Raw genomic sequence first — 57,671 nt, 5'->3', positions numbered from 1 at the left:
TCTTCGCTTTTAATGCCTTCCTGTACCATCAGCTGCTCATACAGTGGCAGACTGAGGCATGACCCCGACAACCCGTTCTTCCAGCCAATCCAGGTACCAGCCTCCTCTTCCAGCTTCACTACCTGTTCCATATAGCTTTCAAGCCGGGTTGCGGTATAAAAGCGCACCAGCGGCATGCATTCCTTCAGCAGGCTTTGGTAACTGTTTTCCAGAATTCTGGCCACCAGCGGATCTCTGAAGAAAAAGGTGTAATACTGATCTTCAGGTGTCTCTTCATTGACAGAGGCAAACACCGCCGCCTGGTTGCGAATAATGAAGTAGGTATTCTGAAAGGGCAGCTCACGGTACCGGGGAAAATACCAGGACCGCACATTGCCGGTTAAATGCAGGGGAATCCAGTATTTCATAATATTCAACAGATCGTCATTTTCGCGATCCATGTGATGAATGATGGTTACCTGATGACCGCTGGCGAGAACCGCCGTCAGCTTTCGGTTCCATTCTGCTATGAAGGCCGGATCTTCCATCATCCATCCCAGGTTTTCCTGACTGAGAAGCAACAACTCCTGGGGTGGCTTCATTTCTAGCACCAGATCCAAAAACTCAATGACTGCTTTCCGTCGCCCGGAACGACCGGCATGCAAATGATACTGGTGGATATTTCCACCAATGGGTGCCGGGGCGGCCATTGAAGGTTGGGGAACCGGAGCCGCTTCCACATTCATCAGTTGCTGCATCAGTTGAATCACCTGGCGCCCCTGGGCGCTGGAGGGCGACATGCCTTCCTGGTTTTCCCCATTTTCCTCTGCGATCAGCCATTCCAGCAGAAACTGCTTCAATGCCATCTCACTGTCGTCCAGATGCAGTTCAGCCGATTCGCCCAGAATACGTCGCAGCCGGTGTTGCAACAGGGCATCACTTTCCACATACTGCTCATAGAAAAAAAACACGATTTCTTTGACATAACCGGCACTGCGGGCAGGCAGACGATTACCGTGACGCCATTTGCTGATCAGCGACGGATCAACACTCAGCCTTTTCGCCAGCCGGCTGTTACTGATGCTGAACAGGTCCATCAAAGCGTTAAGCTTCTCTGCAAAATCCATAAAGGTTCCTCCATTTTCTCACAACTTCCGTCGGCACGTTCTTCTGTGGTCAGGGTGTTTCTTTGGTTTTGTCAATTCTCCTGATTTTCACCGGCAGGCACTGTATGATCAGTGCCATCCGCGTCCATGTACCTGTCATACTTGTGAATGTCTGTCAATGGTCGTTGATGTCTTGCCCTGAAAGTCATCCGGCGAAAGGCTCAGTGATTCACTTTGTCTGAAGACTTAGATTTTTAGCTTCTTATATCATGACAAAATTAAGCCACTGATGTCAAGGGCAATCCTGTTAAAATCCAGGAAATTGTCGTCTTTCTGATGATTTCCGTCGGCAATTGGCGCAAAATGCCTCAACTTACCGTTCTTTCACTTATGACGACCCTTTTTCCATTGAAGCCCTTCTGTAAAATTGTTACAATATAGAAGACGACTCAACCGAAAGGATGTCTTCAAAAATGGCACAAATTCTAAAAAATGACTGGCATCTGTTTCTATCCGCCGAATTTGAAAAAGACTATTATCAAAAATTAAGAACATTTTTGATCCGGGAGTACAAGACCAACCAGGTGTATCCTCCCATGCATGATATTTTCAATGCCCTGCACTACACTTCCCTGGCTGATGTGAAGGTGCTGTTGCTGGGGCAGGACCCTTACCATGGGGAGAACCAGGCCCATGGCCTCTCCTTCTCGGTGCTTCCCGGTCAGAGAATTCCCCCTTCCCTTCAAAACATCTATCAGGAGCTGCAGGATGACCTGGGCTGCACCATTCCCGCCCATGGTTATCTGAAAAAATGGGCTGACCAGGGAGTGCTGCTCCTTAACACGGTGCTGACTGTCAGAGCCCACGAAGCTCATTCCCATAAAGATATGGGGTGGGAACTGTTCACCGACGCAGTGATTCGTGTCGTCAATGAACAAAATCGCCCCATTGTTATTTTTTTGTGGGGTAAACCGGCACAGGCCAAGGAAAAAATGCTCACCAATTCACATCATTTGGTTTTAAAAGCACCTCATCCAAGCCCGCTTTCGGTTTACCGGGGATTTTTCGGATGCAAATGCTTCAGTCAGGCGAATGAATTTTTAGCCTCTCACGGGATTGTTCCCATTGACTGGCAAATTGAATCATTGACCGCCAGACCCGCTACTGAAGGGTGATGGCGGCAGCCTCACATCCGCCTTCAATATGATATAATAGGGTTGAAGTGAATCACCACTTTCACAGATCATCATCAAGAATCAGGAGGGATTGTATGAGCACATCGGTATCCATTGATTGGAGTCAACTGGGATTTTCGTACTTTAAAACCCCTTACCGCTACATTGCCCGCTGGAAAGACGGCCAATGGAACGAAGGAGAACTGACAGAGGACAATACCCTGCACATCAGCGAATCCTCCACGGCCCTGCACTATGGCCAGCAGTGTTTTGAAGGTTTGAAAGCTTACCGCACCAAAGACGGCAGTGTGCAGCTCTTCCGCCCCGACCAGAATGCCCGGCGGATGCATCAGAGCTGTGACCGTGTGTTAATGCCCCGTGTACCTGAGGACATGTTCATCGACGCCTGCCTTCAGGTGGTCAAGGCCAACCTGGATTATGTTCCCCCTTACGGCACTGGCGCCACCCTCTATTTGCGCCCCTTTGTCATTGGTGTGGGCGACAATATTGGCGTGAAGCCGGCTCCTGAGTTCATTTTCAGTGTTTTCTGCCTGCCGGTGGGCCCCTATTTCAAGGGGGGCATGGCTCCCGTAAACTTTATGGTTTCTGAGTTTGACCGGGCAGCACCCTATGGCACCGGTGCCGCCAAGGTGGGGGGCAACTACGCCGGCAGCCTGATGCCCCACGAACAGGCAGTGGAACAGGGCTTTGCCGACTGCATTTACCTGGATCCCCTGACCCACACCAAAATTGAGGAAGTGGGAGCCGCCAACTTCTTTGGCATCACCAAAGACAATGAGTTTATCACCCCCAAATCACCTTCCATTCTTCCCAGTATCACCAAGTACTCCCTGTTGTATCTGGCAGAGCACTATCTGAAGATGAAGGTTTCTGAGCGGGATGTGCTCATCGACCATCTGGATGAATTTGCCGAGGCCGGCGCCTGCGGCACCGCTGCTGTCATCACTCCCATTGGCGGTGTTTCTTACAAGGGCAAGCTTCATGTGTTCCACAGCGAAACCGAAGTGGGCCCCGTGACGAAAAAGCTCTACGACACCCTTTGCGGTATTCAGTTCGGCGACGTTGAAGCCCCTGAAGGCTGGCTGGTAAAGGTGGATTAATGCCGCTAACAACAAACGCCCTGAAGATCGGTTTGACAACCGGTGTTCAGGGCGTTTTTGTTCAGTGATCTTTTATATTTGGCGTTCTTTTGAATGATGTGGGTGATGTGGCTGATGTGGCTGGTGACGTTTCAGCAGCCTTTGCCAAGTAGCCGGCCATTTCCGATGCCGGTACCATGCTGCCGCCTGTGGCCCATACCAGATGGGCAGCCTGGTGCATTTTTTCCTGAAGCCCCTGTTCCGTCAGCCACTGAGTAGTTTCCGGCAAGCCCATCAGTTGAAAAGGGCCGGGCATGCCCGCCAGGGCAGAAGGCTCCAGTTGAAGTTCTTCTGTTTCATTCAGCAGGCCCAGCAGTTGAAAGAGCATTTCGTCAGGTACGGTATAAGCCCCTGTCAGCAGCGGTTTCATCATGGTGCACACCAGGCCGGAGGGTCGTCCCACCGCCAGACCGTCGGCGGCGGTTCGATTATCCAGGCCAAAATCCTGGACGCAGACGGCGTCATGGGCTTCCGTGAGCAGGCCCAGCAACACCGCCGGGGAGTGGGTGGGTTCTGCAAAAAAGCAATGCACATGATCTCCAAAAACCATCTTCAGGCCAAAAGCCACTCCTCCCGGGCCGCCCCCCACTCCGCAGGGCAGGTACACCATCAGGGGGTGCTCTGCATTGACGGTGATCCCCACCTCTTGAAACTGTTGCTGCAGCCGCAGGGCTGCCACCGTGTATCCCAAAAACAACGACTGGGAATTTTCATCATCCACAAAGTAACTGACAGGGTTCAGTGCCGACTCACGGCGGCCGGAAGCCACCGCCAGGCTGTAATCACTGGCATATTCCCGCACGGTGACACCCCGCTCCCGCAACAGGTCTTTTTTCCACTCCCTGGCATCCTGGGACATGTGGACCGTCACCCGAAAGCCCATGCGGGCACCCATGAGCCCGATACTCAAACCCAGATTTCCAGTGGAACCCACTTCGATGCAGTGCTGGGAAAAAAACGCTCTGGCCGGGGGAGTGTCCAGCACCCGGTAATCGTCGTCGGGGTGCAGCAGCCCCCCATGTAGGGCCAGGGTTTCAGCATGGGCCAGCACCTCATAGATACCGCCCCTGGCTTTAATAGAGCCGGAAACCGGCAGGTGGCTGTCCAGCTTCAGCCACAGCTGCCCCGGCAATGAAGTCTTAAAAAATGTTTCGCCCTCCCGCTGCATGCGGGGAATGGCGCGAAGCGGTGATTCGATGATCCCCTCAGAGACTTTCAGCTCTGGAAATACCTGTGCCAGATAAGGCGCAAAGCGGTCCAGTCGTCGTGAGGCCGCCATCACGTCTGCCATTTGCAGCGGAAGATCCGGCAATGCCCTGGCAGTGGAGATTCGGTTGGGATTTAGCCACCAGAAAGGAGCCGCTTCTGTGAGGGGTTTTAATAGAGGAATGGCTTCCAGCCACTGTTCACGGGTTTTTCCAAGAATCATGGCACTGCCTCCTTTTTCTGTGTTCTTCAACAGCCTTGCTATCATTATCCTACCACGTCTTCGAAGGTCTGAACAGCGGCCAGCACAAAATCAACCTCGTCGCCGGTCCGCCTGATGATTGTGGAGGTTTTACATTTCTATTTCGTATTTTTTAATTTTACTGTAAAGCGTATTACGTCTGATACCCATGGCTTGTGCTGATTGGGTGATGTTTCCGTTAAATATTTTCAGCACCCTTACCAGATGTTCTTTTTCAACATGTTCTATGTGCAATGAATCATAGTTCGAATTAAAGGCAATTTCATCGCCGTTGATCTGCTGATCAAAGTATTCCGAAGGAATTGCTTCTGTGTTGATAATCAATTCGACAACATTCTCCAGTTCCCTAATGTTTCCCGGCCAATGATAGCTCATTATTTTATCCAGATAGGCTGTCGGGATTTCAACATTTCTTTTATTTAGGTTTTCAGCGATGCTTTTACCAAAATATTTTATGAGCAGGGGGATATCCGCTTTTCTTTTTCGTAAAGGTGGCAAATACAATGGTAGTACATTGAGTCTGTAAAACAAATCTTTTCGAAATCTTCCCAGTTCAACCTCTTTCTTCAGTTCTTTATTGGATGCAGCAATAACCCGCACATCCACATGAACGGATTTTTGGCTACCAATGCGCGTAATGGTCCCTTCCTGCAAAACACGAAGCAATTTTATCTGCATATCAAGAGGCATTTCGCCAATTTCATCCAACATGACGGTACCTCCATGAGCTGATTCGAATTTGCCTATATTCCCTCCTTTTTTTGCTCCAGTATAGGCACCTTCTTCATAGCCAAAAAGCTCAGATTCAATCAACTGGTTAGGTATCGCACCGCAATTCAGCGCAATAAAAGGGCCATCCATCCGCTTGCTGAAATTATGAATCGACTGTGCAAAAACTTCTTTTCCTGTGCCACTTTCGCCTAATATCAGTATGGTTGATTTGCTGTTTGCAATTTTTTTAGCATACTGCACAATCTTTAAAAAGTTCTCATCTTCACCAATGATTTTGTCGAATGTATAGTATGCCTGATGAACACCTCTTGTTTTCACTTTTTTAATGTCTTCAAACACGTATACAATTTCAATGCTGTCATATTGAGGGTTATAGATAGGATTCGCTGTTAGATGACAGGGAAACATGTTTCGCAATGAGATGATATTCACTTTCTGTGACAGGCTTTCACCTTTGCAAATTGCTTCTTTGACATCTTCCCACTCATCAATGATTTTTTCCATTTCTTTTGATTTTAACTGCTTATCTTTGCTTCCCAATAAATCCAGCGCTTTTTTATTGAATATTTTAATTTTTCCCTCAAGATCAGAAGTAACAATTGCCACCGGCATGGTGTTAAAGATGGTTTTGATGTGCTTGTCATTCATGCTTTGAAGCCGATTGTATTCTTTTGCTTTCAGCATCTCCTCGATCGCATTTGAAGCTGCGATGACCATGCCCAGCGTGTGCGGATGAACGCTGTCGATATACCCCGTCAGGTCCAGCACACCGATGAGATTTCCTTGATCATCCTTGATTGGCGCTGCTGAACAGGTCCATCGATGATATGCTTTGATAAAATGGTCTTTTCCTGACAATTGAACCGGCTTCCCGGTTTTGATGACAATGGCCATCGCATTGGTGCCTATGTTCTCCTCATTCATGTACGCTCCTGGAATCATCTTTAAATCAAAAGCCTCAGAGAGGATCTTATCATCTCCAATAGCATTCAAGATGCATCCGTCTCCATCTGTCAGGAGTGCAAAAAAGTGATGCCCTTTCACAAACTGTATCAATCGCTCCATATAAGGTGAAGCCGTTAAGACCATATCCCTTTTTTGGGAAAATTTTTCCTGAAGCTCTGTTTCATTGGTAATTTTGTTACTGAAGACCTGACTATCCTGAATGCCTATTTTTTTACATCTTTCAAGCGACAGATCTATAACGGATCGATAAATCTCATTCATTATGTAACGACTCCTTTATCACACTGTCTGGATGATTGGCATCCTTGACGTGCCTTGCCGCTCATTTGATATCTCCCGAATTCCGTTTTACTTTGATCAATTCCGCGGCAATGCTGATTGCAATTTCCTCAGGAGTATCCGCGTCAATTTTCAGCCCGATTGGAGCGTAAACCCTTTCCAGATCTTTCAGTGTAAAGCCCTCATCCAACAGATTTTTGTAGACATATTCCCGCTTATTCAAACTTCCTATCATGCCGATGTATTTTGCATCTGTTTTCAGCATTTGCGATAGGACATCCTGATCGTAGTCGTGTCCCCGCGTGACAATGATTACGTAGCTATTACGATTAACCGTATAATGATCTGTCAAGTTTTCAAATGAAGGGATGACGATAATCTCGTCAGCCATATTGAATCTTTCTTTATTGGCAAATTCTTCCCGATCATCGATGATCACAACCTTAAGTCCAATCATTTTTGCTAGTTCTGCAATTTTTTGTGCCACATGACCTGCCCCTATAATGCAGGCAAGCTCATCATTTAAATAAGGTTCTATTAAATACGTTTCATCTGCCACTAATAGTACCTGCATGTTCACATGCTCACCATTTTCCCTTATATGCTTGATCACACTCTGTACTTCTTCATTTTCAGAGCCAAAGAAGCCCGTTTCGGTGCAAATCCATTTAGACAAACTCCCCGCTTTTCGATGGTTTTTCTCTATTTTTGTTATCAGGAACAGACCTGCACCCTCTTTTTTAAGCATTAGTGCTTTTTGGTACAGTTCTACTGTTTGAACGTCATCGCAGTCTACATATTCCAGCAAAACAGTTGTATTACCTCCGCAAACCCTCTCTAGAATCTCAACATCCTTGTGAGACTTACTGAAGTCTTCAAGGATGCTTCCCCTCCTTTGGAACATCTTTGCAGATAATTGAATGGTTAGCGCTTCCACCAATCCTCCGCCAATGGTTCCGTAAATCGAAAAATCTTTCCTAATCAGCATTTTTTTGCTTTCTTCCCGATGAGGCGAACCGTTTTTTTTGATAAATGTTGCCAGTACAAAGCTTTCTTTCCGGGTTAAACATTCATAGATCCATTCAAATATGTCCTGCATCTGTGACATTCCCTTCTTAAAGATATTCTCGCACCCCGGGGGACAGAAGCTATCTCGGTCGACTCTTCCTTGAGTCTGCCTTTCAATTGCCTCTATGACTTCCGGCAGTGTTACCCGGTCTTCATCTGTTGGAACAACGGGCATTCTCCCAAAGTAACTGGCAGGTTGAAAATGCACGCCTCTTATCCCAGGTACCCGCTCCGATGCAAAATCAATGATCCCGCCGATCTGATCTTCATTGACACCCCTAACGATGGTTGGAGCCAGTACCACGCCGATGTCGTGCTTGATGCAATTCTCAATAATCTTCACTTTTATGGCGAACAGTGCACAGCCTCTGAGCCGTTGATATCAGTTCCCATTTTGATGATAACGAGCAGGTCATTTCTGATAGTGGGTTCTCCCCCCGAGAACTGTATGTTGCATTTGCCCGAGGTTTTCTCTTGGGTCATTCTCTACACCCATATTCATAGTCGTAGTCCTTGAGTATTTCCTGAAGCTTCACGTAACTCTTCACAAGTATATCTCCGCATTTTAATGGATACACATTGTTTTCATGATCTGTAAAATTGTGTACTCCGATAATATCCATACATTCCAGGCTTTTAAACACTTCTTCAAACCAGTTGATGTAGTCTTCCACCATGCTGCCATAATTACTCTGGGGGTATTCTGCGACATTGCCCTTTCCTGCGTAAAGTCCAATAATTGCAATGCCTCCCGTAAGGACACCACATGTTTTTTGTCTGCCTCCAATCCCCTTGCACAATCCACCGACAGCCCTGATCAAATCTTCGTTTTCCTTTTCTTCTTCTTCCAGTGCCAGTTTCATCATGACCTGGGTACAACAAAATCCAGCATTAACCAACTGAAACATTTTAATTTCAATTTCATTCATGATGTATTTCTCCTTTTCTTCCGATAATCATGAAATACCCTGGTTTGCATGCTTGCAGAATTGCCTGAAATCGATGGCCTTCTGTACACTGATCAGTGGTTTTACTCCAGAAAGCACCCATGGATCCGTGGGTGAGGATGATGTTTACCAATAGGGATTTCAACAATTCGCTACAGTCTTCTTTCATGGCAATACTAAACCCCAGCGCTTTTAAATTTTTTTCGAACAGATTCACATCATGCAATCCCCTCATGCAGCTATTAAAGGAAAATGCCTCTAACTCATTGATAAACGCCGGCCTTTTCGCATACACATCAGTGATAATCAACCAGCCTTTCGGTTTCAAGACCCGGCTCGCCTCTTTAAGCGCCAGGTGTACATTGTCCATCAGGGAAAGGGTGCATTCTGCAAATACGCCATGAAAGCTTTCATCCTTAAAGGGGAGTGATTCTCCTTTCCCGGTAACAAAGTGCCCCCCAGGGTGGTTCTGTCTGGCATCGGCCAACAGTTTTTCAGAGGGGTCAATCCCACTGGCCTGAATGGCATGTTTTTCAGAGAGATAACCCACTGTCGCACCTCTTCCGCAACCAACGTCTAGAATTGAATCTTTCGCAGAAAACCCACAAAACACAACTCCTTTTTCTGTCAGGCTGAACCCTCCCGGACGCAGTGTTTCGCCCATCGCTTCTTTCATCGCATCATTCTCGTAGACATTACAGCACTTCACTTACTTATCCTCCAGTCCCTTTTCAATTTCCAGCATTTTTCCAAGAGCAAGCTCTTCACCAATGAAGACCATTCGGCAGGTTGGACATCTCAAAAGATCCACCTCGAAATTGCCGTCAAGATAGCGCACCCTTACTTTGCTCATTTCCAGCTTCTCATGACATTTATCACACATCCATTGATGATCATGCTCTTTTTGTTCTCCATCTTCTTTTTGATTGTTTTGTTCATTCATGATCATCCCTCCACAACTTCCATTCTGTGGCTGTATACACGGTTGACAACAATTTTTCCCCCGCTTTCTTCATACCTTACCCAGTAGGTGACATTTTCCAGTCGCAGTCTTGCCAGATAGCTATTGTCTGCCGGATTATGGAAGCGCTCTTTGTTTATTCGCGCACTGTCAATCACTTTCTCAATATCTTCAAATAGGATATATCTGTCTTCCATGAGTTCAATCACTTCTTCCGAAATCACTAGTTCATAATTCCGTGCTTTTGTATGATCCATTTTCTCCTCTTCACCCCAAATCTCCTTTAGAAGCCAGCGTTTGACGTTTGCTCTGTTTTGATGACGCTGGGACAGTGTTGGCATTTTTTTCATGCCAGCATCTTCCTGATCCGTCCCATAAATCAAGTCCAAAATATGATAGGTTCTTTTACCACTGCTAACGAATAAATCTTTGCACATGGCACAATACACCAGCAGGTCATTAGTGCTTTCATCAATTCTGTCATCAATAAAGTCTTTTGCTTGTTCCCGGTTGGCATAATAAACCAGACCGCCATACCCACAACACTTCGTTTTATCCTGTTGATACTTTAATTCCTGGATATCGTACCCCAATGAGGTGACAATCTTTCGGATACTCTGGTGGATACGTTGATCATATCTTGTGGCGCAGGCATCATGTATATTGAGTGTATGTTCATGGGTGATCCTGTCATTGTTGGGAAGCCCGTGCTTATCAAACACTTCCCAAAGTGAGATGTAATTGATTTCTGGCAGATGTTTTTTAAATATGCTGCAGCAACTTGGGCAAGCCAGTATAAAGGTGGGATGATCCATTTCTGCCCAAGTCTCTTTGATGTACTGAATGGTTTCATCCATCAACTCCTGCCTGCCTGCCCAGGCTGCCGGAGCACCGCAACACCCCAAATAAATGCCCACATCCTCCCACATGTGTGCTACTAGATATTTGTATATTTCTCCAATTTTATCAGGATGTGACGCCGGCAACTGGCATCCCGGATAAAAGAGATAAGCTGTTTTACCAGTACCTCTGTAGAGGCCCTGCACATATTTCGAATAGGAAATCAACGGATAATAGAAGGAATCTTTTGACTGTTCTTTGCTTGGTTGTTTTCGAAACATTGAAAACCGATGACTATTACTGAATTTCATGTCCTTCAATGCGAAATCATGGGCAGACACAGGCATTTTATTTTTCTCTACCATACTTTCTCTGGTTTCCTGTATGACGTCTTTCATGCTGATATCCAAAAAACACTGTTCCTTGCATAATCCACAAAGCGTACAGGCGTTAATCATTTTATTGGCATAGTGGGTTCCCAGAATAATTCGCTCATTGTGATTGATCTGCCTCGCATAGGCATCTGGCGAAACATTAAACCGTTTCATATGGCTGCAGGGCTTAATACACTCGATGCACTGGCATTTCAAGCACCTGGCCGCTTCATCAACAGCTTCGATTCCCGTATACACATCCATTGTTTTATTCACTCTATTCACCACTTCGACCTCTTCTGTCTTAAGTTTCAAAGGCGTAACAAAAGCCCCTTCCCTTTCCCTCGATGCTGTAAGTGAAACTTTTCGGATGTATCTATCAATCGATATGGCTGCTCTTTTTCCCGAGCTGGCAGCATAAATCATCGACCGCCGATTGTCCTCAAGTTCCCCGCCGGCAAACAATGACGTGTTTTCCACCTGAAAGGTAACCGGATTGATCTGCATTTTTTTCTCCCATGAACCCGTCCCCAGGAACACTGCATCATAGTCCTGAATGATGTCTTCCAAATTTTGTTGATTAATAGCAGTGTTTAGTTTCACCCGAATATTCAGTTTCATCATTATCTGAAGCTCTTCTTCGATAACTTCCTTCACCAGTTCGTGCCCTTCATAAGACCAAATGCGCCCACCTAATCTTTCCTGTTTTTCATAAAGCGTTACTTGGTATCCTTTTTTATCCAACTCATAGGCTGCGGTCATTCCGCCGATACCGCCTCCCACAATGGCTACCTTGCCCTTTGTCTTCGGCAGTGCCAATAAACGTTTGGAGGCAGTGTATCCATGGCGTATGGCAGCTTTTTCAAGATCTGATATGCTCACCGCACTGTCAATCTCCCCTCTGACACAAAGGTTTTCGCATGGGTGATCACAAATCATCCCGATTATTCGTGCAAATGGAATCCTATTTTCCATGAGTTTGTAGGCTTTTTTAAAGTCTCCGTTTTCGATTTCTGTCATGAAAGCGATGACATCCAAATGAACCGGACAGCCCGCCATACAGGCCGGTGGTTCATTATGAATACATCGCTCTCCTGTTTCCAGCAGTTTTTCTAAATCCATGAACTTCGCCTCCTATTTAAAAAGAGGAATTGAGAACTTTCTTTGCTTCTCAGCAAGCAAAAGTACATTCTCAATTCCATATTTTTAAACAACCTTTAGTGTGCTCATGCCCTTAATCACAGCTTATTGATTCAGTTCCTTTAAACCAGCAAGTACCTTTTCCGGATATGCAGGTAATCGCTTGATACGTACACTGCAGGCATTGTAGATGGCATTGGCGATGGCTGCATGAGGTGCTGATAGTGGCATTTCGCCAGCTCCAGATGCCCCATATGGACCATTGGGTCTTGGAGTCTCCTGATGAATGATGACCATATCATCTGGCGCATCTTTGGTCTGAGGAATTCCACAGCCCGTTAGAGTGGTATGTTTTTTCAGGTCTTCAAAATCCTCACTCAGCGCCAGACCGATTCCCTGAACAAGGCCACCATAGATTTGCCCTTCCAGAACCAGCTTGTTGGTAATGGTTCCGCAATCCGATACCATTGTCAGTTTTTCAACCTTTGTTTTGCCCGTTGTTGTGTCCACCGCCACTTCGGCTAATAGCACGCCATACATATAGGTTGAGAAAGGATCTCCCTGCCCGGTTGCCACATCGCATGCTGTATTCGGTGCAGACCATTTCCCTTCATACCTGAGGGGCAGGTTTTCTGCGACCATCTCATCATAGGTTCTATAGGTACCCTCCGGTTTTTTCATCGCAGCCAGCAGGTTTTGGCATCCCGCCTTGATGGCATTACCGGTAACCACATTTTGGCGACTGCCGCCTGATGGTCCGCTGTTTGGTGTGAACTCCATGTCATTCATGACCAGTTTGATTTGATCTGGTTTGATACCTATTGGCCGCAAAGCTTCATGTGCGAAGGTTAAGGTTCCCATATCAGCTCCCTGACCATGGTCTTCCCAGGTGTTCCCCACGGTGACTCCTTCTGGCGTCAGCTCTACCCATGCTTCTGAAGCATCAGCCCCGTCAAGACCGCAGCCGTACATATTCAACGATACCCCGATTCCATACTTGATGTCTCCGCCCTTATCATTCTTGGCTTTTGCCCGTTCCTTCGCTTCTTTGTAAAGTGGTCGGAGCGTATCAATAGCTTGCGGGAAGGCAATAACATCAGGAGCACAGCCCGTTGGCGTTGTGGAACCTTCGCGATAGACATTCAAATATCTAAATTCCAGGGGATCCATCCCTATTTTTTCAGCCAGCATATCCACCAGGGTTTCTGACGCGAATAAGCTCTGGGGAGATCCGTAAGATCTAAACGCTGAACCCCAGGCATGGTTGGTGGCAACAGTTCTGCCTTCCCCGCGGATATTGGGGATGTTGTAACCCGCACCAATAAACTGGGTGCCTCTCATGGCAAGCAGGTCGCCAAACTCGCAGTAGGGACCGTGGTCGATGGAGTAGTCAGATTCCATGGCCACCAGTTTGCCATTTTTATCTGCTCCAAGCTTCAGATTAATAAAGAAGGGCGAACGTTTTCCGGTATAAGTGATCTGTTGATACATGTTAAATTCCAGAAAGACCGGTCTTTGGGCCACAAGGGCTGCAACACCAAGCAGCGCTTCATTTGTAGGACTGAATTTATACCCGAAGGTTGCACCTGTGGGATTCTGTACAATCACAAACTTCTCTGGAGCAACTCCAATGCCTTCTGCTGTCATCAAGTGGTGAAAGTGCATGGCAATACTTTTGGAGTGTACATTTAAGACGCCTTTTTCATCGATATAGGCAAATCCGACATCAGGTTCCAACACAAGGTGCGGCTGTCTACCCACATAAAAATCATCTTCAATTACATAGGGAAGGCTGTCCATTAATGGGGCTGTCTCCTCACCCTTCACTCGCTGCGTTGAAAAATACACATTCGGCGTTCCTGGATGAATTTCGATTGCATCCTCCGCCATGGCTTCAGGCGCACTCATGTAGGCTGGCAATTCTTCCAACTCAATCTTAACGGTTTTTGCAGCTTCTTCAGCTTGTGTTGGTGTATCAGCAAGCACCATGGCGATTGCATCGCCAAACTGAAAAACTTTTTTATCATTAAGAATGGGTCTTTCTTTTCCGTCACCTTTGTTTTGCGGGAATGCCAGGCCATTAATTCTATTGGTACCGGGCACATCTTTCCAAGTGATGACTTTGAAAACACCTGGCATTTTTTCAGCCTCTGATGTATCAATCGAGAGGATATTCGCATGTGAAACTGTTGCTTGTACCAGCTTGATATGCAAGGTGTTTTCCGGAAGCTTCAGCCCTAGATCTGCGCCGTAATCCCATGTACCGGTAACCTTCGCAATGGCTGATGGACGCACCGCTGAAGAACCCAGCAGACTGTCGCCGTCTTTTAACTCAAACCACAAATCTTCCTTTCTAATTTCACCTCGCATCATTTTTGCTGCATCCATGACTGCATCCACCAACTGCTTATACCCAGTACAACGACAGATGTTTTTATGCTTATGGAACCAGTTTCGGATATCTTCCCGAGTAGGGGTAGCATTTTCCTCAAGAAGTGCTTTGGCCGATACGATGAATCCTGGTGTACAGAAGCCGCACTGTGCGCCGCCATGAATCATCCAGGCAAGCTGCAGAGGATGCAGATGATCATGGGTCCCCACTCCTTCGATGGTGATGATTTTAGCGTCATCGGGAACTTTTTTCATTTTGATAATGCAGGATCTGACAACTTTGCCATCCATGATCACTGAACAACTTCCACATTCGCCAATCCCACATCCCACCTTCGTTCCTGTCAAACACATTTGCTTTCTTAGCAGCTGCGCTAACGTCGCCTCCGGGTCAACAACAACACTTCTCTGCACTCCGTTCACAAACACTTTTTTCTTAAGCATCTTTGAACCTCCTTTTCATGGAATATCTGCAAAATGTTGCAAATAGTGTGCCAACATTTTATGTGAGTAATTCCAACGTGTTCGCGAGATTCAAGTGTTAGGAACGTTCGAAATTTGAGCGATCAAAAATCGAACGTTCGATTATTGATCGTATTTAAACTCAATAGATTAATTAACTGACAGAATTTAGAACTTGATGATTACCTGCACCGTTCCGCCACAGACCATTTCCACGTATTCTGCCCCTTCACCTGCAAATCAAAGGACAAAGGCAATGCACAAGAAGATACGACGCAATAAAAAAAACTCCTTCGATGCAAGGGAGTTTTGTCACTCACACTAAACGAGCGTTCCGATCAAAGACACGATACAAATCAACATCTCCGACTCATCCTCCTTTCCGCACCGGGAGGCACTGCCGTTTCCAACAATACCCTTCAGGCTTCAAGACCGTGACACGTGTTGTAGGTCCTAAAGCTCGGAGTTACTCAATGAAATTGTTACATTAAATGATAACTCAGATAAATGATCATGTCAATCACCGTCGGTTGAATGTTCAGTCTTTTTGGAGATCACCAAGAACCACTGAAAATGCCAGGTTCGTTTTCAATCAACACTTCTGGCATTTTTCATTTTATGAAACCAAATTCTTTCACATTACTCTAATAACAAGACAGCTTCCCGGGGAATATTGACCATCACTTCCTCCCCTAAAGCTCGTTGATTCCATTTTTCTTTAGCCACTTTGCACAACAGGATTGCATCAGCCTTTGCTTTCCCTGCATCCCCCTTATCCAGGTACACATGGTATTCAAAGACATCTTCGATCACTTTGTTCATGTTCCACCGAATCAGGTTATCCCGATTTGCCACCCGCCTTTCATTGACCAGGTGAAGGTCGTGAGCTCGAACACCTACATATTTGACAGCCGATGTGACAGGGTCTGCTGACGTCAGCACCAGATCCCAGTTCATTGCGTAAACCTGGTGGTCAGACACCCTGTAACAGGGAGAGATATTTTTACAACTGGTCAGCCTGGCAACGGCGTGGTACTTGGGCCGCTTAAAAATAGCTTTCGTGTCCCCGTATAGAATGGACACTCCCTCTTCAAACACCACTAACTTTTGACAGAAGCTGTACACTTCTTCCCGACTATGTGTCACCATCAGCACATCCCCATCATACAGTTTCAATAGTTTTCGCACGCCCTCCTGAAGCTGCTCCTTCAAATGAGCGTCCAGAGCAGAAAAAGGTTCGTCCAGCATGAGTATATCCGGTTTGTAAACAAGACACCTGGCCAAGGCCACCCGTTGCTGCTGGCCTCCGGAGAGCTGCCCCGGAAACTTCTTTCCCAAACCTTGCAACTGAAAAGCTTCCATCATGCTTCCCACTTGCTCATTTCGGTTTTTTTCCGGCAGACGCAAACCGATGCCGATGTTTTCTTCCACGGTCATGTGGGGAAACAGGGCATAGTTTTGAAACAGGTAGCCGGTGTTTCGCTGTTGGGGCATCAAGTTGATGTTGGTGTCCGCGTCAAAAAGAACCTTGTCGTTGAGAATAATCCGCCCCCTGTCCGGAGTTTCGATGCCGGCAATGCACCTGAGAGTCATGCTTTTGCCACTGCCGGAAGCTCCCAGGATCCCCAGGTAGTCTCCCTCCGTTTCCAAGGACACTTTCAGGTGAAAGCCCTTCACTTTCTTCTCAATATCCACCATCAAACTCATACTATTTCCTCACTTTTCATGGTTTCCTTCTTTGATGGACACGTAGTTGGTGAGCACCACCACCAGGAAAGAGATGGTCAACACAATAATCACATAATAGCCGGCAGTGTCCATGTTCCCTGCTGCCACTTCAGAATAGATGGCCATGGGCAGTGTTCTGGTTCGGTTTTCAATGTTGCCGGCAATCATGGCGGTAGCTCCAAATTCGCCCAAGCCTCTGGCAAAGGCCAAAATCCCGCCTCCCACAACCCCGGGCAAAGCCTGGGGCATGAGGATGCGCCAAAAAACCTGGCGTTCAGACAGTCTCAAGGTTCTGGCCGCCATGATCAAGTTTTGATCTACCTGTTCAAATGCGCCCCTGGCAGAGCGGTACATGAGGGGAAAAGAGACCACCACTGCTGCAATAACGGTGGCCGGCCAGGAAAAAATAATTCTCACTCCTAAATAATGGAGCAGAAACCTGCCAAGAGGACGGTTGACGCCAAAAACAAAGAGAAGGAAAAAGCCCACCACTGTTGGCGGCAGCACCAGCGGCAAGGTTAAAATTCCATCCATAATCATCTTCACCTTTTTTGATTGAATCTTCACAACCCACTGTGCAGCAAAAAGCCCCAGCAAAAAAGTGAAAAAGATGGCCACAGAAGCCGTTTTCAGTGAAATAAGAATGGGCGAAAGCTGCATGTTAACTGCTCCTATTGGTTTGCCGTAAATCCGTAAGATTCAAACACCGCTTTAGCTTCCTCTGTTTCCAGAAAGACAATGAATTTTCTTGCCGCTTCTTCTCCTTCTGTGGATTTTACAATACCCACAGGGTAAATGATTTGTGCTACCGATTCTGCCGGTGCCTCCGCCACTACCTTTACCTTATCTGTAAAAGCTGCGTCAGTTGAATATACAATACCAGCATCGGCACTACCTTCAGCCACCCAGTTCAGCACTTCGGTGACATTGGTTCCCAGACTGGCTTTGGATTCCACTATTTCCCACAAGTTCAGGTTGATTAAGGCCTCTTTGGCATACTGGCCTGCCGGTACGCTGTCCGGGTCACCTACCGCAATCCGTTCCATTTTAACGATCTCTTCGAAGGTCTCAATGAAAGTGTCACTGTCGGCCGGTACAATTAGTACAATTTTATTTTCTAAAAGGGCCTTGATGCTGTCCTTAATTATTAGTTCTTTTTCATCTAGTGCCTCCATCTGCTTCATGGCCGCAGATATAAACACATTGATGGGTGCCCCTTCTTCAATTTGCGCCTGTAGTTTTCCGGAGCTGTCGTAGGTGGCCTCCACCTGTATTTCCGGGTATTGCTCCCTGAACATAGGAATGAGTTCACCATCCAGACAGTTCTTCAAGCTGGCTGCCGCTGCGAGAGTGATCACGGATTCTTCCTCCTGAGAAGCGCTTTGACCACAACCAGTGAGTATCATTGCCAAGCCAAGGATTAATCCCAGAAAACGCATGCTTCTTTTCATGTTTTTCCTCCTCTTTCAGATGTGTGCTTTTGTTGGCTCTGCCAAGTTCGATGTTTGCAACAATTGTAAACCTAACTAAATCAAACTAAACCAAGCCAAAACAAACTAAACAGATCTAAATAGTTTTAAAACAATTGTAACATAACTCAACTCAGCCGTCTACATTCGATCTCCATTCCTCGCCTTTTTTTGTTACCATCCCGGACATCCTGTGATAAGATATAGTTGATATCATTACGGTGAGCACCATAAAAAGAGACAAGGCGGGTGAGGCAATTGCAAGAAGATGTTCTGTTCACACCGGAAGAAATTGCACAAAAGCTGAAAATTACCAAGGGCACCGTCTATGAAATGATCAAACGAGGGAATCTGGAGGCCCACCGGGTAGGCCGGCATATCCGGATTTCTCAGACTCAATATGATGTGTACCTGCTAAAGGCCAAAGGCTATGATAACATCTTCGAAGCCACCTTGTACCGAGAGGAAGACGAAACCTATGCAACGGTGGGCCCCGTCAACCTGTACGTGGAAACCCATCATCAGGGACAAGTGAATGTTTCCATCCGGCCAGAGCACGTGATCCTCAGCAGGGGCACCTTTGTCAGTAGCGCCAGGAACATGCACAAAGGCATTGTCACAGACATAGAGAATGTTGATACCCGAGTATTGGTCACAGTGGACATCGGCATACCCATCAATGCCCTCATTACCAGAAAATCTCTGGTGAAGCTACACATTGATAAAGATGTTGAACTCTATGTTATTTTTAAAACGATGTCGGTCATGGTATATAAGTAAATGCTTGCTACGCCCCCTTGAAGTGAACGGATGCACCCCAAGAAAAAAAGCGCCTTTTCAGGCGCCTTATTCCATGGCTAATGCCGATTCTGTTTCTGAAATCAACGTGTTCATCAGTGCTTTCACCGTGGTGATGCCCTCAATGCGCCAGGCATTGCTGCCGGTGAAAATCAGGCCTTCTTCCAGGTTTCCCTGCACTGCCCGTATGAGGGCATCGGAGATGCAATAGGGGGTTTCGGCAGGATTACAGGGCTTCAGGCAATTGGAACACCGCTCTGCCGGCACCCGCACCTGACGGGTTTTTTCCATGAAGGCGTTGATCACTGCCCGACCAGGCATTCCCACGGGGCTCAACACCAGATCAATGGTTTCTTTGACAGATTTCACGTAGGCTTCTTTGAAGCTGGGATGGGCATCACATTCTTCGGTGGCCACAAAGCGGGTTCCCATTTGAACACCGGCAGCCCCCATCTTTAAGAACCGGGCAATGTCGGCCCCATTGAAGATGCCTCCGGCGGCAATCACCGGTATTTTTTTGCGGTATTTTTCTTCGGTGGCTTTCATGGCTTCCAACACATCCCGCACCAGGGTTTCCAGCTTGATGGGCGGTGTCTGCGTCAGCTCTTCCCGGGAGAATCCCAGGTGACCGCCAGCTTCAGGTCCTTCCACAATCACCAAATCTGGTGCAACGCCGTGCTTTCGATCCCACATTTTGGCAATGAGGGCAGCGGCTTTGCCGGAAGAAACAATGGGAGCAATTTTGGTGGCCGACCCCTTTACCAGGCCAGGCAGTTCTGACGGGAGCCCTGCACCAGAAATAATCAGGTCAATTTTTTCTTCCACAGCGGCCTTCACTGTTTCCCGATAATGGTTGATAGCTGTCATGACGTTGATGCCAATGACTCCCTGGGGGCTCAGCTCTCTGGCGGTGCGAATATGCCGCCGCAAGGCCCGTTCATTGGCTGCCTGACTGTTGGTGGCAAAATCGGGCTCGTCAAAGCCCATTTGAACGCCGGCCATGACGCCCACACCACCGGCGTTAGCCACAGCCGCCGCCAGCCTGGAAAGGGACACGCCCACTCCCATGCCGCCCTGAATGATTGGTACCGGAACAGTGAGATCGCCAATGGTCAATGGCGGTATTTTCATGTCATCGACTCCTTATCTTCAATTCATTTCTTCGGCCTGTTGCCGCGATAGATTCATTGTATCAGATTTGAATGCAAAAATAAAGTAGTAACTATTAAGATCTGGTCATAATTCATATCACCTCATCCACCGCGCATGATGATGATTACATCATTCGCAGCAACCCAGTGATCGTTCTCTTTAAATCAAAAAAGCATCTCTCCCAAAAAACACCCGGCAAATGCCCGTTTAAGGCTGCCGGGTGTTGCTCTTCACGATTGTTTTGAGTGTCGAAAGCAATTCTGGGTGCTGATGATGGTTATGATGATGATGGTTATGATGAAGCGGAGGCGGCTGCATTGCGTTTTTTATTGCGCAGGTACAGCAAGCCATACACCACCACCACAATTGCAATTCCTCCCACATTGGTGACCATGCGGGGATCGATGAGCATCAGACCGCCGGCTGCCAGCAGCAGCCGGGTCAGTGGCCCAATGCGTTCATTGGCAAATCCGCTGACACCCATGGCGATGGCGTACATGCCAATAAGGGCAGTGGCAAGGGAGAAGGCCAGGGAAGCGGGCGCCCAGTCCACCAGTACCAGCTCGGGATGCATGGCGAACATGTAGGGCACCAGATAGGCGGCAAAGGCCAGTTTGGAGGCTTCAACGCCGGTTTTGAAGGGGTTGGAACCGGCAATGCCGGAACCGGCGAAGGCGGCCAGGGCCACCGGAGGTGTGATATCGGCAATAATCCCAAAATAAAACACAAAGAGATGGGCGGCAATCACCGGAATCCCCAGCTCCACCAGTACCGGTGCGGCAATGGTGGCCTGAACGATGTAGTTGGCGGTGGTGGGCATGCCCATGCCCAGAATAATGGAGGCAAACATGGTGAACATCATGGCCAGATAGATGTTTCCGCCGGAAAGAAGCAATATTCCCGTTGAAAATTTGACTCCCAGGCCGGTGAGGGTGACAATCCCCACAATGATTCCGGCGGTGGCGCAGGCCATGACCACCGGCAGAGCAGACCGGGCGCCTTCTTCCAGTCCTTCCACAATTTCAATCAGCTTCATTCGGGTATCTCTTCGAATAAAGGAGACGGCAATGGCGGAAATAATGGCAAAGAGGGCCGCCCGCATGGGGGTGCGTCCCGATACCAGCAGGTAGACAATGACAAAGATGGGCAGTGCCAGAAACCATTTTTCTTTGATGAGGCGAAAGGGGTTGGGAAGCTGATCCCGGGAAAGCCCCTTCAGTCCTGTTTTTTTGGCTTCCTGGTGAACCATCATGAACACACCGGTAAAGTAAAGAAATGCAGGAATGGCTGCCGACAGGGCAATGGTGACATAGGGCAGACCGGTGAATTCTGTCATGATGAAGGCAGCGGCTCCCATCACCGGCGGCATCAGCTGACCACCAGTGGAGGCGGCAGCTTCTGTTGCGGCGGCAAATTCAGGCCGGTAGCCAATGCTTTTCATCAGCGGTATGGTGACAGAGCCGGTGCCAACGGTATTGGCAACTGAACTGCCGGAGATGGTACCCTGACTGGCACTGGCAATGACCGCCGCTTTCGCGGGGCCACCCGTGGAGCCACCGGCAACCCCCATGGCCAGATCAGTCAGCCAGTCGCCAATGCCTGTTTTTTTCAAGTAGGTGGCAAAAACAAGAAAGAGAAAGATAAAGGTGGAGGATACCCCGATGGGAATCCCTAAAATGGCTTCTGTGGACATCCACATATACGTGGCAATTCGTTGAATACTGTACCCCCGGTGGGATAAGAACCCGGGAAACATGGGCCCCAGGTATGCATATAGTAAAAAAATGGAGGCTACCGTCACCAGCACCGGTCCCGCGATTCTTCGGGTAGCTTCCAACACCAGCAGCACTGCGACGATGGACACGATGATGTCCAACTGGGTATAGGCACCTGCACGATGAATGATATCCCGGTAGTTCAGGATATGATAAAAGGCGACATAGGCACCAGCGGCGGCAAATATGTAATCGTACCAGGGAACCTTGTCTCCCTTAATGGCTTTTCTCATGGGGTAAAGAATAAATACCAGAAACAGGGCAAAGCCCACGTGCTGACCCCGCTGAATGGTGGTGGGGTACACTCCGAAGGCCGCTGTGTACAACTGAATGCAGGACCAGGTGATGGCCACCACGGTGATGATCTTGCTGAGAATGCCGGCGAGACGGCGGTAGGCAAACTCCCGGTCGAACTTTGCCTTGATTTCTTCCTGCTTGGCTTCGTCTATTCCTCCCGCAATGAGAGATTCCACCGTTGGTTCTTCTGTCTGAGATTCCTCTATGCGGTTTCCTTGCTTATTTTCGTTATCAGCCACAGTCTTCCCTCCTCAAACAAATACTGTAATGCATTGGTCTGTTGCGGATGAATGGTGATGAAGCCTCCCGGACGCGACAGTTCCTGAAGGGGGATGGTCTTATGACGAATCACCAGTGTATGATCAGCCACCATTTGGCCGATGCGTACCGGCAACGCTTCAAAGACCATATCATAGTTATAAACTCGAAACATGCCGTTCTTGATTTCCCACAGAGTGCTGCCCTCCGGCCCGGATGGCAGGTTGGGGCCATGCTCGTTAAAAAGCATTTCCTCAATGCCAATGGTCAGATCGTCATTGAGCCGGTAGACTTCTGTCACCGGCTGTCGGGTGACGGAATGAGTCCAGATAATGGTAAAGGTTTCACCCTTTTCAATGGGATACTGTGCCAGGCGTGTGATGGATGATGGCTGCCACTCTTCTTCATAAATCTGCAGCACCGTCACCGGCATCCAATACAGATACAGCAACACCAACGCCAGTCCTGCCGTCAGGAACCCCAACGGCTTAAAACACTTCATCTTGCGTCTGTTATCAACCATGCATTCAGGCATTCCAGCCGATTCATTGACCGACAGACTTTCCTGACGCTGTTTTCCACTGCTTTTTACGCTATTTATACTTTTTATGCCTCTTATGCTTTTTACGGGGTCCTTCATTCGATGGATGGTCCCTTCACCGCTTCCCCTTTTTTGATCATTGAAAGGGGTGTCACATGTAAATACTACCGGGCGGCGCTGCCGCCCGGCAATATCTTCAGAATCGCGTTTTCCAGACTGCATCAAAGCTGTTTTTCCGGTTACATCATACCCTGTTCTTCATAGTAGCGCACAGCACCCGGGTGAAACTCTGTGGTAATACCGTTAAGGGCATTTTCCAGCAAAATCTGGCTGCCGGTTTGGTGTGAACGGGTGATGGCGTCGGTTTCTTCATACATGTACTTAACCAGGTTGTAAACTGTTTCTTCATCCATGTCATCCCGTACGTAGAGAACCGCCTGCAGGGCGATGGTGTGGATGTCAGGATAGTCGGTGCCCCGATAGCTGTAAGTACCGGCAGGAATCACCCAGGGAGCGATCAGCGGGAAAGAATCCTGCAGGGCTTCCAGTTCGTCACCGGTGATTTCCAGGAAGGCCACTTCGCGTACCGTCAGCAGATCAACGATGGCTGAAGCCGGTGCTCCCAGTACGTTCCAGGCAGCATCCACATGGCCGTCTTTCATTTTATCAACCGCATCACCAAAGGTGTCGTTCACAACGGTCATGTCCCCTTCACCAATACCATAAGCCTCGAAAATATGGGGTGTGGTGGCAGCAGTTCCGCTTCCCGGAGGGCCGCCTGCAACAGTTTTACCGATTTGGTCATTCATGGTAAGCACGCCGCTTTCCACCAGACCAACACCCTGAATGATTTCAGGATATATGACGCCCACAGCCCGGAATCCCTGAACGGCGGTACCGTCAAAGGAGCCCTGCCCCAGCCATGCATCTTCGGCGATATTGTTCATGGCCATCACAATGTCGGCATCCCGGGTATTCAGCAAGCGCAGGTTTTCCACAGAAGCGCCTGAAGGCTGAATGGTGACGTTCACATTGTCAATGTTGTCGTTCCACATGGCTGCAATGGCACCACCCAATGGGTAGTAAGTGCCCGCTGTTCCGCCGGTGGCGAAAAGTAGTTCCTGAGAGCCGGCGGAAGCTGCCGGGGCCGGGGCCGGTGTTTCTTCACCGTTTTCAGGTGCCGGTGCCGGTTCAGAGGCTCCGCCGCCGCCACAGCCCGCCAACATCAGGCTGACTACCAATACCAGGGCCAATAACAAACTCATTTGTCGCTTTTTCATAAAATCCCCCTTTTCATTTTCCTGACTGATGGTTCTCTTACCTGGCTGCTTGTGTTGCTGCTTCCTTTCTATGATCATGACTTCTCAGACAGTTGTGTAGCACCATCCAAAAGTCTTTGATCCACGTTGAATATCATGGGCTGCCGCCGGACTGCCTGGCTGATCAGATCAACCCCAGTATCTGCCGGGCTTCATCCGGTGTGGCGATTTCTCTTCCCAGCGCTTTGGCGATGTTCACCACCTGCTGCATCAACAGCCGGTTACTGGCGGGCGTTTTATCCGGCATCACCAGCACATCTTCAAGGCCGGTGCGTACGTGGCCTCCCATGGCAATGGACAGGGCCAGCATCTGCACCTGGGCTCTTCCCACCCCCATCACGCTGAAGGTGGATCCCTGTGGAAGGCTTTCAATCATATGCATGAGATTTTTGGGGGTTCCTGCAATGGAACCAGGAACGTTCATCACCAGATTGAAATGAAGGGGGGCCTTCAGAACCCCTTTTTTCATCAAATACGTGGCGTTATCAATCATGGCCACGTCAAAGGCTTCAATCTCCGGTTTCACGTTATGGGCCGTCATTTTATTTATGAGATGCTCAATCAGTTCCGGCGGGTTGGCATTCACCCCATTGGGAAAGTTGGATGAACCGGTGGACAGACTGGCCATTTCCACATTGAGATCCAGCATCTGGCTGCGCCACTGGGCTGTGTTACCGCCGCCCCTGGCTCCCGTGGATACCTGCCGAATAAGAGAGACATTTTCTTTTTTCATGATATCCAGTACTTCCGCGAAAATCGACCGGTCGCAGGTGGGGCGCTGTTCTTCGTCTCTCACATGAATATGGGCAATGGCGGCTCCCATGGCCTCACAGGCCTTCAGATCTGCCACTATTTCAGCCGGCGTCACCGGCGTGGTGGGATTCAGCTCTTTTGTCGGCACATTTCCCGTGGGGGCAATGGTGATAATCAATTTATCCATTCAGAATTCTCCTCCATTCACTTGCTTCAATTGTCGGTTCACTCGCTTCAGATGACGTGCCTTGTGGCGCGTAATGACTGGCGATGATGAAATGAGAGGCCGTCAACCCTAGTCCATACTCCCTGATGACTGTCTCCCTTTAGAGAAGTTCTTCACAGGTCTTGGCAATGGCTGTGTGCAGACCTTCCATCAACTCATCCACCTCTTCCCTGGTGATGGTAATGGGCGGTGCCAGCAGGGTATCGTCGCCCCGGCTGCCATCCACCGATCCACCACCGGGATAGGGAACCAGTCCCGCATCCAGGCAATTGAGTGTGAACTTTCCTTTGCAATTGGCTGCAGTGTCGAAGGGTTCTTTGCTTGTTTTTTCTTTCACAAATTCAATTCCCATCATCAGTCCTTTGCCCCGGATATCTCCCACTATGGGGTACCGGTACAGCTCTTCGAGGCGTTCCCCAAAATATGCACCCTGTAGGGCAGCATTGGCCACGTAGCCTTCCCGTTCAATGATCTCCAGCACCTTCCAGGCGATCCCGCAGGAAAGGGGGTTGCTGGCGTAGGTATGGCCATGAATAAAATTACCGGAACCTTTCACCATGATGGTGTCAAATATCTCTTCGTTGCAGACGGCGGCTCCAATTGGTGTATAGCCTGAGCTCATGCCCTTGGCGCAGGTGATGATGTCAGGCACCACCTGGTAGTGGTCGGAGGCAAAATGTTTTCCCGTACGGCCAAAACCCGCCATTACCTCATCCATAATGAGGAGCACATCGTATTTGGTGCAGATCTCACGCACCATATCAAAATAAATTTTGTCAGGATGAACTCCCGGTATGGCCGACCCCACCACAGGTTCTGTAATAAAGGCAGCAACAGATGCCGCACCTTGCTTCAGAATTTCTGTTTCCAGCGCCTGGGCTGCCAGCCGGCTGGTTTCTTCCAGGGTGGCTGCATTCCAGGGATTGCGGTAATGGTAAAATTGAGGAATCTTGGGAAAATCAATGAGCATGGGCTCATAAATCTGCCGGCGTCCCGGAATACCCGTCATGGAAAGGGCACCCAGGGTATTGCCATGGAAGGAGTTCCATTTGGTGATCACCTTCCATTTGGGACTGTCTTTGCCATCCCGCTCCACAAAGTACTGCCGGGCCATTTTAATGGCGGTCTCTGTCGATTCTGAACCGCCGGAGACAAAATAGACGTGGTTCAAGTCTCCCGGCGTCCATTGGCACACTTTTTCAGCACATTTTTCAATGGTGTCCACCGTCCACCGGGACAGATGAGTAAAGGCCACCCGCTCCATTTGTTCTTTGGCGAAGGCTGCCACTTCTTTGTTGCCGTGGCCAATATTGGCGACGGCAGATCCGGAACAGGCATCAATATACCGCCTGCCATCCTCACCCACAAGGTATACACCTTCTCCCCGTTCAATTCGGGGATACTTCCAGTTCTGGTTTCGATAAAACACATGGTTCTTTGGCGCTTTGTTCTGACTCATGCATTTTCCCCCTTTCTGATGCTTCGTCTAACCATGAAAAAGATTCATAAAGACGACAAAAAATCCAGCAGAACAGGTTCCGGTGGCTGCTGCCCATTGAAAAAGGGTGACAACAGCGTAAACCAGATCCTGTATTACTGGATTTCACTCACTTTTCCATGATGGGGTGATCATCATGGATGTCAGCAAAGCAGCAGATCAGGCGATCTTATTCAGTTCTTCTTTCAGGATTCTTTGTCGTTTAATACCGGTTCTGTGGACTGCCCGGAATTTTTCCACTGAAAGTACCGCTCAATGGAACCTTTGACGGCCACACAGACAGCTTTTTGCGCCAATCCATGGTAACGGCTTCGAATCAGTTCCACAATGGCTTCTGATTCCTCTTCGTGAACATTATGACCCTGCAGCACTGATTTTAGAAACTCACGGGCTTCCCGGGTAAGCAGCGTGCAGGAAACATCCAGAATTTCGCCGGTTTCCTGGTGGATAATGAGTCCAATGCCCACCACACGATGCATGGTTGCCGCCGGAATTTCGCCCGGCAGTTTGGCGTAAGAAATGAAGTAGACCGTCTCTTGTGGATAGGAACTCATTTGCTTCACCACCGTTGCGAAATATTCGAAAGATTCTTGTTTAGAATTATACACATCTTTACATGATATTTCAATAGAAGAAAACGTTTTCATTTTAATATTGCTCTGAAAACGTTTGTATTCCAAGAAAAAAGGCAAAAAAAACAGGAATTATCCGAAAACGGTTATTCCTGGCGATTCTTTCATCCTCTTTTTCAAAGTGTTTTTGGCGCGACGTGGTTATTTTTGTAGAAAACAGCCTCAATCCGAGTCATTGTGCCCCAATTTGCATCGATTGAAGTTGTTCCACTTCAACCGGCACGCAGGTAACTCCCCGACGCACCAGCACCGAAACTTTGTCCTGGGTCAACCGGGTGCCTTTGGTTAATAAGAGTAAACCCACGTCATTATAGAGATCTTCTGATAAAACCATGCTGCCATCACATTTGTCAATGGGAATCCGTTCTTTTTTCATGCGCTGTTCCTCCTCCATGAGTTCTCCTTGCTGTCCATTTCACAAACGGGAATTCTGTCAATCCCCATTGCTGCCAGTGTTATTTTTAGTCCCGGTGTCAGAGGCGTTCCTGCCGGCACAATCACCACGCCAAAAGGGTTCATTAAATGTTCGGCTAAGCACATATTCTCCTCACACACAACTGTTTTCACCGTCCATTTTTCCATGATCCAGTTCTCCTCATGTCCTTTTTGATGGTATTGGAACCAGCATCTGCAAACGAAGTGTGCATGTAAAGGTTTTCCTTGTGAGTGTGCAAAAAGCGACCCGTTGTGAAAACGGGTCGCCGGATGTGACTCATGTCATTGGTGGCACTGCCACCAGTCGCAGGCAACCCGACGATCATATTCCCCTCCCCTGGTTCATTGGCTGGGAACGTAGACTCGTGGCTTTGCGTCACCGCCTTTCGGACGGTTTTGCCATTTTTATACCATGGAACTCGACTTCAACTCCAACTTCAATTTTTTTATATTTGATGCTGGAGTCCTATCTTATGTCAACATTATACCATGGGTTTGTTCTTTTTGTAAAGGTTTTCGTCCAATAATTGTGAATTTCCGCTCATTTTAATTGGCGTTCACTGCAAACCGGCTGCTTTAATCGGCAGCCTGCGTCTCCAGTGACGCATAGGCTGCCGCCAGCCGTGCCGCCACCCGGGCATTATGGTACACCAGCTGCTTGTTTGCTGCCAGACTTTTACCTGCAGTGGCCCGGTGCAGCCGGGCGAGAATGAAGGGCGTGATTTCTTTTCCCCGAACGCCCTGTGCCTCAGCAGCTTCAACTGCTTCGTCGATACTCTTGCCGATGAGCACCGGATCCATTTCATACGCTTCCGGAATGGGGTTTGCCACCACCATCCCGCCCTTTAAGCCCAACCGCCATTTCAGTTGCATGGCCCGGGCGATTTCCTTCACATCATCGACACAGTCGTCCACTCCATAGCCGCTGTCCCGCACATAAAAACCTGGAAATGCTTGGGTTTGATAGCCAACCACCGGTACACCGTGAGTTTCCAGCACTTCAAGGGTGAGGCCGATATCCAGGATTGACTTGGCACCGGCGCAAACCACTGCCACCGGGGTTTGTGCCAGCTCCATCAGATCTGCAGAAACATCAAAGGTTTCCGAGGCTCCCCGGTGAACCCCGCCAATGCCACCCGTGGCAAATACCCGAATGCCCGCCAGGCCGGCACCGATCATGGTGGTGGCCACAGTGGTGGCACCATCCAGCTCTTTGGCCAAAATCATGGGCAAATCCCGGCGGCTCACTTTTCGAATACTGCTGTTTTTCCCCATATAGGTCAGTTCATCCGCGTCCAGTCCTACACGAATTTTTCCACCTATGACGGCGATGGTGGCCGGCGTGGCACCTTCCTGGCGGATCATCGCTTCAGAAGTCTGCGCACTTTCAATGTTTTCGGGATAAGACATGCCATGGGTGATAATGGTGGACTCCAAAGCCACCACCGGTTTACCCTGCTGGAGCGCTTCTTTCACTTCCGGCGCAATGACCAGCCGGTCCTTTAATAGTTGACTCGATTCCATTTTCATCAATCTCCTTTGATCATTCCTGAAAACAGCTGTTGAGTCAGCTGTTTTTCTCGAATTTTATTTGTCTTCACACCGGCTTGCATTGAGTTAAAGCCCCCTCATGCATTCGGCCGCTGCTTTATGTGGCCCTCGCTGCCCGTAGCATTTATCAGCAGTTCTTCTCCTTTGTCAGTCCGTCTTCAAGGGCATTGACTGTCTCCACAGACATGTCTTCGCTGACGGTGTGCCTGCTTAAAAGGGCCACTGCCGACGCCCGCACTGCAAACCTTGCAGTGGCTTCCATTGACCAGCCCTGAAGGTCACCATAAACCACGGCGGCCGTAAAGGCATCCCCTGCACCTGTCGCATTTACCGGCTTCAGGGGAAAAGCGGGTGTCATGCCCTGCAGTGCTTCATCAGCATAATACACCCCCTGCTCTCCCAGGGTAATGAACAGCTTTTTCACACCTTTATCGAGCAGGCGCCGGGATGCTTCTTCCAGATCGGTTTCGCCGCTGATGATCATCCCGGCCAGGTATCCCGCTTCCAGGCGATTCATTTTGATACAATGGAACCGGCCCGTGAGCATTTCCATTCGCCGGCACTTCCCAATGGAGACCGGGTCAAGATAAATGCGTTTTTCAGGCCACCGATCCACCAGCCACGCCATGGCTTCAGTTGTCAGCCCGGCATCTGCCACAATGACAGCGGCGTCTTCCAGCAACGGTTCGCAGGTTTTCAGGTGGTCCACCGTCAGCCGGTCCAAAATACGCATATCCGAAAGGGCCAGGGCCATATCTCCCTGCTCATCCATCATGGCCATATAAGTGGATGAAGGATGATCCGCCACCTCCAGACTGCATGTCAGATCGATCCCCAATTGCCGGCAGGATTCACGGATCTGGGTGCCGCCGGCATCATCCCCGATGGCTGTGATGAGACTGGTGGAAATCCCCAGACGTACCAGGTTTTCTGAAATGTTACGGGCCACTCCTCCCAAACATGATTCGATGCGGCCCGGGTTTGAGTCCCGCATGCGAAGGGTTTTATCGGTAAATCCCAACAGATCAATATTGGCAGCGCCGATGGCTGCCACGCAACTGCCCATGCCCATTCCTCCCATCATCGTCACTACTGTCATCATACCCTATTTTCTTTATTTCTGTCATCTGATTCTTTTCAACCACTCAGAAAAGTAAATAATCTTATCATCAACTCATCCCTCAATTGCCCATGTCCATTTCTTCATGTACAATAATAGTGATCTTTCACCCAACACATGAAACGGGGAATTCCCATGCCTAAGAAATCATCTTCCAGCCTGCGGCAGGCAGTCCTGCGCTGGTTTATTCTGCTTCCATTACTGCTCACTGCCATATTGCTGGTTTTTTTCATCGGCCTCTATGTGCATGTCTTTGGCACCCTCACCATGGAACGTTTTTCCCAGGTCTTACTGGAGAGCCTGTTGACTGTGCTGCTGGTGGTGTTGGCAGTGATCACTGCTGCCGGTGTGATCATCAACCGCCACTTTCGCCACATTGACCAACTGCTTCAGGAATTTGCAACTTTTTTTTCACAAGCAGCCACCCAGCCAATTCAAATCGATGTGACTGAAATTCCCTACCGGGAGTTGAAAACCATCGCACTGGGAGCCAACCGTCTGGTGATGGAACGGGACCGGCTCATGGCCCAAACTCAGGAGAACGAAGAGAAACTGCGCCAGATCACCGAAAATATGGAAGAAGTTTTTTGGCTGGAATCAGCCGCCGAGGCAAAAATACTTTATGTCAACCCCTCTTTCGAACAGGTCTGGGGCCAGAGCTGTGACGCCCTGTATGCTGATCCCGCCATCTTTTTAAAGAGCGTTCACCCGGATGACCGGGCACTGGTTTCCCTCGGCAGCGATCAACCAATAGAGCATCCTTATGAACGTGAATACCGCATCTGCCGCCCCAATGGTGAAGTCAGATGGATTTTTTCACGTTTTATTCCCGTTCGCAATGAAGCCCTTGCTGTTGTGCGCTATGCAGGTATCGCCCGGGATATTACCTGGCGTCGTCAGGCAGAGGAGGCACTGGTGCAGGCCAAAGAAGCTGCTGAGTCTGCCAGCCAGGCCAAAAGCCGTTTTCTAGCCAATGTGAGCCACGAGCTGCGGTCACCTCTCAACGGCATCATTGGTTTTTCCCAGCTGTTGGACCTGGCCGATCTTCCCCCGGCGGAAGCAGAGTATGTCTATCATCTGAAATCCTCAGCCGAATCGCTTCTTCATCTCATCAATGATCTGCTGGATTTGTCAAAAATGGAAGCGGGCAAGTTACTGCTGGACCCCCACCCCTTCCACCTGCCTTCTTTTATGAATGATACCCTGGCACCTTTTCAGATCACTGCCGCAGAAAAGAAGCTGACCCTTTCACTAACCCTTGCCCCGGATATTCCCGAATGCCTTGAGGCAGACACCCTGCGCCTGAAGCAGATTGTGAACAATCTGGTGAGCAATGCCCTGAAATTTACCCGTGAAGGTAGTGTTCAGGTCCATGTGCAGGCAACACCGCTGAATAACCGCCGCTTTACCCTGGAGCTGCGGGTGACCGATACAGGCATTGGCATCAACCCGCAAGAGCTGCAACGTTTGTTTGATCCTTTCGAACAGGCAGACACTGCCACCACCCGGCAATATGGGGGCACCGGTCTGGGACTCTCCATCACCCGCAACCTGGCTCGCATGATGCAGGGAGACCTTCAGGCTGAAAGTCAGCCTGGCAAAGGCAGCTGCTTCATCTGCCTAATGGAGATGGATCAGTGCGAATAAAAAAAACCGCCTAAGGCGATTTTTTGTTAAACATCAGGGTTAGAACGCTTTTCTTTTCTCAATGAACTCCTATTGACCCGCCTGCCGTTTCTGATGGCGCAGGGTTAAAAAAACCATGCGCAACCGCACAAAAATCACCAGCACGAAAAAGATCACCATCACACCGCTGAAAAAGACACCCCATGTGAATCCGCCGGTGGTGCTTTCTTCACTGCCCGCTGTCTCCAGATCACTGATGGTCTCTGCTGCCTGTGGCGCTGCCGCCTCCCATGGGACAGGGCCATCGGACACATCCACATCCTCCAGCAGGCTGCGCCGGGCGAAAACCTGCTCGCCATCAAAATAGAAATCTTGATGACGTCCGTTGGTGTTCACGTAATACTTCAGGGCCGCCAGATCACCCCGTCCGCCTGTCTCTTCTTCATAGTGCAGGGACAGGGTGCGAAAATGACCACTGTCGGCCTTGGCCATATACCAGGCGGGGCGGTATGCTTCGCCTTCCAGGTCCAGTGACATAACGGCATAGTCCCCCACCTGGGGGCTTCCGTTTTCTGAGGTCATACCGAAGTAAGTGAAACGCCTGTCCACCAGAATGGTATCTGCTGAGGCTTTTCCCTGAAAGGTGCGAATGACTTTTACGTCCAGTTGCGTTTCCCCTGCGCCGGTGATTTCTCCCAACAGCAGGACAGTCTGTTCGCCGTGGAGCATTCTGTAAAGCGCATCGGCAGCCGCAACGGACTGAACCGAAATGACAAGAAGGGCTACTATCATGCACAGGGTGCGTTGAAACCGTTTCCTCTTTTGGATTTCCGGCAGGTTGCTTTTTTGAGCCTCTATTGTCAATCAGATCCCTCCACTTTCAACGTTTAAATGGCAAAACCATTTATGATTTTTTCAGCTTTCTTCCCAGTGCTTTCAAATCTTCGTCCACATAGGTATGGCGAACGCTTTTCACATCAAACCGCAGCAAACGGAAGGATATCTGCACCACCGGACCTGTGAGAACTGCTGTAATGACCGTTCCCAGGCCCACGGTGCCCCCCAGCAGCCAGCCGCCAACGAGGGCAGCCCCTTCCAGCAGACCGCGAATTGTCCCCACTGACTGGCCGGTGCGCTTTAACAATGCCACCATCAGACCGTCCCGGGGGCCGCAGCCCATGCCGGCACCAATATACAGTACGCTGGCAAGCCCGATGACAAAGAGCCCGGCCACCATTTGAATCACCCCGGTTAAAAAATGCTGCATATGGGGTACCAACCCATTGAGCATGAGAAAATCAATGAACAGACCGATCAGAACCATATTGCCAAGTGTTCCCCAGCCAATGCGTTCGCCGGCAAAAAAATCGATGGCCACCACTGTCAGACCCACCAGAATACTGGCCTGACCCATGGTAACTCCCAGCACATTGGAAAGTCCCTGGTGAAACACATCCCAGGGCGCCAGTCCAATATTGGCATGAATGGTCATCACAATGCCAACGGCAAATACAAAAAGACCGGTCAACATGCGCAATGTGCGCACGATATAATGCTGCATGCCATCATCTCCTGCTTCAGATTTTCATCATCCCATGGGGATCAGTCGCTTTCAGTCTCCAACCGGCTGAATGCCTCTTCCGGTGACAAGGGTCGGGCAAACCAGTAGCCCTGCATCTGGTCACAGCCCTTTTCTTTCAGCCGCTCCTGCTGTTCAGCCGTTTCCACTCCTTCGGCGATGGTGCTCACCCGCATGCCCTGGGCCATGGTAATGATCGTGTCGACAATGGTGTCAGCATGGGTGTCTTCCATCATCTGGTTGATAAAAGACCTGTCGATTTTCAGGGTATCAATGGGAAACTGGGTAAAATAGGCCAGAGAAGAGTAGCCGGTGCCAAAATCATCAATGGCAATTCTGACGCCCATGGCCTTCAGTTGGCGCATTTTGGCCATTTTTTCCTGAACTCCCATCATGGCAATCCGCTCTGTGATTTCCAGCTCCAGGCAGTGGGCCGGCAAACCGGTTTCCTGAAGGATTTCCTGCACCATGTTCACAAAAGAAGGCTGTTCAAACTGAAGTGCAGACACGTTCACAGCCACCACCAGCGCCTCATGCCCAGCCTCATGCCACTTCCTGTTCTGACGGCAGGCTTCACGCATCACCCACCGCCCGATTTCAATGATGTAGCCGGTTTGTTCAGCCACATGAATCAGCCGGTTCACCGACAGCGAATGATAGCGGGGATGCTGCCACCTTAACAGTGCCTCGTGGCCGGTGATCTGTTCGGTGTCAAGGCGAATCACCGGTTGATAAACCAGTTTCAGCTGGTTTTCTTCCAGTGCATGAAAAAGCTCCCGTTCAATATCCTGTTCTTCTTTCAGGGTTTCTTCAAGGCTTTCATTGAAGAGATGGACGCCATTGCCACCCTTTTGCTTAATGAACAGCTTTGCCATGGTGGCCCGGTTCATCACTTCATCCAGTTCCCGGCCAGGCTGAAAGCTGCAGGTTCCCACGCTGGTGCGCAGCATATACTCGTTATCTTTCAGCGTCAGCAGTGTGTTGCAGGCCTCCCAGAGACGCACCACCCGCTCTTCGAAGGCATCTTCATGCTGTTCTCCCAGCAGCACCACAAACTCATCTCCAAAATGCCTGGCGGCACATTCACCGGGCTGCAGGAATCGCTGAATTCGATCTGCCAGAGTGAGCAGCACCTCATTCCCCAGCTCATACCCGCTGATACTGTTGATCCGCTTGAAGTCATCCACCGATACAATGGCCAGGCCAGTGACCGCCTGGTGTTGTTGAAGCTTTTCCAGTTTATAGGGAAGATCCAGCAAAAAACCATGATAGTTGTTCAAGTTGGTCAGAGGATCCTGGTAGGTCAGGTGTCTGATTTTTGCCAGCATCTGGTTGAAGCTGGCAGCTGCCTGCCCCACTTCATTGGCAACCTGTTCATTGGCCCGTACATTCAGATTGCCTGCCGCTGCTCTTTCGAAAACCGCCTTCATCTCAAGAATGGGGCGGGAAAGCGTTTCAGAATATGCCAGCGAGAACACTATCACCAGTGCCAGGCCCAACCCGATGGCTGCCAGCACCCCCCGGGAAACAGCCTTCACCTCCTGGTACATTTCAGCTTCCGGTATGGAAATGATAAAGGTCCATCCCGGGGTGTGGGGAATGGCCCGGTGCAGCGCCACCATGGCGGCACCCGCTTCATGGTAACGGTGGAGACCGGACGCCTCCGTTAAAAAGGCTTCGCAGATGTTCATCTCTTCGCCAAATATTTCTGCCGCTGCCTGGTGAAGGGGTTTTGATGAATCCGGATGAGCCACCACCATACCGTGTTGGTCCACAATCCAGCTGTAGCCGGTTTCCCGAAGGTTCACACTGCGAACAATGTCGTTGATAAATTCAATTTCCACCACTGCATTGATCAGGCCCACGGTTTCCCCGTTTCGCCGCACCGACTGGGAGACAATGGTGATGGGTTTACCCGTTTCCACATAAGGACTAACGAAAGGGCTGGAAATCCACGTTTCTTCGCCTTCCAGAAAGATTTTTTCATACTGCTCCTGCTCTGAAACATTTACCACCAACCCCCGGCTGGTGATGCCACGTCCGTCGGGCCAGACGACGGTCAGATTGCGCTCGATGTCTTCCAGCACCATTTGGGGTAAAAAAAGATCAATCTGTTGACGGTCCATGGACTGAATCACTTCTGACTGAGCCAGCATGCGCACTTGGTCTATGTATATTTTCAGCTGCTTGCCCACTTCATCGGCTCTTGCAGCGGCAATTTCCATATACTGAGCTTCAATGGCCGGCGGCAGTTTTCTCAGGCGCTGTTCTGTGAAAAAGCCTAGTCCCGCAAACAGGATCAGGGCTCCCAGCAGCAACCATGCCAGCATCTGTATGCGAATAGATTTCATGTATCGTCCAGTCCTCAATTCTTTCCTGTTTTTTGCCGCCCAATATTTCTCAATTGAAGCCCTGCCTTTGATCTTTCGGACAATTGGCGGCGCATGTGTCCATTATACCATATTCGAAGTGACTGGTAATCTATTTCAACCCCCTCTCAAATCTGACTGAAGAGGGTTCTCTCTGTCAATTATATCTTCAGTTCTTTTGCGTGCACTGTTTCTGATGCCATAAAAAATGACCTGCACCACTGGGCAGGTCATTTTCATGGCCTTCTTGATCAGAAAAGCCGGCTTATCCTGTTTACTACCGCTGAAAAGCCGGATCCTGCGCGCCCCGCTGCAGCTCCTTTTTCACCACCATCACACCGGTGGCGGTTCCACAGAGAATCGGCTCTTCCAGCACTTCTGCCGCTGATTCAGACATGCCGGGATCATTGACCAGTTGAATCACTTTGTAGGCTTCGAATTTCGCCTTCCGGGAGCTGTTGCCCACTTCTTCAATCCACCCGTGATATTCCATGAAATCCCCTGCGTAAATGGGTGCCAGGAAATCCACCTGCTCATAGGCTCTAAAGAGGCCTTCATCGCCGTCAAGACGAATCAGCAGTTCCGTGGCCACATCTCCAAAAAAATCAAGGATTTTCGAACCGTTAACCAGGTCACCTGCGTAGTGGGCATCGGCAGTGCTCATGCGGGTTCGAATGATAACTTTTTCTCCGATCATGACATTTCCTCCTGTTCCTGTTTTCATTTTTCCATTATTGCCAGCGGTCAGTTCATCAAAAAAACGCCATGACAACAAGGAACTTCCTTGCATGCATAGCGCTCCATACCCCGGCTGACGCCAGTAAGTATGACAACAGAAGAAGGCTGTCTCCTTCTGTCAGGCATATACCGGGTCACCTGGTGGCTGCCTTCGGCAACGACAGCCTTCAGAGAAGCCTTCGAAGGCGACCCTTCTTGGCATGCTTCCCTTACCCTGCCGGTTGCACCTCTATTCATCTATCCTGTTGTCCACGGGCTTTCACGGTCATTATATGACAGCCCGTCACCGACTGTCAACCATATCAGGTTTCGCCGAGCATATTGTGGGTTAAGTGTCCCCATCCTTCAACTGTTTGACCACCCTGTCTTCCGGGTAAAAAAAAACCAAACCATCAATGGTGATTTTCATCAAAGAACAGGAGTGACCTCTATGCTAAAATTCATCTTTATCGTACTTTTTGTGTTATGGCTGTTGGGAATGGTTTCCAGCAACACCATGGGTGGCTTTATCCACATTCTGCTGGTGCTGGCTGTGGGTGCCGTTCTCATTCGAATCATACAGGGCCGCAATCCCTTTAAGTAATGGGTGTGGATTTTTCAGCCTGATGCCCTGACCTACGGTCAGGGCATTTGCCGTTTGAAGCAATGTGTCTGATGATCGTTCACCAGGCCGATGGCCTGCATATGGGCGTACATAATGGTGGGGCCCACGAAGGTCATGCCCCGCTTTTTCAGATCCTTCGAAATATCCACCGATAAAGGTGTCTGTGCAGGAATCTCTTCAAGATGCTGAAAACAATTCACCACCGGCACATGGTTCACAAAACCCCAAATATAATTGTCAAAGGAGCCGAACTCCCGCTGAATCTCCAAAAACACCCGGGCATTCTTCACTGCAGATCTAACTTTCAGCCGATTGCGAATGATTGCCGGATTTTGGAGCAGTGCCTCGATTTTAGATTCATCGTAAGCGGCCACTTTTTCCGGCTCAAAGTTATCAAATGCCTGGCGGTAGCCTTCACGGCGCTTGAGAATGGTCGCCCAGGAAAGACCCGCCTGCGCCCCTTCCAGCACCAGCATTTCGAAATGCTTCCTCTCATCATGAAGGGGAACACCCCATTCTTCGTCATGGTATGCCACATACAGCGGGTTTTTCAGATCCACCCACCCACAACGGGGAAGGTCATGTGCATGGTCATGGCCTGCCATCGTGCCACTCCTTTCATGTCAGCGTATTCAGCAGCGTGTTTGTTTTTTGTCAGTTGATGCCCCGGTTTAGCCACCAGGTGGCTCCGTTAAGATATCCTGCAAACAATACCCACGCCATGTAGGGCAGCATTAGGTAAGCTGCCAGTTTATCAATGGTGTGGAAAAGGAAAATTGTCAGGCCGATCACAAAAAGGAGCAGCAACAGCTCCACAAAAGCAACTCCCCTGACATTCAATGTAAAGTAAAGGTACGGCCATAGCAGATTAAGTCCCAGCTGTACAAAGAACACAGCCAGCGCCCGCTTCACCTCGCCCCGCTGAATCCCCGCTGAAAAAACCCGAAAGGCTGCGATTCCCATCAGTATATACAAAATTGTCCAGACTGGCCCAAACACCCAGCCCGGAGGCGATAAAGGCGGTTTTGCCAGTTCAGTGTAGACCGTGCTGTATGGTCGGGTCATGAGATCCTCCCCTTCAAAATCAACAGATAACAGCGGGGTACAAAAAACCACCGAACACATAGGATTCGGCGGCTGCACTCATCTTTGATGCCTGTCACTGATCAACCGGTTTAGACGCCTTTTCCAAAACCGTTGCCGCGACGGGTGGGTTTCATGCGACTTTTTGCACCCTGCATTTTTTCGTCGCTGTCTTTCATGAATTTGCTGATTTTGTCATCAAGGGTCAGAGAATCGACGCGCTGGGGTGCGCCCCATTCCAGTTCTGCCGGTGCGGGGGTCTTCTTCTTTCTTTCGGCCGCCTGGCGAATGGACAAACTGATCTTGCCATCGCTGCCAATGGCCAACACCTTGACTTTGACCTTTTCCTTGTCACTGATGTAATCCCGGATATTTTTGACGTAGTCGTCAGCTACCTCCGAGATATGTACAAGGCCTGTTTTGCCTTCTCCAAGATCGATAAACGCCCCGAAATTGGTAATGCCTGCAACGGTACCTTCGATAATCTTTCCAACCTCAACCGGCATAAACTGTTTACTCCTCCTTGTTATATGATCCCATTATCTTACAACTGTCATTATAGCACATTTTCTGAAAAAAAGAACCTGCTATCTTCAATCTTTTCCATGCTGGATGTCAACGAGCACCCACTCATCCTCTTTCACCATTTTCAGGTTCTTTCGGGCAATTGATTCAATGTAGGCGTCATCGGTGATGTTTTCCAGTGTTCCCCTCAACCGCTGAATTTCCTTTTCCAGTTCGTCGATTCTGTCCTGTACCTGTTGCTCTTCTCTGGCAAGATTGCGGCTTTCCTGCTCTTGCATATACCAGGTGCGCAGACTGGAAAAGACCAGCAGCAATAAAAACAGCCATAGGATTTTTCGGCCAAAACTGGATTTTCGACGGCGTTGTTTCATGGGAACCGCTCCTTTAATCCGGCAGCATCCGCCTCGCCGCCAGGTTTAATGACTGAAAGGTTACTCTTTGATCAGACGATAGAGGCTGTCGGCATCTTCCTTTTTCACATGCTCTGTTACCTGCAGCACCTCCACCTCAAGGGGTGGCTGGCTGATGGCCAGGGTGAGCCGGTCGCCAACCGCCACCTCACTGCCGGCTTTTGCTGTTTTTCCATTGATGACAACCAGCCCTTTATCACAGGCCTCCCGGGCAATGGTGCGACGTTTGATGATCCGGGCAACTTTCAGGTATTTATCGAGACGCATGGCTTCCTCCTCATAACAACAAAATCAGGCCTAGGCCTGATTTCATTGCATCCTCTGTCAGTGTCCCGCTTCAGCAGTTTTCATCAGGACAATGTTCACAATTTATCCGTTAATTTTTTCTTTCAGTGTTTTACCTGCTTTGAAAACAGGTGCCTTGGAAGCCGGAATGTCAATTACTTGGTCCGGATTTCTGGGGTTTCTGCCTTTTCTTGGCTTTCTTTCACGAACATCGAAGGTGCCAAAGCCCACCAGTTGTACTTTTCCACCCTCAACCAGTGTTTCTTCAACAGTCTCCATAAAGGCGTTCAGGGCTGTTTCTGCATCCTTCTTGGTCAGTCCGCTCATTTCTGCCATTTTTGCTACTAATTCCGCTTTGTTCACAAAATCCCCTCCTTAAGTATTTAAGAAAATGATACGATTCCTTTGCTGTCTATCTCACCAGAGCGGCCTGGTTCAGCACCTTCCGCTCAACTGGTTTAAATGTGTTCCGCGCCGCTGTTTCACTGGCTGGCTCATGTCTGTTCCCGGCGGGTCTTTTCTTTCGCCTTTTGGATTGCCCAAATGGCTTTCACATCCTCCGGTGTTTCGGCGGTTTCATCACCGAAGACATGGGGATGTCTGAAAATGATTTTTTGGGTGATGCCATGAACCACTTCATGCATGGTAAACGCGCCCCGCTCTTTGGCGATTTGGCTGTGGAAGACTACCTGCAACAATACATCGCCCAGCTCTTCACACAAATCATCATCATCGCCACCGTCGATGGCATCCAGCACTTCCTGACTTTCTTCTGTCAGATAGGGTTTTAGACTCTCATGGGTTTGTTTTCGATCCCAGGGACAACCATCGCTGCCACGTAGTTTTTCCAACATGTCCATAAGATGATTCATATTATAATGTATTTTAGAAAACCTGTCAACCCTTGCAATATAAATACTTGTAAGGTAATCAAGGTCTTTTTGATGATCCAGCTGGTATAGCGGAATCTCCCGCACCTCTTCTTCCCCAACAACTCCAGCGCTTTTGATGACCTTTATCGGTTGTTCGGCATCATAATAATGCATGAGGCCCAATTTCAGTTCTGAGGCCACGTAGGGATCATAGACCTGGGTGATGATCACATCCATATTGGTGTCGGGGGGCTGCCGGTGGAAAGACAGGGCGTCAATGAGCATGAACCCATCCACAGGGTCATGATCAATGAGGGGGAAAATGACATCAAGAAAGCTCATGGCAGGCACAATTTTCAGGGTGATGCCCTCCGCCAGGACAGGCGTTTCTTCCTCAGAAGCGGCTTGCAGGGCTTTTCGCAGCAGCCGGACAGTTTCCTCAGCCACATTGGGGTGACCCGGCACGGCATAAAGAAGATCCCCTTCTGAAGCCAAGGCCAGTACCTGACGCACTATTTCCCGGTATACATCTTCAAAGTTCTCTTCCGTTTCATAGATGTGGTCGAAGGTTTGAAAGTGGATGCCCTGGGCCTTCAGGTCTGCCACCAGGGGATGTTTTTCTGTGCGCAGGCAAATGGACGGGTGGGCTTTCAACAGCTGCCATGTTCCCAGCGGCAGCTGCTCCAGAGCACCTGGCCCCAAGCCGGCGATGGTGAGGGTGGGCATGACAAAAACCTCCTTTGCAGGTTCATCAGCTTACTTTCTGCTTTCAGCAAAGCTTCCAACTCATTAACGGCAACGATTTTGACAGCCTTTCCTTTCTTCCGGCCTAATCCGTCAGCCTGATCTTATTGCATCAATTTCAGCTTTCGAAACAGAGCCGCCATTTGCCGGCCTTTGGGAAGCATGTCAAAGTCACGTTCTTCCAGCGAATTGGTTTTCAGAAGCATGAGACCGTAAACCAGGGCGCCGGCGCCGACAGCAGCCAGCACGGCCAGGGTATTACCGGTAATGGGTTCCATCACCCGGTGAAGGCCATAGGCCACAGCTGCCATCACCCCTACGCAGAGCAGTGGTTTGTAAATCATTTGAGTTCTGTCCAGTTTCAGACCCGTTAAGCGTTTCACCGCCCGGAGATTGAGGATAAAGGCCACAAAATAGGCAGTGACGGTGCCGATGGCGGCACCTCTCACGTGGAGAAAAGTGGCAGTGAGGGTATAGGTGATCACCAGTTTAAAGAGGGCACCGGTCATCAGGTTACGCACCGGGATATCAGGGCGTCCCAACCCCTGAATAATGCCGGTAAGGGTTTGAAGCTGGGTGAGAAACAGAACCGCAAAGCCCATGATAAACATGATCTGCCCCAGAGAGGCGGGCTCAGCCGGAAAGAGCATGCGCATGATGGGATCGGCCAGTGCCACCAGGCCCGCTGAAGCCGGCAGCCCCAGCATCATGCTCACCCGGAACACGGAAGCGCTGTCTGCCCGCACACTGGCCCAGTCATCCCGGGCGGCAGCGTCTGAGACAGCGGGCACAATACTCATGGCCAGGGCAATGGTGATCACCTGGGGCAGATTCACCATGGTGGAAGCCATGCCCTGAAGCTGGCCGTAAAGGGAGTTGGCCTGCTCATAAGTATAGCCGCTGGCCTGAAGCCGGCGCAACACAATGGCGGTATCCAGCATGTTAATAAGGGGCATGACAGCAGCTCCAATGGCAATGGGCACTGCAATCTTCAGCACGTTCCTGATAATGACGGGGGTGGATTCCGGTTCCATTCCCAGCTGATCTGTCACCGGGAAGGTTTCACGACGACGGCGCTGGGTGTAAAAATAAATCATAAACCCCAGGGCAGCCACACCGCCGGCACCAGCCCCCAGAACGGCGCCGGCTGCAGCGATGGGTTCACCCAGCGTACGCAACAACATAAAAGCAAGGAAAAGCCCCACCACCACTCTGCCCAACTGTTCCACCACCTGCGACAGGGCAGTGGGTTTCATGTCTTTCATACCCTGAAAATAGCCTCGGTAGGCCGCCAGAACTGAGATGAAAAAAATGGTGGGAGCCAGTGCCAGCACTGCATGATAAGCCAGCGGACTTTCAAAAACCACATCCACCAGGTAGCGGGCTCCAAAAGCCAGCAGCAACGACCCTGCCAGTCCCAAAAAAGTGAGCAGCTTCAGAGTGGTGAGAAAGATGGCATGGGCATGGGCGTGCTGTCCTTTGGCTTTTTTCTCAGACACCAGCTTTGAAACAGCGGTGGGAAATCCGGCATAGGTGAAAGCCAGCAGAAAATTGTAGACGGTGTACCCCACCTGGTAATAGCCCATGCCCTCGGACCCCATGGCCCGCCCCAGGGGAATGCGGAACAGTGCCCCCATGATTTTCACCAGAATGCCTGCGGCTCCCAGAAACATGGCGCCCTTCAAATAGGTTTCTTTTTTGCTCATGATGTGTTTCCTCCCAAGGCAGCCGTCGACATGACGAAGGATTAACCGCAGTAAAAACCGACAGTGGTTTGCCGGGCCCTCTGGCCCACACACCACTGTCAGTCATCGGTCCGGATTGTCTGTCTGCTGCCGGATGCTTTCTTCAGTTCTTTCCCTCAACAGGCTTCACCAGTACACGGTCTTTACAGACCCTCCCGGCGCTGAACCTCTGCAGACTCTCTGAGGGCTTCGATATGTGCCATCAGCTGGTCTTGCCGCAGCTGGGAAATGATGTAATCTTTCGCTTCTTCGAAATCATCGGTTTCGTTGATACGCTCATTTACCAGAATCACATGCCATCCAAACTCTGTCTGCACCGGGTCGCTGATGTCACCTGCCTCCATGCTGAAGGCGGCGTTTTCAAAGGCGGGTACCATTTGTCCACGGCCAAAGGATCCCAAGTCTCCCCCCTGCGCCGCCGAAGGGCAGGTGGAATGCTCAGCTGCCAGCAAGGCAAAGTCTGCGCCTTCATCCAGCTGGCTGCGCAGCTCCCGGGCTTTTTCCTCTGTGTCCACCAGAATGTGGCTGGCAGCCACCTGGTCGAAGGTGAAGAGATCGGGGTTGGCATCGAAGTAGGCCTGGGCATCTTCATCTGTCACTTCAATATACGACAGATAGTAATCCTGGAACTCCATCATCAGCAGTTCTTTTTCCATTTCCCGCCGAAAATAGGTTTCATCGATGTTGTTTTGCTCCATGAAATTCATCAGTTCTTCATCATCTTTAATGAAGCCCATGAACATTTCCATGGTTTCATTGAATTCTTCCTCGTTCAGTGCAATGTCATGGGTGGCTGCTTCCTGCAGAATGATTTCTGTAAAAATCAGTCTTTCCAGCACCTGTTCTTTGATGGTGTCCAGCAGGGTCATGCCTTCTTCGTTGTCCGGTTCATCAAAGAACCCGGGACCCATTTCCATCTCATAGTTCATTTTCATCAGTGCCAGGGTGTTTTCAAAATCCTGGTTGGAAATGGGTGTCCCATTCACCACCGCCACAGCATCTTCAGGAATTGCCGCTTCACCATTCCCACCGCAAGCCGTCAGCAGCAGGGTAACTGCCAGCAGCACCAGCAGGAGGTTTACGCCCGTCTTGCGCTGCATTTTTTTCATTCCATTTAATTTCAATCCATTCAGCTCCTTTTAAGTTCTTTCCAGCCACTCGACTCATGCTCTGTTCAGTGCCGGGTCGAATGATTGCAAACTGGTTGATTTCCCCACCCATGTATACGGTAAAAGGAAAGGTTTCGTTTCATCTGATACTGGTTATGTTGTTCATTATTTGGTTATGCTGTACATTATACAGGAAACAGGTGCATTTGGATACGGTGAATCACGCTGCAGCGTCTCCTGACAGGATCTCCACAATGGCTGTCAGTTCCCGCAGAAGCTGGCTTGCGTCTCTTATAACAGCTGCCTTGTAGGTGAAATAAGGCTGCTGTCCGGCATTGAACTGAATGCGCCGGCCAAAATCATGAATGACTCTGGCCAATGCTTCCGGGTTCAGGCGCAGCCCGGAACCAAACTGAATGCGAATGGTGTCGTCTTTCTGGGAAATGTGACTAATACCTGCCTTCAGTGCCATGGCCTTCAGTGCGGAAACAGTCACCAGGTTGCGTACAATGCCTGGGATATCCCCAAACCGGTCTTCAATTTCATTTTCAACTTCATACCGATCTTCGATACTGCGTATGGCGGCTATTTTTTTATAAATATCAATTTTGTGGCCGGCATTTCCAATGTACTCTTTGGGAATGTAAGCATCAACGTTCAGCTCTATGGTGACCTCCGGTTCGGCTTCAACGGTTTCACCCCGGGTTTTCTGCATGGTTTCCTCCAGCAGTTTCACATAGAGATCGTACCCAATGGCGGCCATGTGCCCATGCTGTTCGCCTCCCAGCAGATTGCCAGCGCCCCTGATTTCCAGGTCACGCATGGCAATTTTAAAACCGGAGCCAAACTCAGTGAACTCTTTGATGGCCTTCAACCGCTTTTCGGCCACTTCAGACAATATCTTGTCCCGCTGGAACATGAGGTAGGCATAGCCCTGACGGGTGGAGCGTCCCACCCGCCCCCGGAGCTGATAGAGCTGGGAGAGGCCCAGCTGGTCGGCATCGTGAACCAGTATGGTGTTGGCATTGGGAATATCCAGTCCGTTTTCGATGATGGTGGTGCATACCAGTACATCGTAGTGGCCCTCATAATAGTCCAGCATCACTTTCTCCAGTTCAGTTTCGTTCATCTGCCCGTGACCGACGCCAATGCGCAGCTCCGGGAACCTGTCTGCCAGCTGATTGGCAATGGTGTAAATTCCCTCCACCCGGTTGTAGAGGTAGTACACCTGCCCGCCCCGGGAGGTTTCACGGAGAATGGCATCTGCCACCAAAGAAGGGTTCCAGGCCACCACATAGGTTTGCACCGGGAAACGTTCCTCCGGCGGATCTTCGATGACACTCATGTCCCGGATGCCACTCATGGCCATGTGGAGGGTGCGGGGAATGGGAGTGGCGGTGAGGGTGAGCACGTCCACATTGGCTTTCAACTGCTTCAGCCGTTCCTTGTGCTTCACTCCGAAGCGCTGCTCTTCATCCACGATGAGCAGGCCCAGATCTTTAAAGGCAACGTCTTTTGACAGCAGGCGGTGAGTGCCGATCACCACATCCACCAATCCGTTTTTAATGTCTTTCATGATTTTTTGAATCTGGGTGGGGGTGCGGAAACGGCTGAGCATTTCCACCCGCACCGGAAAGGGAGAAAACCGTTCCCGGAAGGTGTTGAAATGCTGCTGAGCCAAAATGGTGGTGGGCACCAGTACGGCACACTGCTTGCTGTCGGCGGCACACTTAAAAGCAGCTCTGAGAGCCACCTCGGTCTTGCCATAACCCACATCCCCGCAGAGAAGACGGTCCATGGGGCGTTCTGCTTCCATATCTGCCTTCACTTCCTCAATGGCTTTCAGCTGATCCGGGGTTTCCTCATAGGGAAACAGGTATTCAAACTGTTGTTGCAGCTCTGTATCCAATGAAAAGACATACCCCTTCTGCCGGTTCCGTTTGGCGTAAAGCTCCAGCAGATCGTCTGCCATGTCTTCAATGGCTTTTTTAACCCGGCTCTTGGTTTTGGCCCAGTCGGTCCCGCCCAGCCGATTCATCCGGGGTGTTTTATCTTCCGCTCCAATGTATTTTTGAATCATATCCATCTGATCGGTGGGCACATACAGGTGATCGGCACCGGCATAACTGATTTTCAGGTAATCCCGGGTGATACCGTCCACCGTGAGGCTTTCAATGCCTTCGTAACGGCCAATACCGTGATTTTCATGCACCACAAAACTGCCGGGTTTCAGTTCCACAAAGGACTGAATGGCACGACCGTCACGGCGTCGGGGTCTGGTGGTTTTCTTTTTATGGGCGCCATAAAGTTCATAATCTGACAGCAGCAGGTACTGGCATCCCACATATTCAAATCCCCGGTGAACACTGCCCGGCAGAATGGTCACCTTCCCGGGCGGAAGGGTTTCGGAGGTGATAGCAGCGCTGTCTCCGGCGCCTCCCCCGGTGTTCCCGGCATCACCGCCGGCGAGATACTGCACCGGCAGCCCGGCTTCCCGAAGCGCATCTGTCAGCTTCAGCGCTTTTTCCTTGGTGGCTGCCAACAATACCAGGCGGTACTGTTTTTTCACAAGATTTCTTAACTCGTCGAAAAGCCAGTTCATTTTCCCCTGAAAGCTGGGAACACTGCGGGTGACAAAATTCACCACTGTCTGCGCCGGAAATTCTTTTTCGCTTCGGGGAAGCAGGTGGAGTGTCACCACTGTTTTTTCCCTGATTTTAACCACCAGTTCTGAATAGGTGAACAGGCAATGGGCCTGTATGGGCAGCACCTGCTGTCTTTCCAGCAATACGGTGAAATGCTCCTTCCACTCATCCATTGCTCCTTCGGCCCGGCTGCGCAGCCGCTGGGGCTCGTCCAGCAGCACCAGACTGTCAGGCATCAAGTAGTCCAGCAGAGAGGCAGCCTTTTCGTAAGCCAGATCCTGCAGACCCTCCATGTCATGAGGCACCCGGTTTTCTTCAAGACGCACCGTTAAATGGGCGCACCGTTCCGGCGGTTCACAGCCGGAGGCATCACCGCTTCCCGGGCGGGACTGGTTCTTCATCCGCTTCAGGACGTCCACCATCCGCCGGCGGTCCTTTTCTTCCAGAATCCATTCAGTGGCAGGGCTAATGGTGATGGCGCTGATTTTATCGATGGATTGCTGGGTGGCCAGGTCAAAATAGCGGATGGAATCCACTTCTTCATCAAAGAGTTCAATTCGGCAGGGGGCCGTTTCCACCGGCGAAAACAGGTCGATGATATCTCCACGAATACTGAACTGACCTTTTTCCTCCACCTGATCGGCGCGCTGATAACCCTGGGCCACCAGCATTTGCAGCATGGTTTCCCGGGGAATGGTTTCGCCCACGCGGAAGGTGAGCTGCAGCCGTCGAAAAAGGGCGGGAGGCGGTAATTTCACAAAAAGAGCGTCCATGGAGGCCGTGATCACGGCGGGTTGCTCTGCCGCCAGAAATGCCAGTGTTTTCAGGCGCTCATCACCCGTGCTGACACTGCTGGCTTCTGTCTCATAGAGCACCGGTTGACGGGAGGGAAAAAGATGAGCCTGGGCACCCAAATAAAAGCTCAGGTCTTCCGCCAGCTGGCGGGCCTGAACTTCTGTTTCAGTGATCAGTAACAGCTGTCTGCCCCGATGGTGTTGCAGGGCGGCGGCCAGATGGGATTTTTGGGAATCAACAAGCCCATAGACCCCCAGGGTATGCTCTTTGGTTCTTAAAGCGTCGGTGAGCTGCACAAACTCCCTGGATTGTTGGAGTGGCTGCAGCGCGACAGAGGCAGATAAATTCATGGCTGATTCGCTTCCTTTTCCTGTGCCGTTTCGTTGGCCGGTTTTTCCTGTACCGGCTCTTCCGGTTTCCGGTTGTACCGGTTCATGGCCATTTGGATGCCTTCTTGCACAAAGCACTGGGCCGCTTCAGCCGCCGTGGTTACTGCATCCCTCATCACCGGGATTTCCTCCGGTGTGAAGCGGGCCAGCACAAAGCTGGCGGCATCCTGCCACAGGGGCTTGCCGATTCCCACCCGTAAACGGGGAAATTCTGTGGTTCCCAGATGCTGAATGATGGATTTCATCCCATTGTGAGACCCGGCACTGCCTTTCTGGCGCAGCCGGACCTCCCCCGGTGCAAAATCCATGTCGTCGTACACCACCAGCAACCGGTCTGATGCCAGTTGGTAGTAGCGCATCCAGTGGCCGATGCTTTCGCCGCTGAGGTTCATATAGGTTTGGGGTTTCACCAGCAATACTTTTTCTGATCCCACCCGAATCTCGGTAAAATGGGATTTAAATTTTTTCTGGTTCACCGCCGTCTGTTGGCCGGCCGCCAGGGCGTCAATGACGTGAAAGCCGATATTGTGCCGGGTGGCATCGTATTTGCCGCCGGGGTTACCCAGTCCTGCGATGATGATCATGGTTGGTTCCTCCTGAAAGACGTTGAGGATCAGCCCGTTCTGCAGGCTGATCCTGGGAATGAGTCGATGATAGGCGGTCTTTGACATCAATGCGTGAATCACCGGTGTCATCGTTGCTGCGTTTGCGGTGAAAGCTGTGACATCGAAACCGGGTGTCCCGGGGTGATGCATGCTGGCAATTAATCAAAAAGGGTGGAAACCGACTTGTTCTTGTAAATACGGCTGATGGCTTCTGCAAACACGGGTGCCACCGTGACGGTTTTAATCTTATCCAGTTGCTTTTCAGGTGGCAGGGGAATGGTGTTGGCGGCCACCAGTTCGGTGATGTCAGAGTTTTTAATGCGCTCAATGGCCGGTCCCGAAAATACAGGATGGGTACAGCAGGCATAGACATCCAGGGCGCCGAACTTTTTCAGAGCCTTGGACGCTTCGGTGATGGTACCGGCAGTATCGATCATGTCGTCCACCAGAATGGCGGTATACCCCTTGATATCACCGATGATGTTCATCACCTCTGCCACGTTGTCTTTGGGGCGGCGTTTGTCAATGATGGCAATGGGTGCTTCCAGGTATTGGGCGAAGTTTCGGGCCCGGGTGACACTTCCCATATCAGGGGAAACAATCACCGGATTCTTCAGCTTTTTCTTTTGGAAGTACTCCACCAGAATGGGCACCCCCAGCAAGTGATCCACTGGAATGTTGAAGAATCCCTGAATCTGGGAAGCGTGGAGGTCCATGGTGAGAATACGGTCGGCACCGGAAACGGTGACCAGGTCGGCAATGAGTTTGGCTGTGATGGGATCCCGGGCCTTGGCTTTTCGGTCCTGACGGGCATACCCGTAGTAGGGGACCACCGCCGTGATACGGCCGGCCGACGCTCGTTTCATGGCATCGATCATAATCAGCAGTTCCATCCAGTGTTCATTCACCGGCGGACATGTGGGCTGCACCACGTAAACGTCTGCACCGCGGACGGTTTCGTTAATGTTGACGGCAATTTCACCGTCACTGAAGGTGCTGACCAGCGCCCGTCCCAATGGGACACCCAGCTCGCTGGCGATTTCTGCTGCCAGCTCCGGGTTGGCGTTACCGGTAAAAATCTTGATTTCATTGCCACTGGTATTCATGAGTACACAATTCCTCCTTAGGGATGTTTGGGATCAGGAGCGCTTGTTCCAGCCCTGAATGTTTCGCTGACGTTGCCGGGCAATGGCCAGGGCGTCTGCGGGCACGTTTTGGTTGATGGTGGAACCGGCGGCCACATAGCCCCCTTTTTCCACCACCACCGGGGCCACCAGATTGGAGTTGCTGCCGATGAAGGCATCGTCCTCCACGATGGTCCGGGATTTTTTCTTGCCGTCATAATTCACAAAGACAACCCCACAGCCAATGTTCACATTACGGCCCACGTCGGCATCGCCGATATAAGCCAGATGAGCGGCCCGGGAATCATCGCCGATCACTGATTTTTTGACCTCAACAAAATCGCCGATACGCACCCGTTTCCCCACGTGGGTTTCCGGGCGCAGATAGGCGTAAGGGCCGACAGTGGTGTCATCATCCACAAATGCCTGACACAGGGTGGAATGGGTAATCTGCACACGATTTCCCAGGGTCACGTCGGTTAATCGACTGTTTTGGCCGATGATACAGGCTTCGCCGATGGTGGTGTTGCCCTCCAGCATTACACCGGGTTCAATGAGGGTATCCCGGCCGATGATGACTTCCGGGCCTATGTAGGTGTTTTCAGGATGAATCAGGGTTACGCCTGCAGCCATGTGGGCTTCATTAATGCGCCGCCTGAAAATACCTTCCACCTGGGCCAGCTGGCTTCTGGAGTTGACTGCCATGATTTCCTCCGGGTCTGTCAGACAGTGAACCCCTACCCGCTGCCCCGATTCACGCAACAGTGCCAATGTATCTGTCAGGTAGTATTCCTGTTGCCGGTTGGCATTGGAAAGCCGGGGAAGCACCTGCAGCAGTGCTTTTCCACTGAAACAGTAGGTGCCTGAGTTGATTTCATCAATTTTTTTCTCTTCAGGATCGGCGTCTTTCTCTTCCACGATGCCCAGCAGCTCCTGCCGGTCATTCCGGAGAATACGCCCATACCCGAAGGGTTGTGACAGCCGGGCAGAAAGTACCGTGGCTGCATTCTGATTGTGTTGATGTTCCCGGGCCAGGGCCTCCAGGGTTTCAGGCCGAAGCAGGGGGGCATCGCCACACAGCACCAGCACCAGCGCATCGGGATTAATCAGGTGGGCTGCCATTTGAACGGCATGGCCTGTTCCCAACTGCTGTTCCTGGAGCACACTGGCTGAGCCGGGAGGAAGTACCGCCTTCACTTCGTCCGCTCCGTGGCCCACCACCGCAATCAGATGATCTGCCCCTGATTGCTTTGCCCCTTCCAGCACGTGGAGCACCAGCGGCTTTCCGACTGCCTGATGCAGTACCTTGGGCAGGGCTGACTTCATCCGGGTGCCTTCGCCGGCTGCCAGGATGATGGCTTGTTTTTTCATTCAGTCACCTCTTCAAACGCTTTTTGCCGAGGTGGTTCCACCTCGGCTGCTGAATCGTCACATCATGCTCTTTAAGGGAGATGGAATCACCCCTTCTTAGTTTACCTGATTTTTTCCCAGGAAGGAAGGACTATTTACCGAAATAACCGTTAAAAACCTGAAAACAGCAAAAGAAAACCGCAGAACCCGGAAATTTGTTCCGTTTCTGCGGTGTTTTATGTTTTCATCAAATTACCGGCTTTCGGAACGCGCTTTTCCTGAAAAAGCCGTCCATGCTGCACCATTGCCTGATTCAGGCCTTTTTCTGTCTGTTTCCTGCCGGGGATCAACCCTGCCGGCTAAAAACCAGGGTCATCTCCCATCTGGCCGGACTCTCCCTCCCCTGTTGACGCTGCTTCTTCCTCCCCTGCTGACGCAGCTTCTTCCTCATCGTTCATCTGCTCATACTTGACAAAAATCGCATCCTGAATCTTGTTCCGCGTTGATGAATTGATGGGGTGGGCAATATCGCGGAAATCACCCTCTCCCATTTTGCGGCTTGGCATGGCGATGAATAGCCCGTTCTGCCCTTCGATGATTTTAATATCATGCACCACAAATTCATCGTCGAAGGTTACAGAAACGATGGCTTTCATTTTACCTTCCGCTGCTACTTTTCGAATGCGTACGTCGGTTACTTGCATCTGTCCTTCACCACCTTCCCGCAGTCTTCTTTCCAGTGTCTATCCAGCAAGTGCATATGCCGATGCTCCTGGTGGAAGGATTGTTGCACTTCTTTCAGGAAACGGCTATTTTAAAGGCTTGCAGCGAACACCTTCCCGGTGCAGCGGGGGAGATCAGTACGCCGCTTGCTTTTAAAATCTGAGTTGTGACAACTGATTCACACCAGCTGCCACCGTGGTTGGTATGTGTTGCTTGGTGTTATTCTTTCCAAATCGCTTCATTGGGAGAAATCAAGACTTCACCCGTTTCTTCATTCACAGATTCCAGATACAACAGGGGTGTGCAGGGGCCGCTGCGTTTCTGACGGGGTTCACGGGTGGCCATGAGCACCCCGCTGCCCACCACACGGGCGTCGAATTCTTTCATTAAGTCATGCATGCCTCTGGCGGTACCGCCGCCCCGCATGAAATCATCAATCATCACCACCCGGGAGCCGGCAGGAATGGCCCGCCTGGAAAGGACCATCTGCTGGATGGTGCCTGTGGACCCGGAACGGTAGTTCACACTGATGGTGGAGCCTTCAGTCACCCGACTGGTGCGTCGAACAATCACCAGGGGGCGGTTCACCAACCGGGCCGTCATAAAGGCCAGGGGTACCCCTTTGGTCTCCACGGTAACCACCATGTCTGCTTCTTTGAAATCAAGGTGTTGGGCCAGCATCTCCGCCATGGACTGTACCATGTCGGGTGAGCTGATGAGATCGGTATAGTAGAGGTACCCCCCTGTGAGAATCCGTTCAGGCTTGATCAGCTCTTCAGTCAGTTGCTTCAAAAAAAGCCGCTGTGCTTCCCGGGGCATCCGGGGAATCAACCGTATACCTCCGCCGGCTCCCGTGGCCGAATGGATCTCCCCGATTTCAAGGGATTCCAGTGTTCGCTTTACCACACCCAAATCTTCACTGAGGGCTGACTTCAGTGCATCCAACTGTTGACTGAAGGTTCCCAGACCAAACTGACGATTGGGATGGTTGGTTAAAATACTGGTCATGGCGGCAATGCGTTCACTGCGCTTGTATCGTGACTGGGACATGGCACTTCTTCCTTCCTGAAAAAATGAACGTTTCCATTTTTTTATTTCATTTTATTCGTTTTTTCAGGATTCGGCAAGCGGGCGGCCCGGAAGATAAAAAATCACGAAGCAACCCGGGTTCCCTTCGTGTATAATAAGGAGGAACACCACAAAAAATCCGGCAAAATCTTACACAGTATATACCCTGCTGACCAGCATTCAAACAACCTGGCATTCACGTTTTGTCAGCTTTTGTCGTGAACTTCACTCATTCAGACCCTGAAAACAACTGATGAAATCAGAAAGGACGATCCACACCATGCTGACGCCTTCACCCAACCCCAACGCGGTTTCCCCTACAATGCCTGAAGTCCATGAATTGCCTGCCACACTTGAAGGCGTGACCCATGTGCATCTGGTGGGCATCGGCGGAATCGGCATGAGCGGTCTGGCTCATCTGCTGCTGAAACAGGGCATTCAGGTGTCCGGTTCAGACCGGAGTGATTCTCCCATCACCCGGCGTCTGGCCGACGAAGGAGCCCGCATTTTCACCGGACATCACGCCGCCAACCTTCAGCAGCCTGACTGGTTGGTGTATTCTGCCGCCATTCCCGCCGACAACCCTGAGCGGGCAGCCGCGAGAGAAAAGGGTATTCTGCAAATGGACCGGGCAGCCCTGCTGGGCATTCTCATGAAACAGTATCCCCACTCCATTTCTGTTGCCGGCAGCCACGGGAAAACCACCACCACGGCACTGCTGGCCATGCTGCTGGAATGGGGCGGCCTTGATCCCACCATTTTGGTGGGGGGCGAGCTGGACGCCATCGGCGGCAATGTGAAGGCCGGCGGCGGTGAGGTGATGATCACCGAGGCCTGCGAATATCAGGGCAGCTTTCTCCGGTTCCCCGCCCGCATCGGACTGGTGCTGAACATCGACCTGGACCACCTGGATTACTTCCCCGACCTGGCGGCCATTCAGGCAGTGTTTCGCCAGTTTGTGAACCAACTCCCCACCGACGGCCTGCTGGTAATGCCTGCCAATGATACCAACAGCCGCTTTCTGGTCCAGGAAGCCCCCTGCCGGGTGATCACCATTGAGGTGGATCCTCCGCCGGGTGAAGCTGTTCCACTTACACCGCCCGGGAACACGCAGCAGCTCACCGCCACAGCCCTTGCCCCCCTGCCAGGTGGTTGCTGGTCTTTTAACCTGCTGAAGAATGGGTCCGATCTGGGCCGCTTTCACCTGGGAATTCCCGGCAAACACAATGTGCATAATGCCCTGGCGGCGCTGGCAGCGGCCCTGGAGCTGGGGGTGAAAAGTCACCGGCTCCAGGAACTGCTGCCCCGGTTCACCGGTATTCACCGCCGCTTCGAAACCCACGGCCACTGGGCCGGCGTCACCGTGGTGGACGACTACGCCCACCACCCGGCAGAAATCACCGCCACACTGGCCGCCGCCCGCACGTTGCTGGCGGAAGCACCCCTGGCAGAGACATCTCCGACAGCCGCAGTACCCCTTTGCCCCGATACCACACACCACCGCATCGTTTGCATTTTTCAGCCCCACACCTACACCCGCACCCATGCCCTGCTCCATGATTTCGCCCAGGCACTGGCTCTGGCAGATGTGGTGGTGGTCACCGAGATTTATGCCGCCCGGGAGCCGGATAACGGTCTGGTGCACAGCCGGGATCTGGTGGATCTGGTCTCTGCCAGGGGCACCCATGCCAGCTACTGTCCTGATTACCAGGCTGCTGCCAGAACAGCCGCCGCCGCCGCTGAACCCGGTGACCTGATCATCACCATGGGTGCCGGGCCGGTGAATGAGGCAGTACCCCTCATCAGTGAAGCATTACTCGACAGAACTCCCAACGCTGACACACCTGACCCGCTTTCATATTGATGAATTTCCATTGATCCTGCAGTAACTTTTCTTCACAACCAACCCTCGATTGTTTGAAAAGACAGCATTTGATGGGCAGTCAAACGCAAACCGGCAGCATCAGAACACCTCTTCTGATGCTGCCGGTTTTTTGAGTGATTCACCATCTCTTCATTTTACTGATTCTTGACACCGACTGCTTACTCCGGCTCCCAAATAGCCCGGAGGATAAATTCTCCGGCACCCGCCGGCATGGTAATGGTTTCTCCCAGCTGATACGGGGTTCCTGAACCATCGCTCTGGGTGTTCCATTCTTTCAGGGTGAATCCTGCTTTGGTCCAGCCATCACCATCAAACAGAGTGAAAGCGGTTCCCACTTCAACAAAGCTTTCAAGACGGCTCTGGCCCGGCTCAGTGCCGTAATAGCGGGGGCTTCGAAAGCTTTTCCAAACGGCATACAATGTCACATCACTGTTCCCCATGGTCATATAGTGGTAAGCCGGCCCTGTCAGCCAGGCTTCTCCGCTGCCATCTGCCGCCCGGTTCCACCCTGAAAAGGAATAGGTGACACCGCCATCCACTTTTTTCATTCTTTCAGGCTCGGTAACCGCATTCCAGCGCAACCGCACTGTTTCCCCCTCATAGTATTTGCCTTGATCCACAGGAGGCGTTCCCGCAGTGTTGCCGTTGCCATCATAAAACACCTGGTAACCCGGCCTGACCTCCGCCGGTATGGTGGTACTTGCCATGACTTCCGTTGACTGGGCATCATAGAAAGTCACTTCAATATCATGGTTGCCCGCCTGCTGAAAAGAAGCCCGAAAAAGGGTGGTATCGTTGGCGACAGGAAAGCTGCCCGAAGCGGGAAACCGCTGCAGAATTTGGATCCAGTCGCCACTGCTGTGCTTGAATTCCAGCATACTGCCAAGGGGCATGGTGAACATGGCGTATGTCGCTTTCCCCGTATCATCATTTCCCACCATACTGAGCTCAAACTCCCGGGTGTCTCCCACAGGAAAAATCGGCACGGTAGCAGCATCCACCGTCATTCCCACTGTTGGTGCAGGTGCCACCGTCACGTTGCACACCGCTTTTTTGGTTCCGTCTCCCGATGCAGTGGCCGTGATGGCGGCACTTCCCGGTGCTACAGGTGTCACCACTCCATTGGCCACCGTTGCCACACCAGCGTCACTGGTGGACCAAAGCACACCTTTGTTGCTGGCGTTGGCAGGCGCCACAGTGGCAGTTAATGTGCCCGACACTCCCCCAGCCACCAGCGACAGAGTGTTCGGAGATACCTGAACGCCACTTACTGCAATGGTTTCAACCTGTCCAGTACCGCCGCCACCGCCACCACCGCCGACAGCCGGAGCCGCAGTGGTTGGCGCGGTTGTCTGGTTTCGCTGCTGCTCAACCGCTTCTTTACCCGTTCCTTCAACGGTGCCAATGTTACCCGTTGCTGTCATGGTCAGCGTGTCGTTGTTCACCATCAGTTTTTCCACCCGGGTCTGCGGCGATAAGGTCAGCGACCCTTCTGCCGCAGAGGCAGTGACCACAATGTCACTGATGCTGGTGTCACCAGCAGTGGTGATGATGACGCCAGCTGCCTCCACCATCAACAGGTCAAAGGATCCTTCAAGAATCAGCTCCTGGCCGGCAGCATCTTCCGCGAGAATGATTTCCAGCCCATGAGCATCCACTGCCACAATGCGCACTGCTTCACCGTTGCCCGTCTTCACATATACCTGCCAGTACTGGCCGCCATTGATATGAATACTCTCCGCACCACCGCCATGAATATGGGTGCTGCCCCATACCCTAAGCTGGTTCAGCGTCACCGTTCCATCACCGACCCGTTCATCAATCACCAGTTCTCCCGTGATTTCATAGTTTTGCAGGGTGACTCCCGTCGAAGCCACCACCACGTTTCCTTCAATGGCTTCTATTCCAGTTTCCGGGCCATATACCCCCGGCGTGTCGAAGACCTTGACTGCCTCCAGTGCTGGTTGATTCACCGATGCCCCAGGCATGAAAAGGGCTCTTCCGCCGGCAGCATCCCACTGGTAGGGAATATCCAAAGCAGCCGCCAGCCGTGAAACAGGAATCATGGTACGTCCAGGCGGAACAATCACCGTTTCGGTATCCATGACCATGAACAGCTCATCGTTCTTCATCAAGTTTCGGGAGCCAATCTCCAGCACAATCTGGTCTGAACCCTTGTCCACTGTCACCCGGCGGGCATTGGCGTCCCAATGAACATCTGCTCCCAGGGCTTCTGCCACAAACCGTACCGGCACCATGGTGCGGCCCTGCTGAATATAGGGCACCGCATCTGAAGCCTGCCAGATACCATCCACCGTATAGCCGGCTTCTCCCATGGTGAAGGCCACTGTTGTCGCTCCCACAGAAGAAACCGTCAGGGTGATCACCAGCAGGACACCCAACAAACATCTGAAGATTTGACATTGAGGTTGCTTATTTTCATGCATGGATTTTCTCCTTTCCATCAAAACTCCCCGCTATTTCAGTTCAATGGTGTCCAGCATGCCAAACATCAGGTCTTCTGTAGCTTCATCGGCACTGCTGTGCATGGCCAATCCAATCTCAATTCGCTCACCATCTTTCACCGCACTCATTTTAAACTGTTGGCTGCCGTACATTTCAAAAACGGTGGAGTAGAAGGTAAGTCCCCAGTGTTCGAAGGTTTCAACAGGTGAACCATCGTAGTCGGCAGCCAGACCCTCCATGGCCTTCTCTGCATCGCCGTCACTTAACCCACTGCCCCTTACCCACACTTCCACCGCATTATTCCCCTGGTAAGCCTGAAGCCCGCCACTGAT

Annotated in this window: 50 protein-coding genes and 2 riboswitches (2 of these 52 running past the window's edge); of the genes, 6 read left to right on the top strand and 44 right to left on the bottom strand. The window is 50.7% G+C overall.

What is annotated here, in order from left to right; all coding sequences use genetic code 11:
• Positions 1-1,106, bottom strand: partial view of a hypothetical protein gene (locus tag QOL74_RS07435; protein ID WP_283408823.1) — the 5' portion only. The gene continues 526 nt to the left of window position 1, outside the view; 1,106 of the gene's 1,632 nt are visible here — the first part of the coding sequence; it begins with the start codon at positions 1,104-1,106; its stop codon lies beyond the left edge, outside the window.
• 452 nt (positions 1,107-1,558) lie between these two features.
• Between QOL74_RS07435 and QOL74_RS07430 the strand changes: the two genes are divergently transcribed.
• Positions 1,559-2,260 (top strand): uracil-DNA glycosylase, encoded by a 702-nt coding sequence (locus tag QOL74_RS07430; RefSeq protein WP_283408822.1) that lies wholly within the window; start codon positions 1,559-1,561, stop codon positions 2,258-2,260.
• A 95-nt stretch (positions 2,261-2,355) separates the two neighbouring features.
• The gene (locus QOL74_RS07425) at positions 2,356-3,381 is read left to right on the top strand and encodes a branched-chain amino acid aminotransferase (RefSeq protein ID WP_283408821.1); all 1,026 of its coding nucleotides are present in this window, start codon (positions 2,356-2,358) and stop codon (positions 3,379-3,381) included.
• Positions 3,382-3,442: 61 nt separating this feature from the next.
• Here QOL74_RS07425 and dsdA read toward each other — a convergent pair whose 3' ends face one another.
• From dsdA to modA, 11 genes are all read right to left on the bottom strand, one after another.
• Positions 3,443-4,849, bottom strand: coding sequence for a D-serine ammonia-lyase (gene dsdA, locus QOL74_RS07420; RefSeq protein WP_283408820.1), 1,407 nt, complete (start codon positions 4,847-4,849; stop codon positions 3,443-3,445).
• 129 nt (positions 4,850-4,978) lie between these two features.
• A complete protein-coding gene (locus QOL74_RS07415; protein WP_283408819.1) occupies positions 4,979-6,847 on the bottom strand; it encodes a sigma-54-dependent Fis family transcriptional regulator in 1,869 nt (622 codons plus the stop codon).
• Positions 6,848-6,908: 61 nt separating this feature from the next.
• The gene (locus QOL74_RS07410; RefSeq protein WP_283408818.1) at positions 6,909-8,276 is read right to left on the bottom strand and encodes an XdhC family aldehyde oxidoreductase maturation factor; all 1,368 of its coding nucleotides are present in this window, start codon (positions 8,274-8,276) and stop codon (positions 6,909-6,911) included.
• A 136-nt stretch (positions 8,277-8,412) separates the two neighbouring features.
• Positions 8,413-8,862, bottom strand: a complete 450-nt coding sequence (locus tag QOL74_RS07405; protein WP_283408817.1) for a DVU_1555 family C-GCAxxG-C-C protein — start codon at positions 8,860-8,862, stop codon at positions 8,413-8,415.
• The gene (gene trsM / locus QOL74_RS07400; protein ID WP_283408816.1) at positions 8,855-9,589 is read right to left on the bottom strand and encodes a DVU_1556 family methyltransferase; all 735 of its coding nucleotides are present in this window, start codon (positions 9,587-9,589) and stop codon (positions 8,855-8,857) included. The genes QOL74_RS07405 and trsM overlap by 8 nt, the downstream gene beginning before the upstream one ends.
• Positions 9,590-9,823 carry a DVU_1557 family redox protein gene (locus QOL74_RS07395; RefSeq protein ID WP_283408815.1) on the bottom strand — a complete coding sequence of 78 codons (234 nt, stop codon included), beginning with the start codon at positions 9,821-9,823 and terminating at the stop codon, positions 9,590-9,592.
• Between the two features lie 2 nt (positions 9,824-9,825).
• The gene (locus tag QOL74_RS07390; protein ID WP_283408814.1) at positions 9,826-12,177 is read right to left on the bottom strand and encodes a pyridine nucleotide-disulfide oxidoreductase/dicluster-binding protein; all 2,352 of its coding nucleotides are present in this window, start codon (positions 12,175-12,177) and stop codon (positions 9,826-9,828) included.
• A gap of 123 nt (positions 12,178-12,300) precedes the next feature.
• The gene (locus QOL74_RS07385) at positions 12,301-15,030 is read right to left on the bottom strand and encodes a molybdopterin-dependent aldehyde oxidoreductase (RefSeq protein ID WP_283408813.1); all 2,730 of its coding nucleotides are present in this window, start codon (positions 15,028-15,030) and stop codon (positions 12,301-12,303) included.
• A 377-nt stretch (positions 15,031-15,407) separates the two neighbouring features.
• A riboswitch (molybdenum cofactor riboswitch) is annotated at positions 15,408-15,526 on the bottom strand.
• Positions 15,527-15,687: 161 nt separating this feature from the next.
• Positions 15,688-16,755 carry a sulfate/molybdate ABC transporter ATP-binding protein gene (locus QOL74_RS07380; protein ID WP_283408812.1) on the bottom strand — a complete coding sequence of 356 codons (1,068 nt, stop codon included), beginning with the start codon at positions 16,753-16,755 and terminating at the stop codon, positions 15,688-15,690.
• A gap of 9 nt (positions 16,756-16,764) precedes the next feature.
• A complete protein-coding gene (gene modB, locus QOL74_RS07375) occupies positions 16,765-17,436 on the bottom strand; it encodes a molybdate ABC transporter permease subunit (RefSeq protein ID WP_283408811.1) in 672 nt (223 codons plus the stop codon).
• An 11-nt stretch (positions 17,437-17,447) separates the two neighbouring features.
• Positions 17,448-18,227: a molybdate ABC transporter substrate-binding protein gene (modA, locus tag QOL74_RS07370; RefSeq protein ID WP_283408810.1), complete on the bottom strand. Its 780-nt coding sequence runs from the start codon at positions 18,225-18,227 to the stop codon at positions 17,448-17,450.
• Positions 18,228-18,503: 276 nt separating this feature from the next.
• Between modA and QOL74_RS07365 the strand changes: the two genes are divergently transcribed.
• The gene (locus QOL74_RS07365) at positions 18,504-19,025 is read left to right on the top strand and encodes an excisionase family DNA-binding protein (RefSeq protein WP_283408809.1); all 522 of its coding nucleotides are present in this window, start codon (positions 18,504-18,506) and stop codon (positions 19,023-19,025) included.
• A gap of 66 nt (positions 19,026-19,091) precedes the next feature.
• Here QOL74_RS07365 and QOL74_RS07360 read toward each other — a convergent pair whose 3' ends face one another.
• The 11 genes from QOL74_RS07360 to QOL74_RS07310 form a co-directional block, all read right to left on the bottom strand.
• Positions 19,092-20,174, bottom strand: coding sequence for an NAD(P)H-dependent flavin oxidoreductase (locus QOL74_RS07360; protein WP_283408808.1), 1,083 nt, complete (start codon positions 20,172-20,174; stop codon positions 19,092-19,094).
• Between the two features lie 313 nt (positions 20,175-20,487).
• A complete protein-coding gene (locus QOL74_RS07355; protein ID WP_283408807.1) occupies positions 20,488-22,506 on the bottom strand; it encodes a TRAP transporter permease in 2,019 nt (672 codons plus the stop codon).
• The gene (locus QOL74_RS07350; protein ID WP_283408806.1) at positions 22,470-23,048 is read right to left on the bottom strand and encodes a DUF1850 domain-containing protein; all 579 of its coding nucleotides are present in this window, start codon (positions 23,046-23,048) and stop codon (positions 22,470-22,472) included. The genes QOL74_RS07355 and QOL74_RS07350 overlap by 37 nt, the downstream gene beginning before the upstream one ends.
• A 257-nt stretch (positions 23,049-23,305) precedes the next feature.
• Complete coding sequence (locus QOL74_RS07345) at positions 23,306-24,346, bottom strand: TAXI family TRAP transporter solute-binding subunit (RefSeq protein WP_283408805.1); 1,041 nt, start codon at positions 24,344-24,346, stop codon at positions 23,306-23,308.
• A gap of 163 nt (positions 24,347-24,509) precedes the next feature.
• Positions 24,510-25,325, bottom strand: coding sequence for a beta-keto acid cleavage family enzyme (locus QOL74_RS07340; protein WP_283408804.1), 816 nt, complete (start codon positions 25,323-25,325; stop codon positions 24,510-24,512).
• A 139-nt stretch (positions 25,326-25,464) separates the two neighbouring features.
• Positions 25,465-26,823, bottom strand: a complete 1,359-nt coding sequence (locus QOL74_RS07335; protein ID WP_283408803.1) for an aminotransferase family protein — start codon at positions 26,821-26,823, stop codon at positions 25,465-25,467.
• 224 nt (positions 26,824-27,047) lie between these two features.
• Positions 27,048-27,416, bottom strand: coding sequence for a DUF3870 domain-containing protein (locus QOL74_RS07330; RefSeq protein WP_283408802.1), 369 nt, complete (start codon positions 27,414-27,416; stop codon positions 27,048-27,050).
• 250 nt (positions 27,417-27,666) lie between these two features.
• Positions 27,667-27,870: a hypothetical protein gene (locus QOL74_RS07325; RefSeq protein ID WP_283408801.1), complete on the bottom strand. Its 204-nt coding sequence runs from the start codon at positions 27,868-27,870 to the stop codon at positions 27,667-27,669.
• Positions 27,867-28,076, bottom strand: coding sequence for a hypothetical protein (locus QOL74_RS07320; protein WP_283408800.1), 210 nt, complete (start codon positions 28,074-28,076; stop codon positions 27,867-27,869). Before QOL74_RS07320 ends, QOL74_RS07325 begins: the two co-directional genes overlap by 4 nt.
• A gap of 159 nt (positions 28,077-28,235) precedes the next feature.
• Positions 28,236-28,340: riboswitch (cyclic di-GMP riboswitch) on the bottom strand.
• 165 nt (positions 28,341-28,505) lie between these two features.
• Positions 28,506-29,453: a pseudouridine-5'-phosphate glycosidase gene (locus tag QOL74_RS07315; protein ID WP_283408799.1), complete on the bottom strand. Its 948-nt coding sequence runs from the start codon at positions 29,451-29,453 to the stop codon at positions 28,506-28,508.
• A gap of 154 nt (positions 29,454-29,607) precedes the next feature.
• A complete protein-coding gene (locus QOL74_RS07310; RefSeq protein ID WP_283408798.1) occupies positions 29,608-30,546 on the bottom strand; it encodes a carbohydrate kinase family protein in 939 nt (312 codons plus the stop codon).
• Positions 30,547-30,735: 189 nt separating this feature from the next.
• On the opposite strand from QOL74_RS07310, the gene QOL74_RS07305 reads away from it, so the two are divergent.
• Complete coding sequence (locus QOL74_RS07305; RefSeq protein ID WP_283408797.1) at positions 30,736-32,247, top strand: PAS domain-containing sensor histidine kinase; 1,512 nt, start codon at positions 30,736-30,738, stop codon at positions 32,245-32,247.
• 69 nt (positions 32,248-32,316) lie between these two features.
• Here the strand turns inward: QOL74_RS07305 and QOL74_RS07300 are convergent, their stop codons facing one another.
• The 4 genes from QOL74_RS07300 to kal form a co-directional block, all read right to left on the bottom strand.
• Positions 32,317-33,090, bottom strand: a complete 774-nt coding sequence (locus tag QOL74_RS07300) for a hypothetical protein (protein ID WP_283408796.1) — start codon at positions 33,088-33,090, stop codon at positions 32,317-32,319.
• Positions 33,091-33,130: 40 nt separating this feature from the next.
• On the bottom strand, positions 33,131-33,787 hold the full coding sequence (locus tag QOL74_RS07295; protein ID WP_283408795.1) for a YczE/YyaS/YitT family protein: 657 nt from the start codon (positions 33,785-33,787) through the stop codon (positions 33,131-33,133).
• Positions 33,788-33,828: 41 nt separating this feature from the next.
• A complete protein-coding gene (locus QOL74_RS07290) occupies positions 33,829-36,156 on the bottom strand; it encodes a bifunctional diguanylate cyclase/phosphodiesterase (protein WP_283408794.1) in 2,328 nt (775 codons plus the stop codon).
• A 295-nt stretch (positions 36,157-36,451) separates the two neighbouring features.
• Positions 36,452-36,871, bottom strand: a complete 420-nt coding sequence (kal, locus tag QOL74_RS07285) for a 3-aminobutyryl-CoA ammonia lyase (RefSeq protein ID WP_283408793.1) — start codon at positions 36,869-36,871, stop codon at positions 36,452-36,454.
• 471 nt (positions 36,872-37,342) lie between these two features.
• Between kal and QOL74_RS07280 the strand changes: the two genes are divergently transcribed.
• Positions 37,343-37,495, top strand: a complete 153-nt coding sequence (locus tag QOL74_RS07280; RefSeq protein WP_283408792.1) for a lmo0937 family membrane protein — start codon at positions 37,343-37,345, stop codon at positions 37,493-37,495.
• 38 nt (positions 37,496-37,533) lie between these two features.
• Here the strand turns inward: QOL74_RS07280 and QOL74_RS07275 are convergent, their stop codons facing one another.
• From QOL74_RS07275 to purR, 15 genes are all read right to left on the bottom strand, one after another.
• Positions 37,534-38,121, bottom strand: a complete 588-nt coding sequence (locus QOL74_RS07275; RefSeq protein WP_283408791.1) for a DNA-3-methyladenine glycosylase I — start codon at positions 38,119-38,121, stop codon at positions 37,534-37,536.
• A 49-nt stretch (positions 38,122-38,170) separates the two neighbouring features.
• Positions 38,171-38,581 carry a TspO/MBR family protein gene (locus QOL74_RS07270; RefSeq protein ID WP_283408790.1) on the bottom strand — a complete coding sequence of 137 codons (411 nt, stop codon included), beginning with the start codon at positions 38,579-38,581 and terminating at the stop codon, positions 38,171-38,173.
• A 110-nt stretch (positions 38,582-38,691) separates the two neighbouring features.
• Positions 38,692-39,105: a S1 RNA-binding domain-containing protein gene (locus QOL74_RS07265; RefSeq protein WP_283408789.1), complete on the bottom strand. Its 414-nt coding sequence runs from the start codon at positions 39,103-39,105 to the stop codon at positions 38,692-38,694.
• Positions 39,106-39,192: 87 nt separating this feature from the next.
• A complete protein-coding gene (locus QOL74_RS07260) occupies positions 39,193-39,495 on the bottom strand; it encodes an FtsB family cell division protein (RefSeq protein ID WP_283408788.1) in 303 nt (100 codons plus the stop codon).
• Between the two features lie 60 nt (positions 39,496-39,555).
• Complete coding sequence (locus QOL74_RS07255) at positions 39,556-39,801, bottom strand: RNA-binding S4 domain-containing protein (RefSeq protein WP_283408787.1); 246 nt, start codon at positions 39,799-39,801, stop codon at positions 39,556-39,558.
• Positions 39,802-39,903: 102 nt separating this feature from the next.
• Positions 39,904-40,182 carry an HU family DNA-binding protein gene (locus tag QOL74_RS07250; RefSeq protein ID WP_283408786.1) on the bottom strand — a complete coding sequence of 93 codons (279 nt, stop codon included), beginning with the start codon at positions 40,180-40,182 and terminating at the stop codon, positions 39,904-39,906.
• Between the two features lie 131 nt (positions 40,183-40,313).
• Complete coding sequence (locus tag QOL74_RS07245; protein WP_283408785.1) at positions 40,314-41,417, bottom strand: MazG family protein; 1,104 nt, start codon at positions 41,415-41,417, stop codon at positions 40,314-40,316.
• A gap of 122 nt (positions 41,418-41,539) precedes the next feature.
• Positions 41,540-43,141 carry a putative polysaccharide biosynthesis protein gene (locus QOL74_RS07240; protein WP_283408784.1) on the bottom strand — a complete coding sequence of 534 codons (1,602 nt, stop codon included), beginning with the start codon at positions 43,139-43,141 and terminating at the stop codon, positions 41,540-41,542.
• A gap of 182 nt (positions 43,142-43,323) precedes the next feature.
• Entirely contained in the window at positions 43,324-44,304 is a 981-nt protein-coding gene (locus tag QOL74_RS07235) for a peptidylprolyl isomerase (RefSeq protein ID WP_283408783.1), read from the bottom strand.
• Between the two features lie 205 nt (positions 44,305-44,509).
• On the bottom strand, positions 44,510-48,079 hold the full coding sequence (gene mfd / locus QOL74_RS07230) for a transcription-repair coupling factor (RefSeq protein ID WP_283408782.1): 3,570 nt from the start codon (positions 48,077-48,079) through the stop codon (positions 44,510-44,512).
• The gene (gene pth / locus QOL74_RS07225) at positions 48,076-48,702 is read right to left on the bottom strand and encodes an aminoacyl-tRNA hydrolase (RefSeq protein ID WP_283408781.1); all 627 of its coding nucleotides are present in this window, start codon (positions 48,700-48,702) and stop codon (positions 48,076-48,078) included. Before pth ends, mfd begins: the two co-directional genes overlap by 4 nt.
• Before the next feature lie 179 nt (positions 48,703-48,881).
• Positions 48,882-49,829: a ribose-phosphate diphosphokinase gene (locus tag QOL74_RS07220; RefSeq protein ID WP_283408780.1), complete on the bottom strand. Its 948-nt coding sequence runs from the start codon at positions 49,827-49,829 to the stop codon at positions 48,882-48,884.
• Between the two features lie 33 nt (positions 49,830-49,862).
• Entirely contained in the window at positions 49,863-51,218 is a 1,356-nt protein-coding gene (gene glmU, locus QOL74_RS07215) for a bifunctional UDP-N-acetylglucosamine diphosphorylase/glucosamine-1-phosphate N-acetyltransferase GlmU (protein ID WP_283408779.1), read from the bottom strand.
• A 338-nt stretch (positions 51,219-51,556) separates the two neighbouring features.
• Positions 51,557-51,901 (bottom strand): septation regulator SpoVG, encoded by a 345-nt coding sequence (gene spoVG, locus QOL74_RS07210; protein ID WP_283408778.1) that lies wholly within the window; start codon positions 51,899-51,901, stop codon positions 51,557-51,559.
• Between the two features lie 238 nt (positions 51,902-52,139).
• Positions 52,140-52,970 (bottom strand): pur operon repressor, encoded by an 831-nt coding sequence (purR, locus tag QOL74_RS07205; RefSeq protein ID WP_283408777.1) that lies wholly within the window; start codon positions 52,968-52,970, stop codon positions 52,140-52,142.
• A gap of 298 nt (positions 52,971-53,268) precedes the next feature.
• Here purR and murC point away from each other — a divergent pair, with 298 nt between their 5' ends.
• Complete coding sequence (murC, locus tag QOL74_RS07200; protein WP_283408776.1) at positions 53,269-54,852, top strand: UDP-N-acetylmuramate--L-alanine ligase; 1,584 nt, start codon at positions 53,269-53,271, stop codon at positions 54,850-54,852.
• 179 nt (positions 54,853-55,031) lie between these two features.
• Here murC and QOL74_RS07195 read toward each other — a convergent pair whose 3' ends face one another.
• Both QOL74_RS07195 and QOL74_RS07190 read right to left on the bottom strand, forming a co-directional pair.
• Positions 55,032-57,320 carry a stalk domain-containing protein gene (locus QOL74_RS07195; protein ID WP_283408775.1) on the bottom strand — a complete coding sequence of 763 codons (2,289 nt, stop codon included), beginning with the start codon at positions 57,318-57,320 and terminating at the stop codon, positions 55,032-55,034.
• Between the two features lie 30 nt (positions 57,321-57,350).
• On the bottom strand, positions 57,351-57,671 hold the 3' portion of the coding sequence (locus tag QOL74_RS07190) for a hypothetical protein (protein WP_283408774.1). The gene runs 270 nt beyond the window's last position; only the last 321 of its 591 coding nucleotides appear in the window; its start codon lies beyond the right edge, outside the window; its stop codon occupies positions 57,351-57,353.

It is taken from the genome of Anoxynatronum buryatiense, assembly GCF_900182905.1.
Taxonomy (GTDB): Bacteria; Bacillota; Clostridia; order Peptostreptococcales; family Tindalliaceae; genus Anoxynatronum; species Anoxynatronum buryatiense.
The sequence above is the reverse complement of the archived record's forward strand: the minus strand, read 5'-3'. Positions and strand labels throughout refer to the sequence as shown.

Bases quoted from the DNA above. Each gene is read 5' to 3' on its own strand.
- QOL74_RS07430 (WP_283408822.1), top strand. From the start codon at position 1,559: ATGGCACAAATTCTAAAAAATGACTGGCATCTGTTTCTATCCGCCGAA.
- QOL74_RS07425 (WP_283408821.1), top strand. From the start codon at position 2,356: ATGAGCACATCGGTATCCATTGATTGGAGTCAACTGGGATTTTCGTAC.
- dsdA (WP_283408820.1), bottom strand. From the start codon at position 4,849: ATGATTCTTGGAAAAACCCGTGAACAGTGGCTGGAAGCCATTCCTCTA.
- QOL74_RS07415 (WP_283408819.1), bottom strand. From the start codon at position 6,847: ATGAATGAGATTTATCGATCCGTTATAGATCTGTCGCTTGAAAGATGT.
- QOL74_RS07405 (WP_283408817.1), bottom strand. From the start codon at position 8,862: ATGAATGAAATTGAAATTAAAATGTTTCAGTTGGTTAATGCTGGATTT.
- QOL74_RS07395 (WP_283408815.1), bottom strand. From the start codon at position 9,823: ATGAATGAACAAAACAATCAAAAAGAAGATGGAGAACAAAAAGAGCAT.
- QOL74_RS07390 (WP_283408814.1), bottom strand. From the start codon at position 12,177: ATGGATTTAGAAAAACTGCTGGAAACAGGAGAGCGATGTATTCATAAT.
- QOL74_RS07385 (WP_283408813.1), bottom strand. From the start codon at position 15,030: ATGCTTAAGAAAAAAGTGTTTGTGAACGGAGTGCAGAGAAGTGTTGTT.
- QOL74_RS07380 (WP_283408812.1), bottom strand. From the start codon at position 16,755: ATGAGTTTGATGGTGGATATTGAGAAGAAAGTGAAGGGCTTTCACCTG.
- modB (WP_283408811.1), bottom strand. From the start codon at position 17,436: ATGCAGCTTTCGCCCATTCTTATTTCACTGAAAACGGCTTCTGTGGCC.
- modA (WP_283408810.1), bottom strand. From the start codon at position 18,227: ATGAAAAGAAGCATGCGTTTTCTGGGATTAATCCTTGGCTTGGCAATG.
- QOL74_RS07360 (WP_283408808.1), bottom strand. From the start codon at position 20,174: ATGAAAATACCGCCATTGACCATTGGCGATCTCACTGTTCCGGTACCA.
- QOL74_RS07350 (WP_283408806.1), bottom strand. From the start codon at position 23,048: ATGGTTGATAACAGACGCAAGATGAAGTGTTTTAAGCCGTTGGGGTTC.
- QOL74_RS07345 (WP_283408805.1), bottom strand. From the start codon at position 24,346: ATGAAAAAGCGACAAATGAGTTTGTTATTGGCCCTGGTATTGGTAGTC.
- QOL74_RS07340 (WP_283408804.1), bottom strand. From the start codon at position 25,325: ATGGATAAATTGATTATCACCATTGCCCCCACGGGAAATGTGCCGACA.
- QOL74_RS07335 (WP_283408803.1), bottom strand. From the start codon at position 26,823: ATGAGTCAGAACAAAGCGCCAAAGAACCATGTGTTTTATCGAAACCAG.
- QOL74_RS07330 (WP_283408802.1), bottom strand. From the start codon at position 27,416: ATGAGTTCCTATCCACAAGAGACGGTCTACTTCATTTCTTACGCCAAA.
- QOL74_RS07325 (WP_283408801.1), bottom strand. From the start codon at position 27,870: ATGAAAAAAGAACGGATTCCCATTGACAAATGTGATGGCAGCATGGTT.
- QOL74_RS07320 (WP_283408800.1), bottom strand. From the start codon at position 28,076: ATGGAAAAATGGACGGTGAAAACAGTTGTGTGTGAGGAGAATATGTGC.
- QOL74_RS07315 (WP_283408799.1), bottom strand. From the start codon at position 29,453: ATGGAATCGAGTCAACTATTAAAGGACCGGCTGGTCATTGCGCCGGAA.
- QOL74_RS07310 (WP_283408798.1), bottom strand. From the start codon at position 30,546: ATGGGCAGTTGCGTGGCAGCCATCGGCGCTGCCAATATTGATCTGTTG.
- QOL74_RS07305 (WP_283408797.1), top strand. From the start codon at position 30,736: ATGCCTAAGAAATCATCTTCCAGCCTGCGGCAGGCAGTCCTGCGCTGG.
- QOL74_RS07295 (WP_283408795.1), bottom strand. From the start codon at position 33,787: ATGCAGCATTATATCGTGCGCACATTGCGCATGTTGACCGGTCTTTTT.
- QOL74_RS07290 (WP_283408794.1), bottom strand. From the start codon at position 36,156: ATGAAATCTATTCGCATACAGATGCTGGCATGGTTGCTGCTGGGAGCC.
- kal (WP_283408793.1), bottom strand. From the start codon at position 36,871: ATGATCGGAGAAAAAGTTATCATTCGAACCCGCATGAGCACTGCCGAT.
- QOL74_RS07280 (WP_283408792.1), top strand. From the start codon at position 37,343: ATGCTAAAATTCATCTTTATCGTACTTTTTGTGTTATGGCTGTTGGGA.
- QOL74_RS07275 (WP_283408791.1), bottom strand. From the start codon at position 38,121: ATGGCAGGCCATGACCATGCACATGACCTTCCCCGTTGTGGGTGGGTG.
- QOL74_RS07270 (WP_283408790.1), bottom strand. From the start codon at position 38,581: ATGACCCGACCATACAGCACGGTCTACACTGAACTGGCAAAACCGCCT.
- QOL74_RS07265 (WP_283408789.1), bottom strand. From the start codon at position 39,105: ATGCCGGTTGAGGTTGGAAAGATTATCGAAGGTACCGTTGCAGGCATT.
- QOL74_RS07260 (WP_283408788.1), bottom strand. From the start codon at position 39,495: ATGAAACAACGCCGTCGAAAATCCAGTTTTGGCCGAAAAATCCTATGG.
- QOL74_RS07255 (WP_283408787.1), bottom strand. From the start codon at position 39,801: ATGCGTCTCGATAAATACCTGAAAGTTGCCCGGATCATCAAACGTCGC.
- QOL74_RS07245 (WP_283408785.1), bottom strand. From the start codon at position 41,417: ATGCCCACCCTCACCATCGCCGGCTTGGGGCCAGGTGCTCTGGAGCAG.
- QOL74_RS07240 (WP_283408784.1), bottom strand. From the start codon at position 43,141: ATGAGCAAAAAAGAAACCTATTTGAAGGGCGCCATGTTTCTGGGAGCC.
- mfd (WP_283408782.1), bottom strand. From the start codon at position 48,079: ATGAATTTATCTGCCTCTGTCGCGCTGCAGCCACTCCAACAATCCAGG.
- pth (WP_283408781.1), bottom strand. From the start codon at position 48,702: ATGATCATCATCGCAGGACTGGGTAACCCCGGCGGCAAATACGATGCC.
- QOL74_RS07220 (WP_283408780.1), bottom strand. From the start codon at position 49,829: ATGAATACCAGTGGCAATGAAATCAAGATTTTTACCGGTAACGCCAAC.
- glmU (WP_283408779.1), bottom strand. From the start codon at position 51,218: ATGAAAAAACAAGCCATCATCCTGGCAGCCGGCGAAGGCACCCGGATG.
- spoVG (WP_283408778.1), bottom strand. From the start codon at position 51,901: ATGCAAGTAACCGACGTACGCATTCGAAAAGTAGCAGCGGAAGGTAAA.
- purR (WP_283408777.1), bottom strand. From the start codon at position 52,970: ATGTCCCAGTCACGATACAAGCGCAGTGAACGCATTGCCGCCATGACC.
- murC (WP_283408776.1), top strand. From the start codon at position 53,269: ATGCTGACGCCTTCACCCAACCCCAACGCGGTTTCCCCTACAATGCCT.
- QOL74_RS07195 (WP_283408775.1), bottom strand. From the start codon at position 57,320: ATGCATGAAAATAAGCAACCTCAATGTCAAATCTTCAGATGTTTGTTG.